Genomic DNA, 40,680 nt, shown 5'->3' with positions numbered 1-40,680 from the left:
GAACCGCCTCACCGCCATCGACGGCCAAGCCAACGTCGCCTGACCTGGTCCCGTTCATTCGTACCTACCTGGACCCACGAACTCGTACGCCGACAGCAGCACGGCCGCGGGCGTGAGGCCCATCATCTCGCGCATTCGGCGGGTGAAGTGCGCTTGGTCGGCGAAGCCTGCCGTGATCGCCGCCTCGGCCGGCGACTGCCCCGCCCGCAGCGCCTCAGCCGCCCGACGCAGCCGCGCCCACAACCGCCAGCGCGCCAGCGGCATGCCCACCTGATGCCGTGCCAGGGCGCGCAGGCGCTGGGGTGAGAGCCCGACCGTCGCGGCCAGGCTCGGCATTGGCACACTTCGGTCCCGCAGCGTGTTCAGCGCCTCCACCAGGCGAGGATCAAGCTCGGTGGACGGGCACACGCCCGCCCGGCCGATATCCTCCTCGCGCAAGTCACGCATCTCGGGGACAGCGGCGATGCCGTTGTCGCAGCGCTCCCGCAGCTGGTCGGCGAACACGCAATGCGGCTCAACGAAGAAGGTGAGCAGTTCCGCCGCGGCGAGCATGCGATGCTGCGCCATCGGCGGCACGAGCAGCGCCACGGCCCGATGATGAGTTGCCGAGGCGTCCACCATCGCCACCTGGCCCCGAACCGCGATGGCGATCTGGAAGGCGGCATGACAGTGAAAGGCACTGTCCGTCGTCGGGCCTCGATACACCGCGTAACCCTCGCCGACGGCGAAGCGGGGCACCGAATCCGTCCCGGCGTTCACATCCTCGATACTGCCAGCCAGACCGGAACGGCACGACGAAGGGTAGCGGTGGACGCCCAACGTCGCGCCAACCCGGTCCCCTCATGCCGCAGATCGCGGGGCGGCTCTCCGCCCGGTCCGCTCCGGCGAGAGTTGGCTGGCCGGTGGTGAGGCAAACCGGCCAGCCTGCTGCACTTGAAGCTTGGCGAGCGACGCCCGCGGTCAAGATTTTGGGATGGTCACGCGATGCCGGGCGTGCGCAGCGGCCGCTCCTTGGGGTTGGCGCCGAAACGGTTCGTCCCGGGAGTGCTGTCCAACAAACAGAACACCAGCAGGACGATGGCGCCCACGATCGGCACCAGTCCGATCAGCAGCCACCACTCCGACCGGTCGGTGTCGTGCAAGCGTCGCACAGTGACCGCCAGTGTCGACAGCAGCAGGGCCAGGACGGCCTTGCTCTGATCGGGGTCGGTTCGAGTTTCGCCGTCGAGGTGTCGATTTCGCGGCTCGCCGTTCGTCTTACTGCGAATCTGGTACCGACGAGGAGGTAGCGATGAAGTACGTCATGCTCATCTACCAAGGCCCGGCGCTCGAACGGCAGTCCGCGCTCACCGAGGAGGAGCAGAAGCAGGTCTACGCCGACTACCAGGGGATCAACCAGACGCCGGGTGTCACCATCGTGCCGCCGCTGGGACTCGCCGAGAACGCGACCACTGTGCGGGTAGAAGGAGGCAAGACCCTGACGACCGATGGCCCGTTCGTCGGGATGAAGGAGGCCATCGGCGGTCTGTTCATCCTCGAGGCCGACGACCTCGACGCGGCCATCGAGGTGGCCGCTCGCGTCCCGGCGGCACGTTATGGCGGAGCCGTCGAGATCCGGCCCTCGGAAGTGTATTGGTAACGGCACTCGACGAGATCTTCCGCGACGAGTGGGGGCGCGTCCTGGCCACCCTCATCGGCGTCCTCGGCGACTTCGACCTCGCCGAGGACGCCGCGCAGGAGGCATTCGTCATCGCAGCCGATCATTGGCCACGCGACGGTGTGCCAACCAACCCGCGTGCCTGGCTGATCCGCACGGCGCGTAACCGCGCCACCGACCACATCCGCCGGGACCGAGCTTTCGCTGCCAGGCTCGGCCTGCTCGTCGCTGCCGAGGAGGTCGAGATGCCGGTGGACACCACCACGTTTCCCGACGAACGCCTGGAACTGATCTTCACCTGCTGTCACCCGGCGCTCGGCGTCGAGGCGCAGGTCGCGCTCACGCTTCGTACCCTCGGGGGCTTGACCACCGACGAGATCGCCCGCGCCCTGCTCGTCCCGGAGCGCACCATGGCGCAGCGTCTGGTGCGGGCCAAACGCAAGATCAAGGCGGCGGGGATCCCGTTCCGGATCCCGCCGGATCACCTGCTCCGCGAGCGTCTCGACGCCGTACTCACCGTCGTGTATCTGATCTTCAATGAGGGTTACGGCGGTCGCGACGAGCTCGCGGCCGAGGCCATCTGGCTGGGACGTGCACTGGCCGAACTGCTTCCCGACGACCCCGAGGTTCGCGGGCTCCTGGCGATGATGCTCTTGCACGACTCCCGCCGCGAGACGCGGTTCAACGACGGCGAATTGGTGCTGCTCGAAGATCAGGATCCGTCACGGTGGAACACCACGCAGATTGCCCAGGGCCGCGCCGAACTCGACCGGGCGATCGCTTTGGGCGGCCGAGGGCCCTACGTCCTCCAGGCTGCGATCGCCTCGCTGCACGCCGAGACGCCGTGCGACTGGGCGCAGATCGCCGCCCTGTACGGCGAACTCACCCGCCTGACCGCCTCGCCGGTCGTCGAGTTGAACCGTGCCATCGCCGTGGCCGAGACCCAAGGACCACAAGCCGGTCTGCGTATCCTCGACGAACTCGGTCTGAATGACTTCCGCTACCTGCACTCAACCAGGGCCGAACTGCTGCGACGGCACGGGCGCACCGATGAGGCGCGCGACGCCTATCGACGTGCGAGGGAACTCACCGAGGACGGAGCCGAACGGCGCTTCCTCGAACGCCGGCTAACGGAACTTGCCAACAGAACAGGTTCCGGTAGCGACCCGGCGGCACCGGAGTGAGTCCTGACCAGGCTTTTGGCCTGGCGCCAGTTGCCGGCCAGCCCTACGCGCCCTTCCTGGGGTGACCGGCGACATCGCCGCACCTGTGCCGGTGCGGCGTCGGATGCCCACCCTTGTCACCGAACACCCGGCGCCTCCCGGCCGGCCAAACACCGCCGATCAGAGTCACCACTCGCCAGATTCGACGAGGGGGCTTGTCGGGACGGTAGGCCGTTGGCCCTTCTGCCGGTCAGCGGTGGCTGACGACGTTGACCACCTTGCCGTCTGGGTCGCGAACGAAGAAGCGCCGGACGCCCCACTGCTCGTCGGTAATCGGGTGCACGATCTCAGCGCCCGTCGCGCGTACCGCCTCGTAGGCGGCGTCGACGTCATCGACCTCCACGCTGAGGTCCGGGTTGACGGAGGCCGCTGCATCTTTGGTGATGAGGATGACCTGGGCGGTGGGGTTGGACGGTGAGACCAGGTTGACCACCCAGCCCAGGTTCATCTCCTCACGGAAGCCCAAAAGCTGGTAGAAGCCGCTGCTCGCGACTGGGTCGGCGGTGGTGATATCGGGCACGGCACGGCGAATCGTCATGCCGGATTTTGGCATGCGAAGCACTGGCTCGTACGGGTAGTGGGCCCCGCTCACCAGGCGCCAGGGCGGACGCTGCGGAGCGCTCGAACCTTGACGTGCCGCAGTATCCTGATCTGCCGCGATCCGCGCGGTCAGGCCGAGAACAGTGCGTCGAGCGGGAATTCGCCGGTCTCGTCATTCCCACGATGTAGGCATGGCGTTCAGCCATGCGCCGAGGAGTGGCAGCACGGCCCGCAGGTCGGTTCCGTCGATTGATACGTGGGCGGCTGCGCGAGCCGCCGGGGTTGCGTTGAAGGCGATGGCCAGCCCGGCCGCAGCAAAGAGCGGCACGTCGGAGCGGCCATCGCCAACGGCGCCGCAACGCTTCGGGTCCACGCCCAGCTCGGCGGCCACGCTCACCGCGAAGTCGCGTTTGCTCAGTTCGTCGAACTGCTCGGCGACCGCCCCGCTGTAGCGGCCGTCAACGAGCTCCAGACGCGGTCCGCAAGCGCGATCGAAGCCATAGCGGTCGCACAGATAGGCGCCCACGACGTCCCACGCCAGCGTGGCCAGTACGGGTGCCAGCCCACGCCGACGGCACCACAGAACCGTCTCGGCAATGCCGTCCACCAGCGGCAGCGACTCCAGGAACCCACGCACCTGCATGGGCGTCCGTGTTGCCCAGCCACGAGCTTCGAGGACCGCCGCCTCCTGGCTGCTCAGGGTGCCGGCGCCGTAGCCGGCCTGCACCTCTTGAACGACCTTGGCATGGCCGAGGAACTCCGCCAGGTGCTGCCCGCTGCTGGTCGGCGTCAGCGTCCCGTCGACATCAAAGAACACCGCTCCACGGATCACGGTCGAACGCTACCGACCGCCAGGGGCAGCGCGAACTCTGGCGCAACAACGCGCGCTCATGCCGCCGTGGGTGTGGGTGCGCCGGCCGCGGGCGGTCGTCACGGCGCGTGAGCCTCCTTGGCGCGGGCGGCCCGCTCATAGCCGGCAAGGGGGTTCCCACGGCGAATCCGTGCCATCGCGCGTGTGGCCGCCCGGCGGCCGTGGCTGGCAGCCCACGTAATAGCGATGAATAGCGATTGGATCTTGGTTGTACTAGTCTTCGCGCCATGGCCTTGCGTCCGGACCAGTTCTATGACCACGCCGCGGCCGTCGCGGACAGCGAGCGGCGGCTTCCGCTGGCGCGCATGACGGGATGGGACATCAGCCCGTTCGAACAGGATGGATTGCGCGTCGCGCCGCTGCGCCCGCCGGTGCTGCCCGAGCCCGCCCGGCACGGCGAGGATCCGGCGGAGTGCCGGAACTGTCAGGAGCGCGACGAGGGAATCTGGTTCAACGATCACTGGCGGCTGGCCCGTGTCCCGGGAGTGGGCGTGCCGCTGGTGCTGATGCTGTACCCGCGCGATCACCATGACATGGCGGATCTCCCCGACGATCTCGCCGCGGAGCTGGGACTGCTGACCACGCGAATCGTCCGCCACGTGCAGGCTCTGCCGCACATCTCGCGAGCCCACGTCTACCGCATCGGCGACGGCGCCGCTCACCTGCACGTCTGGTTCTTCGCCCGGCCGGAGGGCCAGGCGCAGCTCTACGGATCCTGGCTGGTCGTCTGGGACGACCTCCTGCCGGAGTATCCCGCCGACGTCGCCGAGGCGGACGCCGCGATCGTGGCTGATGCCCTGGTCGCCTCGCATGGGGGCCGCCGATCGGCCGCCACCCCACCGCGTGCCTGACCGGCTGATTGCAGCAGCAACCGCTCCCGTCACCGCCGCGCCGCCATCCTCATCTGCCGCGAAGCGATCGTTATGGAGGGTAACCGGATCGCGGGTGCCTGCATCCGGACGTGCCGAAGGTAGTGCGCGTGCGGCGATCAACAGCATGGCCATCTCGTATGCTGCTGTCCTGGCTCGCTGCATTTGATGCGGCTCAGAAAAGTTGTGTAACGGCTCAATGTGCCTGATGCCGGCTCGATGGGTTTGCTGGGGCTCTGCCCGGCGCCCACCACTGCTCGGCGCGCTGCCAACGACGCAGCGACTCTGCGGCGATTCCCAGCCTCGACGCTACGGCCTTGATCGCCTCGTACTGCGACTCGTCTCTCCGGGGCTCGTCTGGCAGCCGCAACGTGCGCTGGCGGAACTGCGATGAGCTGACCAGGCGCTCGCCGCACCCCTGTCGTACGCGGACGCAAGGGTGCGGGAGTGAGCACGCGGCGTCGCCGTGGTCAGCCGCGCCGGTGTTGTGGTAGTAGCAGGCTGACTATCGCGATGGCTAGGCCGGTCCCGGCTGCCATGAGGAAGACCAGGTCGTAACCGGCGGCGAGGGCGGCAGGAGAGCCGGCGTCGGCGGCGTCTGTTCCGGCCTTGGCGCTGGCGGCTGTGGCGAGTACGGCTAGGGCAACCGAGCCGCCTATCTGGCTGGCGGTGTTGGCCAGGCCGCCGATGATGCCCGCGTCGCCTGCGGGTACGTCGGCGGTGGCCGCGGCCATGAGGGTGGGGAAGGTCAGGCCGATGCCGACGGCGATGAGCAACGTGGGTCCGAGCACGTTCGTGACGTAGTCGCTGTCGGTGTGGGTCTGGGCGAGCCAGCCGAAACCGGCTAGGAAGCAGGCGCTGCCGGCAAGTACCAGAGGGCGTACACCGGTTCGGGACAGCAGGTTGGCGGCGAGTCGCGCAATCGCCACGAACGTCACCGCCGCGGGTGTCTGTCCGAGCCCGGCTTCTAATGCGCTGTAGCCGAGTGCGTTCTGCATGAATAGCGACGTGAAATACCACATCGCGATCGCGATGCCGCCGAGCAGCAGCAGCATGCCGGTGCTAACGGCCACGGTCCGGATCTTGAACAGCCGCAGGGGCATCATCGGCTGGGTGGCGAAACATGCCTGCAGCACGGTGAAGATGATGAGCAGGAGCAGGCCCGCCACGGCTGGCCCGATGACCCGCACGGACGTCCAGCCATGGTGGGCGCTTTGCATGACCCCGTAGATCAGCGCGGCCAGTCCAGCCGTTCCCGTGACCGCGCCAGCGAGGTCGAGCGATTCCCGCTGGCTGGCTCGCGTGCCGACCAGCGACATCGTGGCCAGTGCGATCAGCACGGCGCCGATCGGTACGTTAATGAGGAAGACCCACCGCCATGACAGGCCAGTGGTGATGGCGCCGCCGGCGAGCGCGCCGGCCATCCCGCCCACACCGCCCGAGGCGGACCATGCGCCGAACGCCCGGGCCCGCGCCTGCGGCTCGGTGAAGTAGGTGTTGATCACGGCCAGCGCCGCCGGGGCCAGCATCGCGGCGCCCACGCCCTGCGCGACGCGGGCCCCCACCAGGATCTCCGGAGCGGTTGCCAGGCCGCCGACCAGACTCGAGGCGGAGAACAGGAACAGCCCGGCGACCAGCATCCGGCGCGGGCCGAACAGGTCAACGGCGCGGCCACCCAGCAGCATGAAGCCGGCGAAGGTAAGCACGTAGCCATTCACCACCCAGGCCAGGCCGGCGTCGGTGAAGCCGAGATCCCGCTGGACCGAGGGCAGCGCGACGTTAACGATGGACACGTCCAGGATCACCATGAACTGGCAGGCACACGCCAGCGCCAGGACCATCCAGGAGGATCCGGCCTGCAGCCTGGCCCGCTGAGTTGCGGTGCTGGTGCTTGTCATGACTTCTCTCCTTGCTAACCCGCCGCTCACGCGGTCCGGGAGGCTGCTCCGGCCAGGGCTCCGTGGCTGTTCCCGTTGCCCGCGGGGGCATCGGCGACGACGTGGTCCCCCAGCAACTGGAGCGTGATCTTGGCCAGCCGAAGTCCCTGGTACCTGGCCGCTTCCAGCGCCGCGGCATCGGGGCCGTCTCCGTTCGGGCTGGTCACATGCGACGTGCCGTAGGGGTTGCCACCCGCGGCGTACACGACCGGATTGGTGAACCCGGGTGGGACGATGAGCGACCCCCAGTGGTAGAAGACGTTGGCCAGAGACAAGATCGTCGCCTCGCTGCCGCCGTGCCGGTTGAACGCTGAGGTGAAGGAAGTCACCGGCTTGTTGGCCAGCTTCCCCTCCTGCCACAGACCGCCGGCCTGGTCGATGAACTGCTTGAGCTGCGCGGCTGGCGCGCCGAACCGGGTCGGCGTCCCGAACGCGTAGGCGTCGGCCCACGCCAGGTCCTCAAGTGAGGCCTTGGCGATCGACGCGGTCGCGTCGGCGTGCCGCCGCCACTGCGGGTTCTGGTCGATCGCGCTGCCGGGTGCTAGCTCGGCGACCCGCCGCAGCCGCACGACGGCCCCGGCCGAGGCGGCCCCCTCGGCGACGGCCTGCGCGAGTGCGTGCACGCTGCCTGTCGCGCTGTAGTAGATGACAGCGACCTTCACGGTCATGGCCGGCTCCTCGGTGTTGCTAGAATTAGTTACGCGCATAATGTTATGCGCGTAACCAACCTGTCAAGGAGAGCCCGTGGACTTCGAGTACGCCGACGCCCTCAACCAGGCCATCCGCCTGCTGAGCCTGCGCCACCGGGCCAGGGCCGCCGCGTTGCTGGCCCCGCTCGGCCTGCACCCCGGCCAGGAGGCGCTCCTGCTCGAACTCGACCGGACCGGCCCGAGAATCCAGGCCCAGCTCAGCGAGGCGCTCGGCTGCGAGCCGCCCAGCGTCACGCTCATGACCCGCAAGCTCGAAGCCTCCGGCCACATCCGCCGCGAACCCGCCCCCTCCGACAAGCGCGCCAGCATCGTCGAACTCACCGACAGCGGCAAAGCTCTAGCCGACCAGGTCAAGCAGCTATGGCACGCTCTGGCGGAAGAAACCGTGACCGGCCTGCCCGCCCAGACCGTGGCCGAACTACCCGGCATCCTCAACACCATGACCGGCAACGTCGACACCAGGCGCCCGGCCACCCACACAGCCGCCGGCACGGTCTAGCTGTTCAATCGAGGAGGTTTGGCGGTTGCGCTGCCCCGTCTAACAGCGCACCAGCCGGCATCCGGATCTGCCGCTCCGGGCGTGCTGGCGTTCATCGCCGCTGGTGACGCACGGCGGTGTATGACTACCTCTCCTGCTTCCGCTTCCGGCGTCGCACCTGCCGATCAGCTCGTTTTGCGCGCCGGTGTCCGCCTTCCTGGGCCGCTACCGCAGCCAGACTCGCGTCCATACCGAGTCCGACCTGCGAACCTTCCTCCGCCGGTGCGCCGAACAGGACCTCGACCGCTGGCTGCGGCACCCGTGGACATCGAGCGGTACGTGCGCTGGCTGCAGGACGTACGCCGGTACCAGCCCTCGACGGTCTCGCGGCGCCTGTCCGTCGTCGTCGGGTTCTATCGTGTCTGCGTCATCGACGCCATCCTGGACCACTCGCCGGCCGACTACCTCCGCCGGCCCACGGTGCCGGCCGAGTCGCCGACCCTCGGGCTGGGTCACCTGCAGTTCGAGGCACTGATCACCACCGCTCGACTGTCGACCAACCCGAACGACTTCGCCCTGGTCGCGCTTCTGGGCCTGCTCGGTCTGCGGATCTTCGAAGCCTGCGGGGCCAGCATCGCCGACCTGGGCGAGGAGCACGGCCACCGGGTCCTGCGCGTGCGCGGCAACGGTGGCAAGGTCGTGCTCGTCCCGCTGCCACCCGCGGTGGCCCGATCCATCGACCAATCTGTCGACGACCGCACCACCGGGCCGATCCTGCGCAACACCCTCGGCATGCGGATGACCGGCACGCCGCCACCCGCCGACTCAAGCACCTCGCCACTGCCGCAGGGATCCGGATGCCCAGGATGCATCCCCACATGCATCGCCACACGTTCGTCACGACCATGCTCGACGCCGACGTCAGCCTGCGCGACGTGCAGATCGCCGCCCGCCACGCCGACCCGCGAACCACCATGCGCTACGACCGGGCCCGCAAGAACCTCGACCGGCACCCAACTACATCCTGGCCGCGTACATGGCCTCCGGGACATAGCCCGCGCTCGCGGCTTTGCGCGATGAGCGGGAGTCCGGTCGGAATGCTCAGGCGACATCCGCGCCTGCCTCCCCCCGGCGACGATCACGTAAGGTCGGCCCATGATCGAATCCCAACGCGAAGCCGTGCCGCGCAACGACGATGGCGAGCTCGACACCGCCCTCGCCTTCTTGTCCTTCGCTCGATCATGCGTGGTGAAGAAGGTCGCGGGCTTGAACGAGGAGCAGCTGCGGCGCCGCCTGGTCGTCTCCGACACCACACTGCTGGGCCTGGTCCAGCATTTGACCGACGCCGAACGGTACTGGTTCGGCTACACGTTCGCCGGCGACCCGCGCTACGCCGACGTGGACTTCGACATGGTGGTCAAGCCAGACCGGTCCCCAGATCAGATCATCGCCGGCTACCGGGCTGCGATCGCCGAGAGCGACGCCCACATCAGGGCAGCCGCTGGCCCGGACGTCCTCACCGCGCAGCCGGTCGGTGACGTGCCTCGTACGCTTCGCTGGGTGCTCGCCCACATGACGAGCGAGACCATCCGGCATGCCGGTCACGCCGACATCCTGCGGGAGCTCATCGACGGCGTCACCGGTCGGTAAGCGATCGCGGTTCGGGGCTGCACCCGATCGGGTGCCACGCACCTTCGTCGAGGGCTCGGAGACCACCGGTCCGAAAGATCGGCCCATGTGACGGTGACGAACGCACTGATCTGCCGCGAGTCGGGCGGGTCCGACGGCACGACCGGATCTGCCGAGATGAGCGCGCCTGATCTTGGAGGCCAAAGGGCAGGTCCCGTCGGCATGACGACGGCAATTCCGCGCGCATACTCGATGCGGCCATTCGTGGATCGGATGCTCGTTGCCCGCGTCTCGGCGTAGTCGGCGGCCAGGGCGAGGGCGTGGGCTTGGCGAGTGCGGCAACCGGGTGCGGATGGCCGGAACACAGGCGACCGGTGGCGAGCGCAAGCATTCCGGGCTATGGGAAGAGAACGAGCGCGGGGTCGCAGGCCAGGGCAATGAGCTGCTCCACGGTCAGCGGTGGTTCCGTCATCGTGGGCCGGCTGTTGTCGGACTCGGGTGCGTTGTGCGCCCCGGCCAGGATCGTGGTTTGTCCGCTGTAGACCATAACGGTGCGGCCCCAGACCCCGGCGGAGTCGGGACCGAAGTCCATGATCTGGATGCGTTCGCCGTGCGGGCCGGTGCGGCACTCGCCCTTGGCGTCAGGCCCGTTGCACCGGCTGGTCCAGGTATCCGTGCTGATGGTCTCGTGGGTGGCCTGGAACAGCAGCAGTCCGGTGCCGGAGGCCGTGGTCACCAGCGCGGTGGCCGCAAACCCCTCGCCCTCGAACATGCCCGGCCCGGCTACCAGGTAGGGCGTGCCGCGGGCGGGATTGTCGGCGAAGGTGGCGCCGGGCATAGCCGCCGGCACCGCGGTGCGCAGGTAGCACGACATCCGGTTGGCGAGTTGATCCGACCCGCCCGCCTGGGCCGGTGCGGGCGCGCCCTCGCTCGGGACGATCGCCGCCGCTGATGGGATGCTCGCGCAGACCGTCGGATCGTAGGTCCACGTGGGCGAACCGGGCTGGCTCGCGGTGCTGTCAAAGAGGCCTCCCGCCACATGCCCCCCGACCGCCACCACGCCGGCCAGCGCCACGACTCCTCCGGCATAGCCCAACCGGTGCATGGCCCGCGACCGCCGGCCGGCTCGCACTACTTGGTCCGACCGCAGCCGCACAGGTGGCTCGTCGATGGTCACGTGCACCCGCAGCGCGTCCTGGATCGCCTGCTCGTTCATGCTCTCGTCCTTCCATTCATCTCGATATCCGACTCCAGGTACTTCTTCAGCGTCTCCAAACCCCGGGCGGTCTGGCTCTTGACCGTGCCCTCCGCCATGCCGAGCAGGTCAGCCACCTCCACCACCGACAAGTCGGCCAGATGCCGCAGCACCACAGCTGCCCGTTGTCGCGGCGGAAGCCGGGCCAACACGTGGCTCAGGTCCAGCCGCAGCGCAGGATCGCCAGGCCCAGGCGCACGCTCGTCCCGAACCTGGGGCACCACCGACTCGCGTCGATGCCGGCGTCGGTGCGACAGGAACGTGTTGACCAGCACCCGCCGGGCATACGCGTCGGCCGTCTCCAGCCGGACATGCCCCCACCGTCGATAGACAGCAACGAACGCGCTCTGGGTCAGGTCCTCCGCTGTGTGCCAGTCGCCGCACAGCGCGTAGGCCAGGCGACGCAGGGCGACCACCTGACTGCCGAAGAACCCGACGAACTCCGATTCTCGTTGTTCGCGATTCACATCGCCTCCCTCGTGGCTACCCCATCTACCGCGTAGACCCAATGCCAGGTTCAGCCGACTCCAGACGTTTCTTGCGCCCACCGATAGGCCTCGCCGCGCACCTGTGCCATACACGCCGACGATGGCCCGCGGGACATTGGGCGAACCGGACACCACCGACCGTACGGGCGCGTCGCCAGCGCACCCGGCCGGACGGCGGCACCGGCAAGCGTCAGTGACGATATGAGGGGCACCCGGCGGCCAGCATCGAGGTTGATGGCCTGATGATGTCGGTAGCCGGCGCCCCCGACGAGAGATCTTGCCACCCAAGATCGACCTACCGGATCTGCCGCAGACCGCGCGTCACGGAGCGCGGCCGACTGTCCACGGATGGCGACGCGCGGTGCCGAGGACAGTGCGTTGCCCTCCGGCACCAGGACGATTGTTGACCCTGGCTGGGTCGGGAGTCTGCTGCCTACAGTTGGCTGCTGTGATGGAGTCGCCTGGGTTCGGCGTGCTGTTGGGGCGGCTGCTGGCGCATAGGCGGGCCGGTCCGGCAACGGTGGCGCGGGCTGCGGGCGTGTCCGCATCGGAACTCGACGCCGTGCTTGCCGGCGGCCACGCCAGTGCCCTTCTGCTGCGTCGTTTGGCACCTGCGTTGGGTTTGCACACTGCGGACCTGTTCGTGATCGCCGGTCATGACGTGCCGGCCGACTTGGCTCCCGCAAGGGGCACCCGTCCGTGGCATGTCGGGCACGTGATGCAGTCGGCCATGCGCCTGTTCGGCAAGCGTTTCGACCGGTTGCACGAGTTCATCCGCTCACTTCCGGCGCTCCTGCCTGCTGAGCCGCTCCCGCCGCCGACGCGATCTCCGGCAGGGCCCGGTGCGCTGGTGATGGGCTTGCTGGCCAATCGGAACATCCGCCCGCACATCGCGCAGCTGCTGTACTTCGTGGGCGATGGACCGTATGTCTCAGACTCGACGATCTACCGGGTGGTACACGGCGACTCGGCGTTGACTGCGCGGTACGTCACCGCATTCGCGGCTGTGCTGGGTTTTCCGGCCGGTGACCTAGCCGCCCTGACCGGCGTCGGTCCGCCTGTCGACACCGCACGGTTGTACCCGCGCCGGGCAGAACTGGCCGCGGTGGCCTGGGATGCCAGGCGGCTGAACAGCGAACAACTGTCGCAGGTTCAGCAACTCGCGTTCGACCTGGCACGAGTAGGCGCGCGCAAGTAGGACAGCCACTGCCTGCCAGGCGACGGGACCGAGTCCAAGTGAGATCCAATGCTTCGACGTATACCCGACGGCGCACTGTCATCAGTCGTAAGTCGTTTTGTGTCAAGCTTCTGGTCGGTGCCTCGGCCGTCGTCTGTCCCTGCATAGCGGTGATGGGGTTGGTCCCCAGCAACGTGTAATCGGGTTGATGAGACGACGGGCCGGGGCTGCCCATGATGACAGGCGAGGTCACAGTGCGTGTCTCAATGCCGCGTAGGGCTCGCCCCGGCCGTCAGCTTGAACGCCGCGACGAAGAATCAGGCGGCTAGAGCCACCTGCCTGCGGTGGTGGCTGCCGTAGGTGGCGATGTCGGCGTTCCACGCTCGTCCGCTCGTGATGACGGCGTGCAACTGGCGCAGGATCGCCGCGGCGATGACGGTCTGGGCTTGGGTCGCCGTGAGCTTGTTGGTCTCCCGCGTGGTCAAATGCTGGTAGCGGGCGGCATAGACGGCATTGCTGCGCTGGGCGCCCCAGACCGCCCGCCAGGCGGCCAGACGCAGCGCAGGTCGGCCCTGGCCGGTGAGTTTGGTGCGGCCGACGAACGTCCCGGACAGTTTCTCCCGCGGTGCGAGGCCGGCGTGCTTGACCATGGCGCGGGCGGTGGCGAACCGGTTGAGGTCACCGGTCTCGGCGAGGATCGCCGCCGCGCCAACCGCGGATAGGCCGGGGATGGAGGTGGCCAGATCGGTCAGCTTGAGTTCGTCGAGGACGCGGGTCATCCGGGTCTCGGTGTCGGTGAGCTTGTCGGCGGCGGTGTGCCAGTCCTGCAGCAGGAACGCGACCCGCTCCAGTGCACCGGGCCGGTGGGCGATCACCCCGGTGGGGTCGGCCAACGCGGTGAACAGGTGCCGCAGAATGCGCAGCGAGGGTTTGCACCCACCGCGGCGGGTGATCTCGCGGCGCACGGCCTGCTCGAACCGGGTCGCACCGAGGCGTCGGGTGCGGGCGAGGTCACCGCCGTCACGATCGCAGATCACCGTCATCGCCGCCGCCCAGGTGCGGGACCGAAACGGCTGCTTGGCGGTGTCGAGCGCGGCGGGCCAGACACACTCGAGCAGGGCGCGGATCTGCTGGACCTGGCTGACCATCTCGATGATGAGTTGTTCGCGCCGGGCGCCCAGATGCCGCAGACGGCCCCAGGTCTCATCGACCGGCTCCGGCACGTAGCAGCGCAGTTGCGCGGTCAGCCGAGCGATCAGCACCGCGTCCTTCTCATCGGTCTTGTCCGAGGTCAGGTCCTCACTGCGCCGCGCCCACGACGTCAGCATCGGCTGCACACACACGAACGGCATCGCCCGGTCCGCAGCGAGCTGGCCGAGGACCCGCCACCGGTGCCCGGTCGGCTCGCACGCCACCGTCACTCCCGCCCAGCCTTTCGCCGCGGCCCGCTCGGCGGCCCAGTCCAACGCCGCACCGAGATTCCAGGCCCGGCAGCGGAACGTCTTACGGGCCAACACTTTCGAGTCGTGATCGGTGACTACGACCATCTGCTTCGCGTCGGCCAAATCGATCCCCACGATCGCGTTGGTCACCGGCACCAACGCCCGCAGCCGAGCAAGCCGGGCGTTGCGGTTGCGATCACCCCGGGACACACCGCTACCGTTACCCATGAACGTCCTCCTCCTGCGATGGGACACCAAGCCCGACAAGCGCATCAGGGGGACGTTCCTACGTCCTGCATCGACACGCAGAACGTCTTTCTATGCCGCACTGCGCGCGCTCATGCCGATGACAGTGCAGTACCGACCGTAAAAGCTGACGATCTCATGCGGGTATCGGCCCGAGCTGATTGCGTCGGGGCCGGCCGCCGCTGCGCGCGGGGGTCGATCGGGGTTCGTGGGCGCTACCGCAGTTGGTCGCGGCGGCGGGTCAGGTTGGCGGTCTGGGCGGTGTTGCCGGCCAGCTCGATGGCTTTGTCGTAGGCCGCGCGCGACTGCTGACTTTGGCCCAGCCGACGCAGCAGGTCGGCGCGGGTCGCGTGGTAGGCGTGGTAGCCGGCCAGCTTGTCCTCAAGACGGTCGACGGCCGCCAGCGCCACCTCCGGTCCGTCGAGTTCGGCGACCGCGATGGCCCGGTTGAGGGCGACGATCGGCGAGGAGTCGAGGTGGACGAGTTGGTCGTAGAGGGCGACGACCTGCGACCAGTCGGTGTCGCGGATGTCGCGGGCGGAGGTGTGCACGGCGTTGATCGCGGCGAGGATCTGGTAGCGGCCAGGAGCCACCCCGGCGGCGGCAGCGGCGAGGCGCTCGCGCACGAGCCGGTGACCCTCGGCGATCAGCGCCTTGTCCCAGGCCCCACGGTCTTGCTCGTCGAGGGTGACCAGTTCGCCGCTGGCCGAAACCCGGGCGGGGCGGCGGGCCTCGGTGAGCAGCATCAGCGCCAGCAGCCCGGCCACCTCACCGTCCTCGGGCAGGAGGGCGCGGATCAGGCGGGTGAGCCGGATCGCCTCGGCGGTCAGGTCGTGACGTACGGGATCGGTGTCGGGGCCGGTCGCCAGGTAGCCCTCGTTGAAGACGAGATACAGCACGGCAAGCACGCCGGAGACGCGTGCCGGGAGATCGTCGGCGGCCGGCACGCGATAGGGGACCCGAGCCGCCTTGATCTTGGCCTTCGCGCGGGTGATCCGCTGCTCCAAGGTGGTCTCCCGCACCAGGAAGGCGCGGGCGATCTCGGGCACGGTCAGCCCGCCGAGCATGCGCAGCGTCAGCGCCACGCGGGCTTCCATCGCCAGCGCCGGGTGACAGCAGGTGAAGATCAGCCGCAGCCGGTCGTCGTCGATGGCGCCGAGAGGCTCGGGTGGGGTGTTGTCGTACACCGTCTGAGCCTCCTTGTGCTTGTCGTCACGCTTGTGCTCGCGGCGGATGCGGTCGATGGCCTTGCGGGTGGCGGTGGTGGTCAGCCAGGCGCCGGGATTGGGCGGCACGCCGTCGGCCGGCCACCGCTCGAGGGCGGTCGCGAACGCCTCGGCCGCTGCCTCCTCGGCGATGTCGAGGTCACCGAAGCGCTTGGTCAGGGCGGCGACCACCCGGGCCCACTCCTCGTGGTGGGCCCGGGTGACCGCCTCGCGGACGTCGACCCTGTTCACAGGAACGGCCGCACCTCGATCTTCCGGTTGCAGGCTTTCGACCCCTCAGCGGCAAGCTTGAGCGCCACATCCAGGTCGGGTGCCTCGATGATCCAGAAGCCGGCGAGGTACTCCTTGGACTCCAGAAAGGGCCCGTCGGTGAACAGCGCCTCCCCGCCCCGGTTGTCGATGAGGGTGGCCGTGTTAGGCGAGGCGAGGCCGCCGGCGAAAACCCAGTGGCCCTCGGCCTGGAGCCGGTCGTTGAACACGTCGATCGCAGCGTCCTCGTCCGGGGTGGCGAGGCCGTCGGTCTCGTCGAAGATCACGGAAATCAGGTACCGCATCTGAAGATCATCTCCTGAGGTGGTCAAGACAGTGTGGTATGCCGGTCAGGTGTTTCAGCCTGCTGCATACTGCGGGCGCCCGGCCGGCCGGAAGACCTGGATCGACACGCCCTTCGAGTCGACGCGCGACTCGACCAGGTCGAGCGCAAGATCCGGACCGGTCTCTGGGAACAGTCTCGCGCCCAGGCCAACGATCACCGGGATCACGATCAGAGTCATCTCATCGACCAGATCGTTGGCCAGCAGCCACCGGACCAGGGCGCCGCTCCCGTGCACCTGCAGCTCACCCCCGGGCTTGGCCTTCAGCTCACCGATGGCCGCCGCGAGGTCACCGCGGAGAACGGTCGTGTCCTGCCAACGCGGCGCGGTGAGCGTGGTCGAGGCAACGTACTTGGGGGCCTCGTTCAAGGCCACGCCGATGGGATGTGCGCGCATCTGGTCGATCGATCCCCAGGAGCCGGCGAACAACTCGTAGGTACGCCGGCCGAACAGGAACGCCTCGGCCCGCTGGTAGGTCTGCGTGATGAACGTCCTGGTCCCGTCGTCGCCCTTCCCCAGGGCCCATCCGCCGCGCTCGAACCCATTCGGGTGGTCGTCCGTGGGGGCGCCGTTGTTCTGCATGACTCCATCAATGGAGATCTGGGTCATGGTCGTCAGCTTCATGATCGCGTCCTTTGCCTTGGCGCCGCCCTTGTGCGCGGCCTCACCCCTGCTACGAACACCACCGCCCCGATCCGACACCCTCTCCCGGACTTCTTTGAAGAATTTTCCGGGACGCCGGTCGTCATCGCTCCGACAGCACGACAGTTTCGCAGCGACTGCGCTCCGCCTCCTCAAGCACGCCCAGCGCGGACAAGCTCCTGGATCAGATCGACCGATCACGAAGATCCTGACTAGCCGTCCGCACAGGTAGCGATCCGGGCGCTACGCAGCGTCACGCCGCGCTGGCCCGGCTGCCGTCCGGACGTGCCGAGAGCAGTGCGCCTGATCTTGTATGCAGAACCGGCTCACCGCAGCGCCCGGAGCCCGCATCGCAGGTCTCGGTGGCCCGTGGCCATCACGCGCCCCGGAGTCCGCGGTCTCCCAGCGCAGCAGGTCGCCGGGCTGGCAGTCGAGGGCTTCGCAGAGTGCGGCGGGGGTGGTGAAGCGGACGGCCTTGGCGCGGCCATTCTTCGGCACGGCCAGGTTGGCGGGCGGTGATGCCGACGGGTTCGGCGAGTTCGCCCACGGACATCTTGCGCTTGGCGACCGTGACGTCGACGTCGACGGTGAGTGGCATCAGGTCACCTCGTTCAGCTCGGCCTGCATCTGCGCCGTCTCGGCGTCGCGAGCATCGTTGGGCGGCGCTCCTGCCGGTCGGTGACCCATGCCACATGCAGTTCCTGTCAGCAATCGGGGCGCCGTTCCGCTCAACTCACGGAAGCAAGCGAACCGACAGGAGCAACACATGAAGCACCGCATCGTCGTCCTCGGCGCCGGCTATGCCGGGGCCTACGTGGCCGGGAACCTGGCCCGCCGGCTGTCCCCGTCGGACACCGATATCACCGTGGTCAACGCCGTGCCGGACTTCGTCCAGCGGCTGCGGCTGCACCAGCTCGCGGCCGGCCAGGACATCGAGGCTCCGAAGCTCGCCGACGTCTTCGCGGGCACGGCGATACGGCTGCGCGTGGCCCGCGTCACCGCCGTTGACCCCGAGCGCCAGGTCGTCGCCGTGGCCGACGCCGACGGCGGCGGCGAGCTCGGCTACGACACGCTTCTCTACGCGCTCGGCAGCCACGGCACCGACTGCGGCGTCCCCGGGGTGGTCGAGCACGCCTTCGACATCGCCGCCCGGCCCTCGGCGCTGCGCCTGCGCGAGCGCCTGGACAGCCTGGGCAGGCGGGGCGAAGGCGGCAGAGTGCTGGTCGTCGGCGACGGGTTGACCGGCATCGAGACCGCCACCGAGATCGCCGAAGCCCGGCCCGGCCTGTCGGTGGCGCTGGTCGCCCGCGGCGAGCTGGGCGCCCGACTCTCCGCCGGAGCCCGCAGCCACCTGCGCCAGGCCTGCGCCCGGCTGGGCATCACCGTCCTGGAGCACACCAGCGTCGAAGCCGTCGAAGCGACACGGGTGCTGTGCGCCGACGGGACCGCCCTGGCGTCCGACGCAACCGTGTGGACGGCCGGGTTCGCGGTCAACCCTATCGCCGCCGCCGGCGGGCTGGAGGTCACCGGGAACGGTCGGATCGTCGTCGATCGCACCATGCGGTCGGTCTCGCACCCGAACGTCTACGCCGCCGGCGACAGTGCCTACGCCATCGGCGACAACGGCCGGCCGCTGCCGATGTCCTGCGCTTCGGCCGGCTACACCGGCATGCAGGCCACGGCCGCGATCGTGGGACGCCTGACCGGCCGCAAGATTGCGAACACCAAGCTGGAGTACCTGGGCAACCACATCAGCCTCGGGCGGCGGGACGGGATCCTGCAGCTGGTCGATGAAGAAGGACAGGCAAAGCCGAAGTACATGGGCGGCCGGACGGCCGCGCGGATCAAGGCGGGCATCCTCAAGATGTCGTTGTGGACCAACTCGCACCCGACCTTCGGACTGCCCAAGCGCAAGCACCGCCTGGCCGCCGACGCCGGACGCGACCGCCGAGAAGACGGTCGCGTCCGCCGAGAAGGCGGTCGCGTGGCCGCCTAGGGTGGTCCGCGTGGACAGCACCGCCACTGATCGCTTCGACACCAGCCGGTTCGAGGCCAGCCGGTTCCGGCTGGCCTCGCTGGCGTACCGGCTGCTGGGCTCCGCCGCCGACGCCGAAGACGCCGTGCAGGATGCGTTCCTGCACTGGCAGGCCGTCGACCGGCAGCGAATCAAGGTGCCGGAAGCATGGCTGACCAAGGTCGTCACCAACCTGTGCCTCGACCGGCTCCGCTCGGCACAAGCCCGCCGCGAACGCACCGTCGGGGCCTGGCTGCCCGAGCCGCTCCTCGACGGCGACCCGATGCTCGGCCCGGCCGACACTTTCGAGCAGCGCGAATCGGTCTCCCTGGCCGTGCTGACCCTCATGGAGCGCCTGTCACCCCTGGAGCGGGCCGTCTACGTCCTGCGCGAAGCGTTCTCCTACAGCCACGCCGAGATCGCCGAGATCCTCGACATCACCGAGTCCGCAAGCCAGCAGCACCTCCACCGGGCCCGGCGCGGCATCACCGCCGCGCGCCGCCGCGGCGGCGAAGTCGACCAGGCATCGGCCCGCAGGATCGTCGAGGAATTCCTCGCCGCTGCCTCCTCGGGCCGCACCGAGCGGCTGGTGGCGCTGCTCACCGACGACGCGACCGCGGTCTCCGACGGCGCCGGCGCCGGCCTGACCGAGACGCTGCTGCAGTACGACACTCCGCAGCGCATCGCCGCCGTCGCACGGGCCGGTTTCAAACCCACACCCGCGAAACGGCGACTTGCCGGCGGCACGCCCGCCATCCACTACGCGCTCGTCAACGGCGCCCCCGCCATCCTCTTCGTGCTCGGCGACCAGGTCATCGGCGCCGTGACGTTCGACATCACCAACGGCAAGATCGCAACCGTGCGCGGCATCGCCGCCCCCACCCGCCTCGCCCGCCTCACCGCAGCCTGGCGGCAGCACGAACCGGACCCACCGCTGATCACCCAGTGGTGACCCGACACCAACCGCAGCCAGGCGCAGCACCCGCGCTGCGATGAACCGCTCCCGGGCTTCGGCCGCCACAAGCCGCATGCGGACACGGCGGCCGGGCTGGCCGGACTCGCCGCCGCGCTAACTACATGCCTGATGTCCCGCCGCTCGCCCGCCCGAACGCGGTCTCCGCTCAGCGCTCTCGGCCTCGCCGGAGCACCGGATTTGGAGCGGGGGCGGCGCCCGGCGTGGCGCATGAGGTACGGGCCCGTGCCTTCGGCCGCGCCGCCGGCCGGTTGGATAGCGGTTGCAGGGGGCACCGGCGTGGGCATGTTGGCGGGCCGTGGTGGTCTGGTGGAAGCCGAGCGCGTCGGCGATGACGGGCGCGGGTGCCAGCCCGAGTAGGCGGCCGACCTATGAACCAGTAGCCCGCCGGTCCGCCGATCGACGTCATCGGGTGTCCGAAAGTCATCCTGTTCCGCCGGAGCGGCGTAACGGTGTGTCGGATCATGGCCAACAATCTGTGATCGGCTCCTGATCAGGGGTTTCTTCCGTTCAGGTGTTCTCCAGCCGGGAGGACCCGTCGGAGGAGCTGACTATGGAGGGTCCTCGTCACCGTCGCCTACGGATCACATCCCTCGTCTCGATCGTCCTGCTCGCCGCCAGCTCGTCGGCGGTGCTGGACAGCACCCCTGCCGTAGCCGCCGCGCAGTCGGCGGTCGACATCAACCCGGACGTGTCGAACAACTCTGACGCCGACGCCACCACCGGCGGCCGGGTCAACGGCCTGGCCGTGGTCAACGGCGACCCGAACACCGCGTACGCGGCCAGCGAGTGGGGCGGGCTGTTCCTCACCCGCGACGGCGGCCAGACCTGGCGGCACCTCGACGGGCACCTCCCGCAGGCCATGTGGGACGTCGAGGTCGACCCCGGCAACAGTGGCAACGTCTACGCCTCCTCCTTCTACGACGGTCGCACCGCCAGCGTCTCCGGCATCCAGGTCAGCCGCGACGGCGGCGCCACCTGGTCGCACCCGGCGTCGGCCACCCCCGGCACCGGCGCCCCCTGCGGCACGACCGCCCGCACCGAACCGGCCGCCTTCGGCATCAGCATCCGCGCCGACCAGCCCGCCACCGTGTACGTGGGGACCAACTGCGGCCTGGCCCGCAGCACCGACTCCGGCACCACCTGGTCGTTCCTCGATCCCACCGGCACCGGCACTGCCCAGCAGGTCCGCGACGTGGTCGCCCACGCCGGCGGCGCGGTCGACATCTGCGGCAACGACGGCTTCTTCCACTCCCCGGACGGCGGCACGACCTGGACCCAGGCGGCCGTGGCCCCGCCATCCGGGCAGTGCACCCTCGCTGCCTCCCCCGACGAGCCGTACGTGGTGCTGGCCAGCGCCGGCATCTCGATCTGGGAGACCGACGACGCGGCCAACGCGGCCGGCGCCACCTGGACGCAGCTCGGCACCCCGGAGAGCCGGCCGCAGGGCCGGATCCCGTTTGTCGCCACCAACCAGCGCGCCGACAGCGGGGGCACCAACGTCTTCGACCTGTGGTTCGGTGACGTACGGCTGTTCCGCGGCGGCTGCACCACCCCGGCCACCCCGGCTCCCGGCGGCGCCCTGCGCTGCCCGGCCGGGCGGATCCCGCCAATCGCCGGCAACCCGGGGCCACCGGCCGGTTGGGCCGGCCCGTTCACCCGCACCGCCGGCGCCCACGACGACGCCGGTGACATCGCCTTCAACCCAACCGTGACCGTCGACGCCTGCCCGATCCTGTTCTCCAGCGACGGCGGTATGCACCGCAACACCGACACCGGCGGCGACTGCCACAACCCGGACTGGGCGAGGGCCAACGTCGGCATGCACGCCGAGTGGCTGTGGGGTATGGGCGCCTCCGACGCCCCGGGCGCCACCGCGGAGAACCTCGGCTACGGCATGCAGGACGCCGGCTCCGTCTTCACCACCGACGCCGGCACGAACCCGCCGACGTGGAACCAGCCGAGCTGCTGCGACGTCTTCGACGTGATCGAGGACGACGAGCGGGCGATCTGGACCACCTGCTGCTTCAGCTCGGCGCCGGCGACCCGGCTGCACCGCAGCAACCTCGACGGCACCGCTGACACCGTCATCAACCAGCCCGGCAGCAGCATTGTCGGGTTCACCCCGACCAACTCGATGGCCTTTTTCGGCGAGGACGACATGGTGCTCGTCGACAGCGCCGGCGTCTTCGTCACCACCGACATCGGCGCCAGCCCAGTGGTGTGGACCCAGATCGGCGCGGCCTCCACACCGGCAGGCGCCTGCGGCATCACGGCGTCCGCCTCGTCGACCGGTACCCCGGTCTTCTACCTGCAGGTCAACAACTGCGACAACCGGGGCGGCTCCCAGCTGTGGCGCTACTCGGGGATCAGCCCCGGCGGCACCTGGGACCGCATCGACGACAACATCGGCCCCGGCGGCATCGGCGTCAACGCCGTCGACCCGAGCGACCCCAACCGGCTCTACGCCGTGCAGACCCAGACCAACCCGCGGATGGTCCGCTCCAACGATGGGGGCCAGACCTGGACCCCGGACCCGCGGCTGGACGCGATGATGACCGGCAACGGCGCGTTCGCGTACCGCACGGCCACCGGGCCGACCGACTTCACCGGCTTCAGCGGGTACGTGCAGCCGACGATGCTCGCCTTCGACCCGCAGGACCGCAACACCATCGTCGCCGGCGGCCACGACTCCGGGGTGTTCATCAGCACCGACGACGGCGCCACCTGGTCCCTGCTGACCGACCCGTCGACCCCGCACGCCTCGGGCACCCCGCACCTGCCGCAGCCCCGGTTCGCGTACTTCGACCACGAGCCCGGCGCGCCGACGCAGCTGTACGTCGGCACCCAGGGCCGCGGCGTGTGGCGGCTCACCCCGGCGAACGCGGACCTGTCCATCACCAAGAACGCCCGCCCCGACCCGGGAACCGCCGGCGAGCAGCTCTACTACGACATCACCGTGCACAACGACGGCCCGGACGCCGCGCCCAACGTCACCGTCTCCGACCAGCTCCCGCCGCAGGTCACCTTCGTGACCAGCACGGCCGACTGCGTCGAGACCCCGACCGGCTCCGGCACCCTGACCTGTGACCTGGGCACCCTCGCCCCGGGCGCGTCGAAGACCTTCACCATCAAGACGGTGGTGAAGCCGGACGCGGTCGCCGGCACCGGCCCCACCTCGATCGGCAACACCGCCTCGGTGCGCAGCGGCGGCGCCATCGACCCCGACCCGGGCGACAACACGGTCACCGAGACGTCCCTGATCGAGGACTCCGCGGACGTACGCGTCGACAAGCTCTGCAAGCCGGACACCACCATCCCGGCCGGCACCACCGTGCAGTGCACCATCTTCGTCACCAACAACGGCCCGTCGTACGCCCGCGACGTCGTCGCCGACGACACTGTCCTGTCCGCCAGCGGCGTGACCATCTCCGCGGTCACCCCCAGTCAGGGCAGCTGCGGCCCGGTCACCCCGGTCACCGGCGGGCAGAAGTTCACCTGCTCCCTCGGCATCCTGGCCGCGGCTTCGCCGACGAACACCGGCCAGGCCACCATCACCTACCGGTTCGTCTCCACCGAGGGCCAGGACGTCAACAACGTCGCCACCGCCCGGTCGGCCACCCCCGACCCGAACCTGGCGAACAACCGGGCCGAGCTGTCGCTGACCGTCACCGCGGTGGCGAACCTGGGCCTGGCCAAGACCGACAGCACCGACCCGGTGGTGGCCGGAGAGACCATGAGCTGGACGCTGACGCTCACCAACGGCGGCCCGTCCACCGCCCGCAACGTGGTGGTGCGTGACCTGGTGCCGGCCGGCACCGCGATCCTGTCGGCCACCGTGGGCGGCGGCGCCGGCAGCTGCGTCGCCGGCGTACCCGGCAACTCGACCCGGCCGACCACCTGCACGTTCGACTCGATGGCCAGCGGCGCCGTCCGCACCATGACGGTCAGCGTACGGGTGCTGCCGGATACCACCGGGCTGATCCACAACGACGCCGGCGTCTTCGCCGACACCCTCGACCCGGACAACTCCAACAACCTCGCCAACTCCGACACCACCGTGAAGACCCGGGCGAAGCTGACCATCAGCAAGGAGGCCCGCGCCGGGTCGCTCGGCCCCGTGGCCGGCCTGCCGCTGGACTACGTGATCACCGCGACCAACGACGGCGGACCGTCGGTGGCCCGCACGGTCCGGGTGACCGACACCCTGCCCGACGAGGTCCGGTTCACCGGGGTCGAGGTGTCCCGCGGCACCGGCACCTGCGTCCAGGTCGTCGGCGCCCCGTACGACGTCCGCTGCGAGCTGGCCAACCTCGCGCCGGGCGAGTACGCCGTGGTGACCATCCACACCACGGTGCTGGCCGCCACACCGCACCTGACCGACATCGTGAACACCGCGACGGCGACCAGCAGCACCCCGAACCTCACCGACGGGGTGAACCAGGTCACCGCTGGGGTCACCGTCAACGTCGCCCGCCGGGCCGACCTGCTCATCGGGAAAACCTCCGGGGCGGACAACTACAAGCCGTCCGCCACGGTCGACTACACGGTCACGGTGACCAACCTCGGCCCGTCGGACTCACCGGCGACCACGTTCGTCGACAGCCTGCCGCCGGCCAAGGACGCTCCGTACATCTCCGACAGCGGCAACGGCACCTGCACCTTCAACGCGGGCGCCAACACCCTCACCTGCGCCGTGCCGGCACTCGCCCCGGGCGCGTCGTACTCGGTGAACGTCTACGCCCGGGTCAAGGGCAACAAGGGCACGATCACCAACACGGTGGCCGTGAACGCGCCGAGCTACGACCCGGTCGCGGCGAACAACACCGCGGTCCGGCAGGTGCTCATCAAGGGCGGTATCTGACACCCGGCGTTCCGGCCGTCGAAGTGGTCAAACAGCGCTAGGAGCTGACCATGTCCCGTCACCTTCCGGTCGCCGCCGCCCTACTGGCCGCCGCGTTCGTCACAGCGAGCTGCACCGGCGACCCCGGTACGCCGTCCACGGCGGCGCCGACCACGCCCGACCCGCCGACCACCAGCGCCCCGACGCAGGCCCCACCGGCGCATACCAACCCCCCGTCCGGTCGGGCCACCCCCCGCCCGTCGGCCACCAGCGGCCCGGCCAGCCCCGCTCCCCCACGAGCACCGCTGGTCACCGCCCCGGCCTCCGGCCCGACCACCGCCACCGGCCTCCGCAGCCGCACCAGGTGCGGGCCGGCCGGCAGCCTGATCGCCATCGCCGACCTGACCTGGCGACCCGCCGCCACCCGCGGCGCCCAGCGCGTCGTCTACACCCCGTACGCCGACGGTTACCGCACCGGCCGCTACGAGGTCACGCCCGACCTGCGCGCCGACGCCACCGGCACCTCGGTGAGCCAACTCAGCCCCGGGTCGGTGTACACCTGGCTCGTGCTCACCCGCCACGACGGCCGCTGGCAGCCGAGCGCGACCGCCAGCTTCGCGGTTCCCACCTGTGTGGGCGACCAGACCGGCGGTTGACCTGCGGTCAGCTTCACGCGGTTTGGTCGGCGGCCCCGGCCGGACCGGTCACGGGCGGGGTGGGCTGACGCGAGCGGGCTCACCGCACCCGCCCATGATTCGGCGAGCCGAGCAGGGGCGGGTGCGGGTGTCTCCCACCGACCGCTCTGCCGTATTGGCGCGGTGTCCGCTTCTGCCGAAGTGCGGATGTCCGATCTAAGCTGCGCCGCGAGCGTCCCGCCTGGCGCCCGTCGTTCACGCTATCGCCAGTAGTGCGATGCCCATACCGGCGCTCATCACACCGTGGCACAGCGCCGACCAGTCCAGCGGACCGGCCACCGCGTCCGTCGTCGCCGCGGACAGACCACGATGCGCATCCCGCGGCCAACCCACGAGAATGCGGCGAGCACCAGGTAGCCACCGAGCAGCGCACCGACCCATCCGGCCCACCCGACCGGCGCATGACCCATCCCGGTCATGTCCATGCCGCCGTGACCGCCGGCGGATGTGTGCCCCGGTATCGAGGTACACATCCACACCATCGTCCCTGTCGCGGTGGCGAAGAACACCGGTACCGCACGAGGTCGTGACGTCCGCACCGCCCGCACCACGAACCACCCCGTCGACATCATGAGAACGACAATCCAGGCAGCTGCCGGGACCGCCGCGCCCCATGGCCAGATCATCGCGATCATCGATAGGCCCATAGCCAGGTGCAACATCTCGGAGAGTCGATGTTCCGCCGCCGGAGAGCGCCACGCAGCGGGTGGGCGCAGGCACCGGAGCAGGTGAAAGACGGCCGCCCCTCCGAACGCCACCGTCAGCAACCATCGGAGAGGGCCATTGCCGATCATCGGGGGAGACGTCCCGCGCGTAAGCGGCGTGTCACCGTGCCCCCATGAGAAGTGGCGGAGCCTCCGCCCGCCCGTACCGACGGGCCGAGGCCGACAGCGATGCAGCGCACATGCGGGGCCTTTAGCTCGGTAGATCGGCGCACGCCGCGGGCTAGTTCATCCGACCGGCAGGCACCGAACCTCAGTGGCAGCAATGGTGCTCGCTGGCGGTGTGCCCGGTGGCACCCAGGTCGTCGTCACGGCCGGCGGCGAGGCGTGACCACTGTGATGTGGGCCGGCCGTCGAGCCGGAACTGGTCGCCGTCGGTCCGGAAGCGCTGCGGCCAGCCTTGCGGCGAGTCCTCCCAGTCTTCCTGGCGACCGTAGACGGTCATGTCGAGCAGGCCGTACGACGGTGCCATCGCCTCGACGCCCCGCCCGGTGGTCCAGTAGGTCTCGAACACCCGGTCGCCCTGGCGCAGGTAGCACGCCTTCATCCCGAACGCGCGCCCGGCGACGAGGGTGTCGAGCGACTCCGCGGGCACCGAGTACCAGGGCGCCTGCCAGCCCATGAAGTCGCGGTAGCGAGACGTTTCCTCGTACGGCCCTTGGCAGAAGACCGCGAACGTGACGTCGCGCGAGTGCAGGTAGGACAGCTCGAGCACCTGGCCGTTGAAGAACGTGCAGCCCTCGCACTGGTCGGCGGCCGGCCTGCCCGTGTGCCACATGTGGTACGACGCGAACAGCTGGGTTCTCCCCTCGAAGACATCGAGCAGGGGCACCGGGCCGTCGGCACCGACCAGATGGGTGGTCGGGTCGACCTCGACCATGGGCAGCCGCCGGCGGGCCGCGGCGATGGCGTCGCCCTCGCGGGTGTGCGCCTTCTCGCGGAGCCGGAGCTCGTCGAGTTGCTTCTGCCAGGTCTCGCGGTCGGTGATCGGGGGTGTCGCTGGGGTGGTCATGGGCTCCTCCTCGGGCCGGTCGCTATGAGCCTAATAGCGGCTGCTAGGATCGAGCAAGTACGAGAGGGAGGTGTGCCATGCCAACCCAGCGGGGTTATCGGCAGGCCTGCGGCGTCGCACGCGGCCTCGACATCGTGGGTGAGCGGTGGTCGCTGCTCGTGGTGCGCGAGCTGCTGCTCGGGCCGAAACGGTTCACCGACCTCCAGCAGGCGCTCCCGACAGCCAGCCCCAACGCACTGTCCGACCGGCTGCGCGAGCTGGCCGACGCGGGCGTCCTACGCCGTCGGCAGCTGCCTCCGCCAGGCAACGTGCGGGTCTACGAGCTGACAACGTGGGGTCGCGGCCTCGAGCCGATCGTGGTCGCGCTTGGCACCTGGGCGCTGGCCGCCCCACCGACCGCGGAACAGCTCTTCGTAAGCGCGGACAGCGCCATGCTGAGCATCCGCACCTTCTTCGCGCCCGGGCCGGAGCAGCCCGAGGCGACGCTCCGGATCGAACTACGCGACCACGGTCCCGCCGGAGTGTTCGGCGTCCGCCTCACGTCGGCCAGCGCCGAGGTGTCCCACGAGCCGCCCGAAGAGCCGGACGCCGTCCTGATCACCACCACGGACGCTCTCCTCGCCGCCTTCGGCAGCGACGACCTGGCCGGGCTCGTAGCGGCCGGCGCCGTCATCATCGGCGATCCCGAAGTCGTCCGCCATCTCGTCGCGGGCGTGCGTGTCCCGGCCTCCACAGATAAGCACTCAAACGGCACCTGCGGCCAAGGAGGGCGGGCAGATCGCCGCCAGACGCCGCCCGAAAGGTGACCCACTGTCGGCCCCCAGCTCGGGTTCGCCCTGTTCTGGTCGACACTCCGGCCCGGCGTCGACCAAGGTCACGTGTACGCGTCTGCCGCAGCCCAGACGCGTTGATCGTTGTGCCTTCAGCACTGTCCGTAAACCATCCCAGTCCTCGCCCCACCTCCGGACGCACGCTTCTGCTTGATGTCCGGATACCTGGCTGGATTGCGATGCAGCATCGACCGGCACGTGCGCCGGCAGGAGCCTCGTCGCCGTATTCGCCCCGTGGGATCGGCCGGTGTTCTCGCGGTCCCGGCGAACGAGCAGCCCTTCAGCGGGTCACGGTCCGCGGTCGCGTCCGCTTCTGGCCGATGACGACAGTGCACTCGATCGTGCGGTGGAACGTCGGCGTGGGTCTATCGAACGAACGGCACTTCCCTGAAGTCCACCTATGCAGGATTTCCGGACCTGAAACCAGGCCCGGCCGTCAGAACATGCCGTGAGGGACCTCGGACGGCTCGGGAACCGGCTGGACGACGTCCCAGTGTTCGACGATCTGGCCGTCCACCAGCCTCCAGATGTCGACCACGGCGACATCGCATTCGTCCTCCGGTGTGACCATCCGGTAGTGCACGACGACGTACTCGTCGTCGGCGACGATTCGCTTCAGGTCGAGCTTCGCGTTCGCGACCGGCGCCGTGGCGATGAAATCGACGAAAGCATCCCGGCCAGAAGGGTTGCCCGGGCTGTGCTCGATGAAGTCCTCCCGCAGCAGGGTCCGCAGCACCTCGATGTTGCCGGCGGCGAACTGGTCGAAGCTGTGCAGCACCAACGTCTTGTTGCGCTCGGCGGCGCTCACATCAGTCATGCCGCGAGGATCGCAGTCGCATCCCCACGCCGTCGATTACATCACTGGTAATGGCCCAGACAGCACAGCTCGGTGACACTCGGGAGGTGCCTGCCCCCGAGCCAGTCGGCCACCTGCTGCGCCGGTGGCGCCTGCGGCGCAACCTCAGCCAACTCGACCTGGCGATCCGCGCGGGCGTGTCGGCCCGGCACGTCAGCTTCGTGGAAACGGGCCGCACCTTGCCCAGCAGCGCCATGGTCCTCCGCCTGGCCGAGCACCTCGGCGTGCCGCTGCGGGAGCGGAACCGCCTGCTGGTGGCGGCCGGACACGCCCCGGCCTTCCTCGAACGGCCGCTGGACGACCCGGAGTTCGAACAGGTACGCGCGGCGCTGCGGCTGATCCTGCGAGCCCACGAGCCGTACCCGGCGGCCGCGCTCGACCACCGATGGAACGTCCTGCTCGTTAACACGGCCTTCGACATCCTCCTCGAGGACGTCGACCCCGACCTGCTGCGACCGCCGATCAACCTGATGCGGCTCGGCTTCCACCCCAAGGGACTTGCGCCACGAATCCTCAACCTCGCCCAGGTGCGCGCGCACCTGTTGCCCAGACTCGACCGGCAAGCGACGCATGCCGGAGATCCGCAACTACACTCGCTGTACCAGGAGCTACGGTCATACGGACCGGACGAGCAGCCGCAGCCACCGGACCCGGCCGACATCGCCCTGCCGATCCGCCTGAACCACCGCGGCGTCGAACTGTGCTTCATCAACACCGTCACCACGTTCGGAGCCGCGTTCGACGTCACCCTGGCAGACGTCGCCATCGAGACCTACCTGCCCGCCAACGAGGCAACCGCGCAGCACTGCCGCCAGCTCGGCCAACCGCAAGCGAGTACCGAGACATAGCCGGCTGCTCCGACGACGCCCACGGTGTGCATCGACCCCTCACCGGACCCCTACGCGGCTTGAACTCGTCGATGACCTGCTCGACGACGTAGCCGGTCAGCTCATCAAGATCGCGTCGTCGAGGCCCTCCTCAGGGCGGGGCTCACGGTCTTCGTGATCGCCCCGAACCAGATCAAGCACCTGCGCCGCCGCTACGGCGCAGCGGCAACGCAGCGCTGGATCGAAAATCGCTCGCCGCGCTGAAGACCCCGTCGGCACAACGACTCGCCGACGCCGCGCTGTCCGGACAGCCACTGGCCTGGCTCAACCCGCCCCAACCGGCGACGTAGCTGCCCATTCCGACCCGACAGCCCGGGTGCCGCTCGTAGGATCGCAACCATGCTCGGGCAGCGGCCGCACCAGGCAGACAACCAACCCCGTACGCTGCGGTGACGCTGAGCCAAGCGGGCAGTCTGTGGGCGACGCTCGCGGTGACGCTGGTCCTGGGAGCCCTTCATCTGCTGGCGCCGTACATCCGGCGGACGCTACCGGTGCCCACCCAGGCGGCGACCTCGCTCGGCGGCGGCATCGCCGCAGCGTACGTCTTCCTCTACCTCCTGCCGCGCCTCGCCGAGGGTAACGAGGCGGTCGCCCACGTCCTGGAGGAAGAGGTCCGCGCCGGCCGGGTGCGCGGATTCATCCTGTTCCTCGTCGCGCTGATCGGCTTCTTCACGTTCTACGCCCTGGAACGCGCCACCCATCGGACGAAAGGGCATGAGCAGGAGCCCACCCGGCTGGTCTTCGCGTGTCAACTCGGCTTCTTCGCGCTCTACAGCGGCCTGATCACGTACACCTTGGCCACGAAGCTGGACGCGGGCCTCGCACCGGCGGCGCTGTTCGCCGTCGCCATGGGGCTGCACGTGCTGGCCACCGACGGCGTGCTGGCCGAGCACTTCCCGGTCAGCCTCACCACGCGGTGGCGCCTCGTTCTCGTCGCCGGCGCCGGTGCCGGCTGGTTGACCGCGGTCGTCGCCCAGCCCACCAGCGTGGTGATGAATCTGCTCACGGCGTTTCTCGGTGGCGGGATCCTGCTCAACGTCTTCGTCGACGAACTGGCACCCGAGAGGCACTCGAGCTTCGCCTGGTTCACCGTCGGGCTGGCCAGCTATTCAGCGCTCCTCGCGATCGCGACCTTCACCACGGAGCTGGGGGCCGCATGACGGCGAGGAGAACCCAGTTACCAGCACCGTTACGGGCAGTGGAGCCGGCCGCCGGCGTTCGAAGGAGGTGGCTGGCGGGCTCGTCTCGACCGACGACGACTACCTCGCCTTCGCCTCGGCTCTGCTCGCCGGCATGCCGCCGACCGGGCGCTGCAGTGCGTCACGAAACCGGCTCAGCCCGGCCGAACGGAAGAAGTCCCAGCCCGATTGGGAGGGGTCCAGCTCTCGGCGTCCACGTTGTCTGCCGTCGCCACGGAGCAGCATCCGCTAGTCCTCTTGACGGCCACCTCGCCAGACGGCCTCCAGCACATGGCGACGGTTACCGATCGCCATCGAGTGACCGCCAAACTGCCTTGCTCGCAGTGGTGTGGCGAGCCCCCGGCGGCACTGCTCCACGCCGCGCAGCGAACGCGCGGAACTGCCGATGAGCGTGTATCTGATCATGCTGGGCCTGGTGATGGCAGCGACCGGTGGTGTCAGTTTGGATCAGCGCGGCCGGAGGCTGTCGATGAGGAAACCGGTGCGGCGGTCGTAGTCTTCGCGCGTGGGTGTGGGCAGCGCGCGTAGGGCGAGTCCGTTGGCGACGTCGGCATAGTACAGGTCACTCACCGTGAAGTCGGGGCGCAGCACTCCTGCGTCGTGACCGCGCTGGAGGAGGGTCTCGGTCATCTCGTTGGCGGCTTTGGCGAGTGCGACGAGTTGTCCGGACTTGGGGTACATCATGAGGAGCGCGTCGGTGAACGCGGGTTCGCGGTACTGCAGGTCGCGCCGGTCGATGATGTAGGTGGCGATGGCCTCCCATGGGTCATCGGTTCGCCGAGCCCTGTTCATGATCGCGTGCATCTCGGTAGCGACGAGTTCGCCGATCACGGCGTCGATGAGACCGTCCCGCCCGCCGAAGCGGTTGTAGATCGTGGCCTTGCTGACCCCTGCCGCGCTAGCGATCTCTTCCAGCGGCGTGGCCAGTCCACGTCCCCGGAATGCGGCGATGGCGGCAGCGCGGATATGAGCGACGTTGCGGGCGGCATCGGCGCGGAGCGGCGTCCCCGTCGCGCGGCCAGGGTCTCCGCTGGTCGGCGTACTGGTCGCGGCGGAACTCACACTCGCACCCTATCAAGTTGACGCAGAAGTTAACTTGACTATAGGGTCAACTTCGTCGTCGATCCCGCAGAAGGGCGGTCACGATGTCCAAGTCCATCGCCGTGTTCGGGGCGGGCCCGGGTCTCGGTCAAGCCGTTGCCCACCGCTACGGGAGAGAGGGCTACTCCGTCGTACTCGTTGGCCGCCGCCAGGAGCCGCTCGACCAGCTCGCCAAGCAGCTAGCCGCGGACGGGGCGCAGGCCCATGCGATCAGCGCCGACCTCGCCGACACAGCCGCCATCGCGGAGCTCGCTGACCGTATCCGCGCGGCTGTCGGTGATCTCGACGTGATCTACTACGGCGCCGCAGCCAACGGGTTCATTCCAGTACTCGACCTGACACCCCAGCGCGTACAAGACCTCATGCCGCTCGGCGTCTACGGGCTGCTTGCGCTGGTGCGGGAGTTCCTGCCGAGCATGATCGCCCGAGGGACCGGTGCGATTCTGAGCGCGCAGGGAGCCAGCGCCCTACGCGGCAATGCCGACATCGCCGGTGGAGTCGCCCTGGCCGCCCAACGCAACTACCTTCAGGCCTTGCACGCCGAGGTGGCCGGCAAGGGCGTCTACGTCGGCGGACTCTACATCGGTGCCGCGATCGAGAACACGCCCTTCCACGCTAGGTTCCAAGCGGCCAAGGCCGCCGGCGCCCCCGTTCCCGAACTCCCCACTGTCGACCCCGTCCGCCTGGCGGACCTGCTGTGGACCATGCACAACACGACAGGTCAACTGGAAGTCACCTACCCGCACGACCTCCTCACCAAATAGCACCTCGTACAGCCACCGCCGAACTCGCCTCGGCCACCCATCCCGCTATCACACCCGCCCGACGCACTCTTCTGCCGCACTGCGCGCGCTCATGCCGAGAAGCGGACGCGTGGACTGCGCACGAGGGCGTCATGGCGGGTTCGATTCCGGAGCACTACGAGCACTACGAGCGGATGTCGCGCGGTTGAGGGAGGTTTCACTGCGGTCCGTCGCAGCGCCGTCCGTCACGGCGAAGCGGATCACGAGTGGACCACGACGTCCCAGCGCCCACACGGTGAGCGCGAAGCAGCAGAGCGCCATTCCCGTGATCGTGACCGCTGTCCAGCCGCCCGCAGACCAGAGCGTGGTCGCGGCGGCGGAACCGATAGCAGCGCCGATAAAGTTGCCGGTGGCTAGCGCCGTGTTGAGCCGGCTGCGGGCCTCGTGGGAGAGGGCGAACAGCCGCGCCCGGTTGAGGAGGGCCTGCGTCTGAAGGGCAACATCGATCATGATGATCACGATGATGATAAGTACGACGGACCGGCCGGCGAACGCCGCGACGACGAAGGCGCCGAGGGCCAGTACCCATGCCACGCCGGTGGCCGGAAGCGACCAACCGCGGTCGTGCAGGCGACCGCCGTGCAGGCCGGAAAGGACACTAGCGAGGCCAGCCAACCCGAACAACCCAATCACCGCTACCGGGTACCGGAACGGCGGACCGCTGAGCAGGAACGTCAGCGCCGTCCAGAACAGCGAGAACGCGGCGAACCCTGTGGCGGCCAGGACCAGCGTCCATCGGGCCGCCCGCTCGCGCATGACCACCGCGCCGACCGAGGCGATGAGCGCCGGGTACGGCATGCGCGTCCGCGGTGCCAGCGGTGGAATCGCGCGGTAGAGCAGGACCGCGAGCAGGACGGCGACGACCGCGCCGAGGGCGAAGATCGCACGCCACCCGGCGGCGCCGGCGACGAACCCGCTGATCGTGCGGGAGGCCAAGATACCGGTGAGGGTCCCAGACCCGACGGCACCGACGATCCGTCCGCGGTGGGCGTCGCCGGCAAGGTCCCCGGCGAGCGGTGTGAGGACCTGCCCGGAAATCGTCGTCACGCCGAGCACGCCCAGTGCGAGGAGGAGTACGCCGATCGACGGCGCCAGCGCGCACAGCAGCAGTGCGGCGGCCGAGGTCAGCAGCATCACCGGGACGAACCGGCGGCGGTCCAGGACGTCGCCGAGCGGCACGAGCAGCAGGACGCCGACGGCGTACCCGACCTGGGTCGCGGTGACGAGCCAGCCGGCCGTCGCGGTCGCGGCGCGTAGATCGCCTGCGATGAAGCTGAGCAGCGGCTGCGCCCAGTACAGGTTGCCGATGGCCGCTCCCGCCGCCAACGCGAACAGGAACGTCAGCCGAGGGCTCATCTCCGACGGCGGTGCCATGCGGGGTGCTGCCACCCTGCCACGCTAAGGCGCGGGATCAAGGCGCGGGGTCCAGCGAGGGCCTGAGCGTGGCAGGGCCGCATCCGCCGGGGTGTCCAGATCTCTCCCGGCACCCTTCAGGCGTGCCCGGACAGGTCGACACGGCGGGCAACGACAGTCCCCACCGGTGAGGTCGCAGGAGGGCACAAGACGCTGTCATGGCGATCGCGCGGGTATGGCTCGTCGCGTTCGCGGCCAGCGGGCGACGTTGCCTTGGCATGATCGGGTGCGCACATCTGCCGCGAGTCGGGCGGGTCCGACGGCACGACCGGATCTGCCGAGAAGGTTGCATCCGGCCTCGAGATGTTGCCACCGTGCCAGTTACCCCTGGGGGTCATTCGTCAGAGTTCAGGGGGCGGACCGGCCCACCGTGCCGAGCGGTATGCGCGTGCGACCGTGGACGAAGTGGCGGCCAGCTGCGGACGGGACGGCACCCAGACGGTCTGAATGCCGAGGTGCGCGTTCATCGCAGCGAGCTGGTACTCCTGGCGAAGGTCCGCGGCCGTACGTACGCCGCGGACGATGACCGTGGCGCCCCGGCGCACGCAGTAGGCGGTGGTCAGGCCGGTCCAGGTGTCAACCTCGACATTGCCCCAGGCTGCCGGCATGGCGTTGCGCACGCGTGCGGCCCTGACAGTGGCCTCGGCGGTTGGTTGCTTGTCGGCGTTCACCGCCAGCAACACGATGACCTGGTCGAACATCACCCGGGCGCGAGCCACGAGGTCGCGGTGCCCCGGGGTGAACGGATCGAACGTACCGGGATAGACCGCCAGCGAACCGTGTGCCGGCACCACTCCAGGAGTTGACCTAGCCGTCACCGCGACTCCAACCACATGGCCACGATCATGCCAGCAGTGCAGGCGCCGACCCGACTTTGGGCCTTGCCGTCACCGCCGACCACCGCAGACATCCTGATCTGCCGCTGATGGCGCTGGGAGAGCTCACCTAGGGTGACGGGTATGAGCGCGAACCTACCGGACGCCTTAGCCCCGCGAAGCTGTCACGCTCGCGACTTGTCAGCGCTGATCGGACTCCTTGCAGTGATCGAAGGCGAGCTCATGGCGGGCGAGGTCTCCCGACACCTGTCAGACCGTATTCGAGATCGGCTCGAGCGGGTGGAGCTCCTTGAGCCGGGTGGGAGCGAGCGGGACCTGCGTCAGTCGATCAACGATCTCAACCATCGGCTGCGGCATGCCCTGGGCGAGTACGGCGAGCCGCCGCGCCCCTTGGCGATGCCCGAGTAGGACCGGCGGTCAGGTCAGTTACAGGTAGCCGCAATCCGCTCGTTCCGGCTGTCCGCGACTGGTCCGGAGCGAGCAAAAGCCCCTTCGTAGGTTGCTTTGGGGGTCCTGACGGTCTCGTCGTAGGTTTGATCGGGTCGCCTGTCAATCCCTACTGTCGCACAGTGGACGTGGACTGGAACGCAGAGCTGGTCGATCAGCTTGAGTGGCACTGGCAGCATCAGCTTCGGCCACGGCTGGACGGGCTGACTGATGACGAGTACTTCTGGCAGCCGGTCCCGGGCTCTTGGACCCTTCGCCGGCGCGGCCAGAGTTCTGCGCCGACGTCGATTGGCGCAGGCGAATTCACCTTGGACTACGCCAGCCCGTCATACGACCGCCCGCGGTCACCACGATCGCCTGGCGGCTGGCGCACCTCATTGACGTCTACGGGCCACCGACCGCACCCCATCTCGATGGCTCGCTTACGCGGATGCGCCGATGGCGAAGCTCATCCTGCACGTACACCGCGAGGTCATTCACCACGGCGCCGAGATATCCCTGCTGCGAGACCTCTATCTATGGAAAGGCAGCCAAGGTCACCTCTGACGTCCCGGTAGTCGTTCCGATCTGGTGCACGCTCATGCCGCAGTCCGGCGCTGACGTTCGTCGGTGAGCAACCGGAAGCCGATGAGCGGATACCAGCCGGGATCGTCGAGGAGCAGCCTGCCGTCCTCGACGAGCAAGAGTGCGGCAGCCGCGGTGAACTGCTTGCTCACAGAGGCCAGCTGATACCGCGTCTCCGTGGCGTCGTCCACGATGAAGTCCTCACCCTGCCGCACCAGAATCTCCGCTCGCATCATGGCGCCGACCCTAATGCTTTCGCGCCCGTCAGGCGTGGGCGCTGGAGTGGTCACCGACCCAGTGCAACCCAAGGTCAGGTGCGCGCATCTGCCGCAGACCGTGCCCGGTCAGCGCCCGCTCGTGCCGAATTGAGTGCACGCATCTTGGTCGATTTCGGCGTTCGAATTTGAGCGTCAGCCGGTGAAGCCGAGCAGCTGGTCCCGAGTACCCGATAAAACGAAGCGGCGGCCCGGGAACCGCCCCGGGCCGCCGCTTGTTGTTCATGCCTGAAAGTAGTGCCCCTCGTCCAGGTCGGCGATTAGGCCGGGGTGGGTCGGGGTCCAGCCGAGCAGTTCGCGGGTGATCACGGCCGACGTCGGGTTGTCCATCTGCGCGAACGACCCGAGGAAGCCGAAGTGGTCGCCCGCCTCCTCGGGGCTGATGCTGCGGACCGGGATGTCCAGGTTACGGCCGACGGCGGTGGCGATCTCGGCGAAGGGGACGCCCTCGTCGGCGACCCCGTGCAGGCGCGAGCCGGCCGGCGCGTTCTCGAGGGCGAGCCGGTAGAGGTTGGCCGCGTCGAGCGTGTGCACGGCCGGCCAACGGTTGGTGCCCTCGCCGACGTATGCGGCGTACCCGTTCTGTCGGGCGGTGGCAATGATGGCGGTGATGAAGCCGTGGTGGTCGAGCGAGCTGTGCACCGTGGGCGCGAGCCGGACGATCGAGGAACGCACGCCGCGCGAGGCGAGGTTGGCCACGAAGTTCTCCGCGTCGATCCGGTAGCCGCCCGGGAACACGTCCCGTTCGGTGCCGGCGCGGCCGACGACGCCGCCCATGACGAGCATGGCCGTCCCGCTCGTGCCGACGAGCGGCTTGCCGGAGCCGTCCAGACCGTCGGCCAGTGCCTTGAGGGCGACCAGGTCGGCCTCGGCAGCGGCGGCCATGTCGCCGGTCAGCATGAGGTCGTGGCGGAACGCGAGGTGGATCACACCGTCGGAGGCGGCCGCCTCCTCGCGTAGCACGTCGAGGTCGGACAAGTCGCCGCGGCGCACCTGGGCGCCGAGCTTCTCGATCGCGGCGGCCGACGCGTCGGAGCGGGCCAGGCCCACGACCTGGTGCCCGGCGGAGAGTAGTTCCGGCAGGACCGCGGAGCCGAGGTGGCCGGAGGCGCCGGTGACGAATACCCGCATCGTGGTTCCTTCCCAAGGACCGATGTCATCTTGTGACATGACCGTACACCGTGATGTCACCACGCGACATGCTCTCGCCGAGAAGATGTCGCCGTGTGACATCAGATACCATCGCCGACATGGCCCGCTGGCAACCGGACGCGCGCGGCCGCTTGGAGGCGGCCGCCTTGGAGCTGTTCCGCGAGCGCGGCTTCGACCAGACCACGGTCACCGACATTGCGGCCCGCGCCGGCGTCGACAAACGCACGTTCTACCGGCTCTTCGGCGACAAGCGCGAGGCGCTCTTCAGCGGCGGCAAGCTGCTGGAGGAGGTCCTGGTCAAGGCGGTCGCCGAGACGGGCGCCGCCCCTTTCGAGACGGTTATCGCCGCCTTCCAACGGGTGGCGGACGAGATCTTCGCCGATCGCCTCGACCTGGCTCGGGTGCGCCAGTCCATCATCGAAGGCAGCCCCGAGCTGCAGGAGCGCGAGCTGCGCAAGACGGGCTCGCTGGCGGCGGCGGTCGCCGCCGCCCTGCGCGCCAAGGGCGTCGGCGAGACCACGGCCACCCTGGCCACCGAGTCGGGCGTCACGGTCTTCCGGGTGGCGTTCGCCCGCTGGGTCGCGCCCGGCTGCGACGCCTCCCTCACCGACCTGATCGCCGAGATGGCCGCCGAGCTGCGCGCAGTCACATCGGCCCCAGCCGTTCCGGCCCCGAACGCGGCGACGCCCACCTGACGGTCGTGACGAAACGTCGGCAACACTACTGAACGGGTGCACTCTTATGCCGCCGGGCGTCACGGGGCGTCACGAATTCGCGGTGGCGCTCGAGGCACGGTCGTGCCGAATTGAATGTGGCCGCGATTGGCGGACCGCCACGGTACGTGCTGTGTCACCTGCCCGATCCGGTCGCTGAACTTCGCGGCAATCCGAAGCTACCGAGTGAGTGAGCCTAGGGCTCGGCGGATTGAAGTCTTGGCTTGGCTCCGTAGCGCAGGCCGTCGACGAGCAGGGCGATCATGCGCTCGGCGCGGATGAGGTCGGGGTGGGACAGGTTGGCCACCGCGTGCAGGAGTTCCATGGGCTCGATGTCCCCGCGGATCTCGCCGGCGGCGGACGCGGCGGCGAGCAGCGAGCCGAGGGCGGGTTCGAAGCGCTGCTGGAAGTAGGCGGGCAGCGGTTCGAAGGCGGGATTGCCGGAGTGCAGCGCCGCGGCGAGGCCGTGTTTGGTCGCGAGGAACCCGGTGTACCGCCGCAGCCAGCGAGTGAGGGCCTCGAGCGGTTCGTACTCGGCGGCCAGGGTGGCCGCAGTGTCGGCGCAGGCGTCGACCTCGTGCCGAAAGACGGCGGTGACCAGGTCGGAGCGCTCCGGGAAGTGGCGGTAGAAGGTGGCGAGCCCGACCCCGGCCTTGGCGGCGATCTCGCGTACCGGGGCGTCCACGCCTGAGGTGGCGAAGACCTCGCGGGCCGCGTCGAGCAGCGCGTCGATGTTGCGTTGCGCGTCGGCGCGGACGCGACGTGGCCGGTCAGGTGTGGCCGCGCTCACTGAAGGCCTCCCGTTCATAAGTGAGAACATGTTCCGTATAGTGTTAAGTGATAACCCGTTCCGCTTGGTCGATGATACGCCTCCGGAGGAGAGCCATGCACTACCGCACGCTGGGCCGCACCGGCATCCAGGTCAGCCCGTACTGCCTGGGCGCGATGATGTTCGGCGGGGCCGGCAACCCCGACCACGACGACTCGATCCGCATCATCCACAAGGCCCTGGACGCCGGCATCAACTTCGTCGACACGGCCGACATGTACTCGCGCGGCGAGTCCGAGGAGATCGTCGGCAAGGCGCTCAAGGGGCGCCGTGACGACGTCGTGCTCGCCACGAAGGTGTGGGGACCGATGGGTGACGACCCGAACCAGCGCGGCAACTCCCGACGCTGGATCATCGCCGAGGTCGAGAACTCGCTGCGCCGCCTGCGGACCGACCACATCGACCTGTACCAGGTCCACCGGCCCGACCCGACGGTCGACGTCGAGGAGACCCTGTCCGCGTTGACTGACCTCGTACGCAGCGGCAAGGTCCGCGTGATCGGATCGTCATGCTTCCCCGCCTCCGACATCGTCGAGGCCCAGTGGGCCGCCGAGCGCCGCGGCCTCGAACGGTTCCGCACCGAGCAGCCGCCCTACTCGATCCTCGACCGCGGCATCGAGCGCGAGATCCTGCCCGTCGCCGAGCGGTACGGGATGGGCACGCTCGTCTGGAGCCCGCTGGCCCAGGGCATGCTCACCGGACGCTTCCGCAAGGGCCAGCAGGCCGACACCCACCGCGCCGCCTTCGGCTTCAAGCACTACCGCGACGAGCGCCGCCTCGACGCCGTGGAGCAGCTCATCCCGCTCGCCGAGCAGGCCGGAATGAAGCTGACCCACCTCGCGATGGCGTTCGCGATCGCCCACCCCGGCGTCACCTCGGCCATCATCGGGCCGCGCACCATGGAACACCTCGACGACCTGCTCGCCGGCGCGAACGTCACCCTCGACGACAAGATCCTCGACGAGATCGACGCGATCGTGGCGCCCGGCACCGACGTCGGCCGGCTCGACATGGCCTACGCCCCGCCCGCACTTGAGCGCGCCACGTTGCGCCGGCGCCCGGCCGACGAGCGCGCCGCCGGCTGAGAAAGACGGGAGAACACCGTGACCGCGACGCCCATCACCCGCCGCTGGTGGGTGATGGGCGTCAGCGGCATCGCCGAGCTGATGGTGACGCTCCGCCGGGGTGGCGACGCCGCCGGCGGTGAACAGACCATCGACGTAGTCGAGGCGTGCCCCCCGTCTTGATCGGAATGCTCCAGGGAACCGGCCAGCTACGGCCCGATGCGCCACCGGCCGCGCACCAGGCAGGCTCGAGAGCCCCGGGAACTTCATCTGCATGATCAGGTGCACTAATCTGCCGCGATGCGCTCGCTACGCATAGTCACAGCAAGTGGCGGGCCGGCATCCGGGCCTGCCGATGTGCGTGCCGCTTATTGGGCACTGGCCAGCAGGATCGCCTGATCGTCCCGCTCCTTGCCCTGCGCACGTCGCACCAGCCGGCACACCTCCCGTAGGCCGGCAGCCTCGATCT

General features: G+C 69.3%; 39 protein-coding genes and 3 pseudogenes. 20 read left to right on the top strand and 22 right to left on the bottom strand.

The window, feature by feature from the left end:
* Positions 1–54: 54 nt before the first annotated feature.
* Positions 55–759, bottom strand: coding sequence for a helix-turn-helix domain-containing protein (locus tag ACGFI9_RS37095; protein WP_393185751.1), 705 nt, complete (start codon positions 757–759; stop codon positions 55–57).
* Between the two features lie 218 nt (positions 760–977).
* Positions 978–1,178: a DUF805 domain-containing protein gene (locus ACGFI9_RS37090; RefSeq protein WP_393185753.1), complete on the bottom strand. Its 201-nt coding sequence runs from the start codon at positions 1,176–1,178 to the stop codon at positions 978–980.
* Between the two features lie 113 nt (positions 1,179–1,291).
* Here ACGFI9_RS37090 and ACGFI9_RS37085 point away from each other — a divergent pair, with 113 nt between their 5' ends.
* Together ACGFI9_RS37085 and ACGFI9_RS37080 are read left to right on the top strand one after the other, a co-directional pair.
* Positions 1,292–1,639, top strand: coding sequence for a YciI family protein (locus ACGFI9_RS37085; protein WP_393185749.1), 348 nt, complete (start codon positions 1,292–1,294; stop codon positions 1,637–1,639).
* Positions 1,633–2,841: an RNA polymerase sigma factor gene (locus ACGFI9_RS37080; protein WP_393185747.1), complete on the top strand. Its 1,209-nt coding sequence runs from the start codon at positions 1,633–1,635 to the stop codon at positions 2,839–2,841. The genes ACGFI9_RS37085 and ACGFI9_RS37080 overlap by 7 nt, the downstream gene beginning before the upstream one ends.
* Before the next feature lie 229 nt (positions 2,842–3,070).
* On the opposite strand, the gene ACGFI9_RS37075 is transcribed toward ACGFI9_RS37080, so the two are convergent.
* Positions 3,071–3,418, bottom strand: a complete 348-nt coding sequence (locus tag ACGFI9_RS37075; protein WP_091307622.1) for a VOC family protein — start codon at positions 3,416–3,418, stop codon at positions 3,071–3,073.
* Positions 3,419–3,592: 174 nt separating this feature from the next.
* Entirely contained in the window at positions 3,593–4,252 is a 660-nt protein-coding gene (locus ACGFI9_RS37070; RefSeq protein WP_393185745.1) for an HAD family hydrolase, read from the bottom strand.
* 266 nt (positions 4,253–4,518) lie between these two features.
* Here ACGFI9_RS37070 and ACGFI9_RS37065 point away from each other — a divergent pair, with 266 nt between their 5' ends.
* Positions 4,519–5,142, top strand: coding sequence for a hypothetical protein (locus ACGFI9_RS37065; protein WP_393185743.1), 624 nt, complete (start codon positions 4,519–4,521; stop codon positions 5,140–5,142).
* A 488-nt stretch (positions 5,143–5,630) separates the two neighbouring features.
* Here the strand turns inward: ACGFI9_RS37065 and ACGFI9_RS37060 are convergent, their stop codons facing one another.
* A complete protein-coding gene (locus ACGFI9_RS37060; RefSeq protein WP_393185741.1) occupies positions 5,631–7,058 on the bottom strand; it encodes an MFS transporter in 1,428 nt (475 codons plus the stop codon).
* Between the two features lie 26 nt (positions 7,059–7,084).
* Complete coding sequence (gene wrbA / locus ACGFI9_RS37055) at positions 7,085–7,765, bottom strand: NAD(P)H:quinone oxidoreductase (RefSeq protein WP_393185739.1); 681 nt, start codon at positions 7,763–7,765, stop codon at positions 7,085–7,087.
* A gap of 76 nt (positions 7,766–7,841) precedes the next feature.
* On the opposite strand from wrbA, the gene ACGFI9_RS37050 reads away from it, so the two are divergent.
* From ACGFI9_RS37050 to ACGFI9_RS37040, 3 genes and pseudogenes are all read left to right on the top strand, one after another.
* Positions 7,842–8,306, top strand: a complete 465-nt coding sequence (locus tag ACGFI9_RS37050; RefSeq protein WP_393185737.1) for a MarR family winged helix-turn-helix transcriptional regulator — start codon at positions 7,842–7,844, stop codon at positions 8,304–8,306.
* 836 nt (positions 8,307–9,142) lie between these two features.
* Positions 9,143–9,223: pseudogene (locus ACGFI9_RS37045) on the top strand (hypothetical protein); the annotation flags it as partial.
* A gap of 217 nt (positions 9,224–9,440) precedes the next feature.
* Positions 9,441–9,935, top strand: coding sequence for a DinB family protein (locus ACGFI9_RS37040; protein ID WP_393185735.1), 495 nt, complete (start codon positions 9,441–9,443; stop codon positions 9,933–9,935).
* A 376-nt stretch (positions 9,936–10,311) separates the two neighbouring features.
* Here the strand turns inward: ACGFI9_RS37040 and ACGFI9_RS37035 are convergent, their stop codons facing one another.
* Together ACGFI9_RS37035 and ACGFI9_RS37030 are read right to left on the bottom strand one after the other, a co-directional pair.
* Complete coding sequence (locus ACGFI9_RS37035) at positions 10,312–11,130, bottom strand: hypothetical protein (protein ID WP_393185733.1); 819 nt, start codon at positions 11,128–11,130, stop codon at positions 10,312–10,314.
* Entirely contained in the window at positions 11,127–11,636 is a 510-nt protein-coding gene (locus tag ACGFI9_RS37030) for a SigE family RNA polymerase sigma factor (RefSeq protein WP_393185731.1), read from the bottom strand. Before ACGFI9_RS37030 ends, ACGFI9_RS37035 begins: the two co-directional genes overlap by 4 nt.
* Before the next feature lie 469 nt (positions 11,637–12,105).
* On the opposite strand from ACGFI9_RS37030, the gene ACGFI9_RS37025 reads away from it, so the two are divergent.
* On the top strand, positions 12,106–12,855 hold the full coding sequence (locus ACGFI9_RS37025; RefSeq protein WP_393185729.1) for an XRE family transcriptional regulator: 750 nt from the start codon (positions 12,106–12,108) through the stop codon (positions 12,853–12,855).
* Positions 12,856–13,151: 296 nt separating this feature from the next.
* On the opposite strand, the gene ACGFI9_RS37020 is transcribed toward ACGFI9_RS37025, so the two are convergent.
* From ACGFI9_RS37020 to ACGFI9_RS37000, 5 genes and pseudogenes are all read right to left on the bottom strand, one after another.
* The gene (locus ACGFI9_RS37020) at positions 13,152–14,504 is read right to left on the bottom strand and encodes an IS110 family transposase (protein WP_393185727.1); all 1,353 of its coding nucleotides are present in this window, start codon (positions 14,502–14,504) and stop codon (positions 13,152–13,154) included.
* Between the two features lie 233 nt (positions 14,505–14,737).
* Positions 14,738–15,979: an RNA polymerase sigma factor gene (locus ACGFI9_RS37015; protein ID WP_393185725.1), complete on the bottom strand. Its 1,242-nt coding sequence runs from the start codon at positions 15,977–15,979 to the stop codon at positions 14,738–14,740.
* Positions 15,976–16,302: a YciI family protein gene (locus tag ACGFI9_RS37010; RefSeq protein ID WP_393185723.1), complete on the bottom strand. Its 327-nt coding sequence runs from the start codon at positions 16,300–16,302 to the stop codon at positions 15,976–15,978. Before ACGFI9_RS37010 ends, ACGFI9_RS37015 begins: the two co-directional genes overlap by 4 nt.
* A 54-nt stretch (positions 16,303–16,356) precedes the next feature.
* A complete protein-coding gene (locus tag ACGFI9_RS37005) occupies positions 16,357–16,965 on the bottom strand; it encodes a dihydrofolate reductase family protein (protein ID WP_393185722.1) in 609 nt (202 codons plus the stop codon).
* A gap of 417 nt (positions 16,966–17,382) precedes the next feature.
* A pseudogene (locus tag ACGFI9_RS37000) lies at positions 17,383–17,581 on the bottom strand (helix-turn-helix domain-containing protein); the annotation flags it as partial.
* Between the two features lie 168 nt (positions 17,582–17,749).
* Between ACGFI9_RS37000 and ACGFI9_RS36995 the strand changes: the two are divergent.
* The 4 genes from ACGFI9_RS36995 to ACGFI9_RS36980 all read left to right on the top strand — a co-directional run bounded on the left by ACGFI9_RS36995 (position 17,750) and on the right by ACGFI9_RS36980 (position 25,469).
* Positions 17,750–18,979, top strand: coding sequence for an NAD(P)/FAD-dependent oxidoreductase (locus ACGFI9_RS36995; protein ID WP_393185720.1), 1,230 nt, complete (start codon positions 17,750–17,752; stop codon positions 18,977–18,979).
* Between the two features lie 10 nt (positions 18,980–18,989).
* Complete coding sequence (locus ACGFI9_RS36990) at positions 18,990–19,949, top strand: sigma-70 family RNA polymerase sigma factor (protein ID WP_393185719.1); 960 nt, start codon at positions 18,990–18,992, stop codon at positions 19,947–19,949.
* A gap of 574 nt (positions 19,950–20,523) precedes the next feature.
* Positions 20,524–24,834 (top strand): hypothetical protein, encoded by a 4,311-nt coding sequence (locus tag ACGFI9_RS36985; RefSeq protein ID WP_393185717.1) that lies wholly within the window; start codon positions 20,524–20,526, stop codon positions 24,832–24,834.
* A gap of 50 nt (positions 24,835–24,884) precedes the next feature.
* Positions 24,885–25,469, top strand: a complete 585-nt coding sequence (locus tag ACGFI9_RS36980; protein ID WP_393185715.1) for a hypothetical protein — start codon at positions 24,885–24,887, stop codon at positions 25,467–25,469.
* Positions 25,470–25,744: 275 nt separating this feature from the next.
* Here the strand turns inward: ACGFI9_RS36980 and ACGFI9_RS36975 are convergent, their stop codons facing one another.
* Both ACGFI9_RS36975 and ACGFI9_RS36970 read right to left on the bottom strand, forming a co-directional pair.
* Positions 25,745–26,302, bottom strand: a complete 558-nt coding sequence (locus ACGFI9_RS36975; RefSeq protein WP_393185713.1) for a DUF5134 domain-containing protein — start codon at positions 26,300–26,302, stop codon at positions 25,745–25,747.
* A 181-nt stretch (positions 26,303–26,483) separates the two neighbouring features.
* Entirely contained in the window at positions 26,484–27,242 is a 759-nt protein-coding gene (locus ACGFI9_RS36970) for a DUF899 family protein (RefSeq protein ID WP_393185711.1), read from the bottom strand.
* A 77-nt stretch (positions 27,243–27,319) separates the two neighbouring features.
* On the opposite strand from ACGFI9_RS36970, the gene ACGFI9_RS36965 reads away from it, so the two are divergent.
* Positions 27,320–28,048, top strand: a complete 729-nt coding sequence (locus tag ACGFI9_RS36965) for a winged helix-turn-helix transcriptional regulator (protein WP_393185709.1) — start codon at positions 27,320–27,322, stop codon at positions 28,046–28,048.
* Positions 28,049–28,508: 460 nt separating this feature from the next.
* Here the strand turns inward: ACGFI9_RS36965 and ACGFI9_RS36960 are convergent, their stop codons facing one another.
* A complete protein-coding gene (locus ACGFI9_RS36960) occupies positions 28,509–28,889 on the bottom strand; it encodes a nuclear transport factor 2 family protein (protein ID WP_393185707.1) in 381 nt (126 codons plus the stop codon).
* A gap of 86 nt (positions 28,890–28,975) precedes the next feature.
* Between ACGFI9_RS36960 and ACGFI9_RS36955 the strand changes: the two genes are divergently transcribed.
* Together ACGFI9_RS36955 and ACGFI9_RS36950 are read left to right on the top strand one after the other, a co-directional pair.
* On the top strand, positions 28,976–29,776 hold the full coding sequence (locus ACGFI9_RS36955) for a helix-turn-helix domain-containing protein (protein WP_393185705.1): 801 nt from the start codon (positions 28,976–28,978) through the stop codon (positions 29,774–29,776).
* A gap of 428 nt (positions 29,777–30,204) precedes the next feature.
* Positions 30,205–30,975: a hypothetical protein gene (locus ACGFI9_RS36950; protein ID WP_280841605.1), complete on the top strand. Its 771-nt coding sequence runs from the start codon at positions 30,205–30,207 to the stop codon at positions 30,973–30,975.
* A 486-nt stretch (positions 30,976–31,461) separates the two neighbouring features.
* On the opposite strand, the gene ACGFI9_RS36945 is transcribed toward ACGFI9_RS36950, so the two are convergent.
* A complete protein-coding gene (locus tag ACGFI9_RS36945; protein ID WP_393185703.1) occupies positions 31,462–32,076 on the bottom strand; it encodes a TetR/AcrR family transcriptional regulator in 615 nt (204 codons plus the stop codon).
* Between the two features lie 83 nt (positions 32,077–32,159).
* Between ACGFI9_RS36945 and ACGFI9_RS36940 the strand changes: the two genes are divergently transcribed.
* Complete coding sequence (locus ACGFI9_RS36940) at positions 32,160–32,879, top strand: SDR family NAD(P)-dependent oxidoreductase (protein ID WP_393185701.1); 720 nt, start codon at positions 32,160–32,162, stop codon at positions 32,877–32,879.
* 129 nt (positions 32,880–33,008) lie between these two features.
* Here the strand turns inward: ACGFI9_RS36940 and ACGFI9_RS36935 are convergent, their stop codons facing one another.
* Together ACGFI9_RS36935 and coaD are read right to left on the bottom strand one after the other, a co-directional pair.
* On the bottom strand, positions 33,009–34,307 hold the full coding sequence (locus tag ACGFI9_RS36935) for an MFS transporter (protein WP_393185699.1): 1,299 nt from the start codon (positions 34,305–34,307) through the stop codon (positions 33,009–33,011).
* Positions 34,308–34,672: 365 nt separating this feature from the next.
* A complete protein-coding gene (gene coaD, locus ACGFI9_RS36930; RefSeq protein WP_393185698.1) occupies positions 34,673–35,125 on the bottom strand; it encodes a pantetheine-phosphate adenylyltransferase in 453 nt (150 codons plus the stop codon).
* Positions 35,126–35,344: 219 nt separating this feature from the next.
* Here coaD and ACGFI9_RS36925 point away from each other — a divergent pair, with 219 nt between their 5' ends.
* On the top strand, positions 35,345–35,575 hold the full coding sequence (locus tag ACGFI9_RS36925) for a hypothetical protein (protein WP_393185696.1): 231 nt from the start codon (positions 35,345–35,347) through the stop codon (positions 35,573–35,575).
* A 167-nt stretch (positions 35,576–35,742) separates the two neighbouring features.
* Positions 35,743–36,160 (top strand): annotated as a pseudogene (locus tag ACGFI9_RS36920) (DinB family protein).
* 32 nt (positions 36,161–36,192) lie between these two features.
* On the opposite strand, the gene ACGFI9_RS36915 reads toward ACGFI9_RS36920, so the two are convergent.
* Both ACGFI9_RS36915 and ACGFI9_RS36910 read right to left on the bottom strand, forming a co-directional pair.
* On the bottom strand, positions 36,193–36,414 hold the full coding sequence (locus ACGFI9_RS36915; protein ID WP_393185694.1) for a serine hydrolase: 222 nt from the start codon (positions 36,412–36,414) through the stop codon (positions 36,193–36,195).
* A 261-nt stretch (positions 36,415–36,675) separates the two neighbouring features.
* A complete protein-coding gene (locus ACGFI9_RS36910) occupies positions 36,676–37,584 on the bottom strand; it encodes an SDR family oxidoreductase (protein WP_393185692.1) in 909 nt (302 codons plus the stop codon).
* 119 nt (positions 37,585–37,703) lie between these two features.
* Here ACGFI9_RS36910 and ACGFI9_RS36905 point away from each other — a divergent pair, with 119 nt between their 5' ends.
* Positions 37,704–38,300, top strand: coding sequence for a TetR family transcriptional regulator (locus tag ACGFI9_RS36905; RefSeq protein WP_393185691.1), 597 nt, complete (start codon positions 37,704–37,706; stop codon positions 38,298–38,300).
* Between the two features lie 214 nt (positions 38,301–38,514).
* Here ACGFI9_RS36905 and ACGFI9_RS36900 read toward each other — a convergent pair whose 3' ends face one another.
* A complete protein-coding gene (locus ACGFI9_RS36900) occupies positions 38,515–39,108 on the bottom strand; it encodes a TetR/AcrR family transcriptional regulator (RefSeq protein ID WP_393185689.1) in 594 nt (197 codons plus the stop codon).
* A gap of 95 nt (positions 39,109–39,203) precedes the next feature.
* Here ACGFI9_RS36900 and ACGFI9_RS36895 point away from each other — a divergent pair, with 95 nt between their 5' ends.
* Complete coding sequence (locus ACGFI9_RS36895; protein ID WP_393185687.1) at positions 39,204–40,232, top strand: aldo/keto reductase; 1,029 nt, start codon at positions 39,204–39,206, stop codon at positions 40,230–40,232.
* A gap of 18 nt (positions 40,233–40,250) precedes the next feature.
* Positions 40,251–40,394 (top strand): hypothetical protein, encoded by a 144-nt coding sequence (locus ACGFI9_RS36890; protein WP_393185685.1) that lies wholly within the window; start codon positions 40,251–40,253, stop codon positions 40,392–40,394.
* Positions 40,395–40,680 lie beyond the last annotated feature (286 nt).

The sequence above is a fragment of the Micromonospora sp. NPDC048930 genome (assembly GCF_043197935.1).
Classification (GTDB): domain Bacteria; phylum Actinomycetota; class Actinomycetes; order Mycobacteriales; family Micromonosporaceae; genus Micromonospora.
Note: the sequence above shows the minus strand (reverse complement) of the source record. Positions and strands in the feature narration are given on the sequence as shown.

Bases quoted from the DNA above. Each gene is read 5' to 3' on its own strand.
- ACGFI9_RS37085 (WP_393185749.1), top strand. From the start codon at position 1,292: ATGAAGTACGTCATGCTCATCTACCAAGGCCCGGCGCTCGAACGGCAG.
- ACGFI9_RS37075 (WP_091307622.1), bottom strand. From the start codon at position 3,418: ATGACGATTCGCCGTGCCGTGCCCGATATCACCACCGCCGACCCAGTC.
- ACGFI9_RS37065 (WP_393185743.1), top strand. From the start codon at position 4,519: ATGGCCTTGCGTCCGGACCAGTTCTATGACCACGCCGCGGCCGTCGCG.
- ACGFI9_RS37060 (WP_393185741.1), bottom strand. From the start codon at position 7,058: ATGACAAGCACCAGCACCGCAACTCAGCGGGCCAGGCTGCAGGCCGGA.
- wrbA (WP_393185739.1), bottom strand. From the start codon at position 7,765: ATGACCGTGAAGGTCGCTGTCATCTACTACAGCGCGACAGGCAGCGTG.
- ACGFI9_RS37040 (WP_393185735.1), top strand. From the start codon at position 9,441: ATGATCGAATCCCAACGCGAAGCCGTGCCGCGCAACGACGATGGCGAG.
- ACGFI9_RS37035 (WP_393185733.1), bottom strand. From the start codon at position 11,130: ATGAACGAGCAGGCGATCCAGGACGCGCTGCGGGTGCACGTGACCATC.
- ACGFI9_RS37020 (WP_393185727.1), bottom strand. From the start codon at position 14,504: ATGGGTAACGGTAGCGGTGTGTCCCGGGGTGATCGCAACCGCAACGCC.
- ACGFI9_RS37010 (WP_393185723.1), bottom strand. From the start codon at position 16,302: ATGCGGTACCTGATTTCCGTGATCTTCGACGAGACCGACGGCCTCGCC.
- ACGFI9_RS37005 (WP_393185722.1), bottom strand. From the start codon at position 16,965: ATGAAGCTGACGACCATGACCCAGATCTCCATTGATGGAGTCATGCAG.
- ACGFI9_RS36995 (WP_393185720.1), top strand. From the start codon at position 17,750: ATGAAGCACCGCATCGTCGTCCTCGGCGCCGGCTATGCCGGGGCCTAC.
- ACGFI9_RS36985 (WP_393185717.1), top strand. From the start codon at position 20,524: ATGGAGGGTCCTCGTCACCGTCGCCTACGGATCACATCCCTCGTCTCG.
- ACGFI9_RS36980 (WP_393185715.1), top strand. From the start codon at position 24,885: ATGTCCCGTCACCTTCCGGTCGCCGCCGCCCTACTGGCCGCCGCGTTC.
- ACGFI9_RS36975 (WP_393185713.1), bottom strand. From the start codon at position 26,302: ATGATCGGCAATGGCCCTCTCCGATGGTTGCTGACGGTGGCGTTCGGA.
- ACGFI9_RS36970 (WP_393185711.1), bottom strand. From the start codon at position 27,242: ATGACCACCCCAGCGACACCCCCGATCACCGACCGCGAGACCTGGCAG.
- ACGFI9_RS36965 (WP_393185709.1), top strand. From the start codon at position 27,320: ATGCCAACCCAGCGGGGTTATCGGCAGGCCTGCGGCGTCGCACGCGGC.
- ACGFI9_RS36960 (WP_393185707.1), bottom strand. From the start codon at position 28,889: ATGACTGATGTGAGCGCCGCCGAGCGCAACAAGACGTTGGTGCTGCAC.
- ACGFI9_RS36940 (WP_393185701.1), top strand. From the start codon at position 32,160: ATGTCCAAGTCCATCGCCGTGTTCGGGGCGGGCCCGGGTCTCGGTCAA.
- ACGFI9_RS36915 (WP_393185694.1), bottom strand. From the start codon at position 36,414: ATGATGCGAGCGGAGATTCTGGTGCGGCAGGGTGAGGACTTCATCGTG.
- ACGFI9_RS36910 (WP_393185692.1), bottom strand. From the start codon at position 37,584: ATGCGGGTATTCGTCACCGGCGCCTCCGGCCACCTCGGCTCCGCGGTC.
- ACGFI9_RS36905 (WP_393185691.1), top strand. From the start codon at position 37,704: ATGGCCCGCTGGCAACCGGACGCGCGCGGCCGCTTGGAGGCGGCCGCC.
- ACGFI9_RS36895 (WP_393185687.1), top strand. From the start codon at position 39,204: ATGCACTACCGCACGCTGGGCCGCACCGGCATCCAGGTCAGCCCGTAC.